Source organism: Ruegeria sp. D3, from assembly GCF_056534465.1.
The window spans coordinates 112,671-155,531 of the sequence record NZ_JBQFPK010000012.1 but is presented as its reverse complement, the minus strand read 5'-3'; the positions used below and the strand labels follow the sequence as shown (position 1 = coordinate 155,531).

General features: G+C 58.7%; 46 protein-coding genes (1 of these 46 cut by a window edge). 16 read left to right on the top strand and 30 right to left on the bottom strand.

Features of this window, described 5'->3' with window-relative positions; translation table 11 throughout:
• Positions 1–119: 119 nt before the first annotated feature.
• Positions 120–593, top strand: a complete 474-nt coding sequence (locus tag ACR0DX_RS17540) for a hypothetical protein (protein WP_480846877.1) — start codon at positions 120–122, stop codon at positions 591–593.
• A 213-nt stretch (positions 594–806) separates the two neighbouring features.
• Here ACR0DX_RS17540 and gyrB read toward each other — a convergent pair whose 3' ends face one another.
• Positions 807–3,224, bottom strand: coding sequence for a DNA topoisomerase (ATP-hydrolyzing) subunit B (gene gyrB, locus ACR0DX_RS17535; protein ID WP_170353738.1), 2,418 nt, complete (start codon positions 3,222–3,224; stop codon positions 807–809).
• A gap of 102 nt (positions 3,225–3,326) precedes the next feature.
• The gene (locus ACR0DX_RS17530; protein WP_170353739.1) at positions 3,327–3,899 is read right to left on the bottom strand and encodes a TetR/AcrR family transcriptional regulator; all 573 of its coding nucleotides are present in this window, start codon (positions 3,897–3,899) and stop codon (positions 3,327–3,329) included.
• Positions 3,900–3,999: 100 nt separating this feature from the next.
• Here ACR0DX_RS17530 and ACR0DX_RS17525 point away from each other — a divergent pair, with 100 nt between their 5' ends.
• The gene (locus ACR0DX_RS17525; protein ID WP_170353740.1) at positions 4,000–4,566 is read left to right on the top strand and encodes a carboxymuconolactone decarboxylase family protein; all 567 of its coding nucleotides are present in this window, start codon (positions 4,000–4,002) and stop codon (positions 4,564–4,566) included.
• Here ACR0DX_RS17525 and recF read toward each other — a convergent pair.
• The 7 genes from recF to ACR0DX_RS17490 all read right to left on the bottom strand — a co-directional run bounded on the left by recF (position 4,563) and on the right by ACR0DX_RS17490 (position 11,717).
• Positions 4,563–5,657, bottom strand: coding sequence for a DNA replication/repair protein RecF (gene recF / locus ACR0DX_RS17520; protein WP_170353741.1), 1,095 nt, complete (start codon positions 5,655–5,657; stop codon positions 4,563–4,565). The two genes, ACR0DX_RS17525 and recF, sit on opposite strands and share 4 nt — an antisense overlap.
• Before the next feature lie 34 nt (positions 5,658–5,691).
• A complete protein-coding gene (gene dnaN / locus ACR0DX_RS17515) occupies positions 5,692–6,813 on the bottom strand; it encodes a DNA polymerase III subunit beta (protein WP_170353742.1) in 1,122 nt (373 codons plus the stop codon).
• 227 nt (positions 6,814–7,040) lie between these two features.
• Entirely contained in the window at positions 7,041–8,426 is a 1,386-nt protein-coding gene (gene dnaA / locus ACR0DX_RS17510) for a chromosomal replication initiator protein DnaA (RefSeq protein ID WP_170353743.1), read from the bottom strand.
• A gap of 560 nt (positions 8,427–8,986) precedes the next feature.
• Positions 8,987–9,250: a 30S ribosomal protein S20 gene (gene rpsT / locus ACR0DX_RS17505; protein ID WP_170353744.1), complete on the bottom strand. Its 264-nt coding sequence runs from the start codon at positions 9,248–9,250 to the stop codon at positions 8,987–8,989.
• 221 nt (positions 9,251–9,471) lie between these two features.
• Positions 9,472–10,248 (bottom strand): enoyl-CoA hydratase, encoded by a 777-nt coding sequence (locus tag ACR0DX_RS17500; protein ID WP_170353745.1) that lies wholly within the window; start codon positions 10,246–10,248, stop codon positions 9,472–9,474.
• 66 nt (positions 10,249–10,314) lie between these two features.
• Positions 10,315–11,166, bottom strand: a complete 852-nt coding sequence (gene mutM, locus ACR0DX_RS17495; RefSeq protein ID WP_170353746.1) for a bifunctional DNA-formamidopyrimidine glycosylase/DNA-(apurinic or apyrimidinic site) lyase — start codon at positions 11,164–11,166, stop codon at positions 10,315–10,317.
• On the bottom strand, positions 11,124–11,717 hold the full coding sequence (locus ACR0DX_RS17490) for a hypothetical protein (protein ID WP_170353747.1): 594 nt from the start codon (positions 11,715–11,717) through the stop codon (positions 11,124–11,126). The genes mutM and ACR0DX_RS17490 overlap by 43 nt, the downstream gene beginning before the upstream one ends.
• 252 nt (positions 11,718–11,969) lie before the next feature.
• Between ACR0DX_RS17490 and ubiE the strand changes: the two genes are divergently transcribed.
• Both ubiE and ubiB read left to right on the top strand, forming a co-directional pair.
• Positions 11,970–12,722: a bifunctional demethylmenaquinone methyltransferase/2-methoxy-6-polyprenyl-1,4-benzoquinol methylase UbiE gene (ubiE, locus tag ACR0DX_RS17485; RefSeq protein ID WP_170353748.1), complete on the top strand. Its 753-nt coding sequence runs from the start codon at positions 11,970–11,972 to the stop codon at positions 12,720–12,722.
• Entirely contained in the window at positions 12,723–14,252 is a 1,530-nt protein-coding gene (gene ubiB / locus ACR0DX_RS17480) for a 2-polyprenylphenol 6-hydroxylase (RefSeq protein ID WP_170353749.1), read from the top strand.
• Positions 14,253–14,350: 98 nt separating this feature from the next.
• Here the strand turns inward: ubiB and ACR0DX_RS17475 are convergent, their stop codons facing one another.
• Positions 14,351–15,526 carry an acetyl-CoA C-acyltransferase family protein gene (locus tag ACR0DX_RS17475; protein WP_170353750.1) on the bottom strand — a complete coding sequence of 392 codons (1,176 nt, stop codon included), beginning with the start codon at positions 15,524–15,526 and terminating at the stop codon, positions 14,351–14,353.
• Positions 15,527–15,644: 118 nt separating this feature from the next.
• Between ACR0DX_RS17475 and ACR0DX_RS17470 the strand changes: the two genes are divergently transcribed.
• From ACR0DX_RS17470 to ACR0DX_RS17445, 6 genes are all read left to right on the top strand, one after another.
• Positions 15,645–16,208, top strand: a complete 564-nt coding sequence (locus ACR0DX_RS17470) for a helix-turn-helix domain-containing protein (RefSeq protein ID WP_480846871.1) — start codon at positions 15,645–15,647, stop codon at positions 16,206–16,208.
• 111 nt (positions 16,209–16,319) lie between these two features.
• Positions 16,320–17,507, top strand: a complete 1,188-nt coding sequence (locus tag ACR0DX_RS17465; protein ID WP_170353752.1) for a glycine C-acetyltransferase — start codon at positions 16,320–16,322, stop codon at positions 17,505–17,507.
• Entirely contained in the window at positions 17,504–18,454 is a 951-nt protein-coding gene (locus tag ACR0DX_RS17460) for a PLP-dependent cysteine synthase family protein (RefSeq protein ID WP_480846868.1), read from the top strand. Before ACR0DX_RS17465 ends, ACR0DX_RS17460 begins: the two co-directional genes overlap by 4 nt.
• Positions 18,455–18,473: 19 nt before the next feature.
• Complete coding sequence (tdh, locus tag ACR0DX_RS17455) at positions 18,474–19,502, top strand: L-threonine 3-dehydrogenase (RefSeq protein ID WP_170353978.1); 1,029 nt, start codon at positions 18,474–18,476, stop codon at positions 19,500–19,502.
• Between the two features lie 61 nt (positions 19,503–19,563).
• A complete protein-coding gene (locus ACR0DX_RS17450) occupies positions 19,564–20,445 on the top strand; it encodes a tryptophan 2,3-dioxygenase (protein WP_170353754.1) in 882 nt (293 codons plus the stop codon).
• A gap of 3 nt (positions 20,446–20,448) precedes the next feature.
• Positions 20,449–21,276 (top strand): alpha/beta hydrolase, encoded by an 828-nt coding sequence (locus ACR0DX_RS17445; protein ID WP_170353755.1) that lies wholly within the window; start codon positions 20,449–20,451, stop codon positions 21,274–21,276.
• A gap of 74 nt (positions 21,277–21,350) precedes the next feature.
• On the opposite strand, the gene ACR0DX_RS17440 is transcribed toward ACR0DX_RS17445, so the two are convergent.
• The 7 genes from ACR0DX_RS17440 to pip form a co-directional block, all read right to left on the bottom strand.
• Positions 21,351–22,115, bottom strand: a complete 765-nt coding sequence (locus tag ACR0DX_RS17440) for a caspase family protein (RefSeq protein WP_170353756.1) — start codon at positions 22,113–22,115, stop codon at positions 21,351–21,353.
• A gap of 307 nt (positions 22,116–22,422) precedes the next feature.
• Positions 22,423–24,897 carry a translation initiation factor IF-2 gene (gene infB / locus ACR0DX_RS17435; protein ID WP_170353757.1) on the bottom strand — a complete coding sequence of 825 codons (2,475 nt, stop codon included), beginning with the start codon at positions 24,895–24,897 and terminating at the stop codon, positions 22,423–22,425.
• Between the two features lie 8 nt (positions 24,898–24,905).
• A complete protein-coding gene (locus tag ACR0DX_RS17430) occupies positions 24,906–25,529 on the bottom strand; it encodes an RNA-binding protein (protein ID WP_170353758.1) in 624 nt (207 codons plus the stop codon).
• 24 nt (positions 25,530–25,553) lie between these two features.
• Complete coding sequence (gene nusA / locus ACR0DX_RS17425) at positions 25,554–27,164, bottom strand: transcription termination factor NusA (protein ID WP_170353759.1); 1,611 nt, start codon at positions 27,162–27,164, stop codon at positions 25,554–25,556.
• Positions 27,164–27,754: a ribosome maturation factor RimP gene (rimP, locus tag ACR0DX_RS17420; protein WP_170353760.1), complete on the bottom strand. Its 591-nt coding sequence runs from the start codon at positions 27,752–27,754 to the stop codon at positions 27,164–27,166. Before rimP ends, nusA begins: the two co-directional genes overlap by 1 nt.
• A gap of 158 nt (positions 27,755–27,912) precedes the next feature.
• Entirely contained in the window at positions 27,913–28,731 is an 819-nt protein-coding gene (locus ACR0DX_RS17415; protein WP_170353761.1) for an ABC transporter substrate-binding protein, read from the bottom strand.
• Positions 28,728–29,705 carry a prolyl aminopeptidase gene (gene pip, locus ACR0DX_RS17410; RefSeq protein WP_170353762.1) on the bottom strand — a complete coding sequence of 326 codons (978 nt, stop codon included), beginning with the start codon at positions 29,703–29,705 and terminating at the stop codon, positions 28,728–28,730. Before pip ends, ACR0DX_RS17415 begins: the two co-directional genes overlap by 4 nt.
• Positions 29,706–29,753: 48 nt before the next feature.
• On the opposite strand from pip, the gene ubiG reads away from it, so the two are divergent.
• Positions 29,754–30,500, top strand: coding sequence for a bifunctional 2-polyprenyl-6-hydroxyphenol methylase/3-demethylubiquinol 3-O-methyltransferase UbiG (gene ubiG, locus ACR0DX_RS17405; RefSeq protein ID WP_170353763.1), 747 nt, complete (start codon positions 29,754–29,756; stop codon positions 30,498–30,500).
• Positions 30,501–30,502: 2 nt separating this feature from the next.
• Here the strand turns inward: ubiG and ACR0DX_RS17400 are convergent, their stop codons facing one another.
• From ACR0DX_RS17400 to ACR0DX_RS17385, 4 genes are read right to left on the bottom strand one after another with little or no spacing between them, the layout of a single operon-like run.
• Positions 30,503–30,943 (bottom strand): MarR family winged helix-turn-helix transcriptional regulator, encoded by a 441-nt coding sequence (locus ACR0DX_RS17400; RefSeq protein ID WP_170353764.1) that lies wholly within the window; start codon positions 30,941–30,943, stop codon positions 30,503–30,505.
• A gap of 16 nt (positions 30,944–30,959) precedes the next feature.
• On the bottom strand, positions 30,960–31,790 hold the full coding sequence (locus tag ACR0DX_RS17395) for a carbon-nitrogen hydrolase family protein (protein WP_170353765.1): 831 nt from the start codon (positions 31,788–31,790) through the stop codon (positions 30,960–30,962).
• Positions 31,787–32,044, bottom strand: a complete 258-nt coding sequence (grxC, locus tag ACR0DX_RS17390; protein WP_170353766.1) for a glutaredoxin 3 — start codon at positions 32,042–32,044, stop codon at positions 31,787–31,789. Before grxC ends, ACR0DX_RS17395 begins: the two co-directional genes overlap by 4 nt.
• Before the next feature lie 37 nt (positions 32,045–32,081).
• Positions 32,082–32,780: a ComF family protein gene (locus ACR0DX_RS17385; RefSeq protein ID WP_170353767.1), complete on the bottom strand. Its 699-nt coding sequence runs from the start codon at positions 32,778–32,780 to the stop codon at positions 32,082–32,084.
• A 46-nt stretch (positions 32,781–32,826) separates the two neighbouring features.
• Between ACR0DX_RS17385 and ACR0DX_RS17380 the strand changes: the two genes are divergently transcribed.
• Both ACR0DX_RS17380 and hemH read left to right on the top strand, forming a co-directional pair.
• The gene (locus ACR0DX_RS17380) at positions 32,827–33,657 is read left to right on the top strand and encodes a methyltransferase domain-containing protein (RefSeq protein ID WP_170353768.1); all 831 of its coding nucleotides are present in this window, start codon (positions 32,827–32,829) and stop codon (positions 33,655–33,657) included.
• Positions 33,658–33,713: 56 nt separating this feature from the next.
• Positions 33,714–34,763: a ferrochelatase gene (hemH, locus tag ACR0DX_RS17375; protein ID WP_480846862.1), complete on the top strand. Its 1,050-nt coding sequence runs from the start codon at positions 33,714–33,716 to the stop codon at positions 34,761–34,763.
• Between the two features lie 83 nt (positions 34,764–34,846).
• On the opposite strand, the gene ACR0DX_RS17370 is transcribed toward hemH, so the two are convergent.
• Both ACR0DX_RS17370 and ACR0DX_RS17365 read right to left on the bottom strand, forming a co-directional pair.
• Positions 34,847–35,029 carry a hypothetical protein gene (locus ACR0DX_RS17370; protein WP_037313128.1) on the bottom strand — a complete coding sequence of 61 codons (183 nt, stop codon included), beginning with the start codon at positions 35,027–35,029 and terminating at the stop codon, positions 34,847–34,849.
• A gap of 139 nt (positions 35,030–35,168) precedes the next feature.
• The gene (locus tag ACR0DX_RS17365; RefSeq protein ID WP_170353770.1) at positions 35,169–35,765 is read right to left on the bottom strand and encodes a L,D-transpeptidase; all 597 of its coding nucleotides are present in this window, start codon (positions 35,763–35,765) and stop codon (positions 35,169–35,171) included.
• A 168-nt stretch (positions 35,766–35,933) separates the two neighbouring features.
• Here ACR0DX_RS17365 and dalA point away from each other — a divergent pair, with 168 nt between their 5' ends.
• A complete protein-coding gene (gene dalA / locus ACR0DX_RS17360) occupies positions 35,934–36,449 on the top strand; it encodes a divisome-associated lipoprotein DalA (RefSeq protein WP_170353771.1) in 516 nt (171 codons plus the stop codon).
• A gap of 74 nt (positions 36,450–36,523) precedes the next feature.
• Here the strand turns inward: dalA and ACR0DX_RS17355 are convergent, their stop codons facing one another.
• The 7 genes from ACR0DX_RS17355 to ACR0DX_RS17325 form a co-directional block, all read right to left on the bottom strand.
• Positions 36,524–36,988, bottom strand: a complete 465-nt coding sequence (locus ACR0DX_RS17355) for a PTS sugar transporter subunit IIA (protein WP_170353772.1) — start codon at positions 36,986–36,988, stop codon at positions 36,524–36,526.
• A 60-nt stretch (positions 36,989–37,048) separates the two neighbouring features.
• The gene (gene hpf, locus ACR0DX_RS17350; protein ID WP_170353773.1) at positions 37,049–37,612 is read right to left on the bottom strand and encodes a ribosome hibernation-promoting factor, HPF/YfiA family; all 564 of its coding nucleotides are present in this window, start codon (positions 37,610–37,612) and stop codon (positions 37,049–37,051) included.
• A 252-nt stretch (positions 37,613–37,864) separates the two neighbouring features.
• Entirely contained in the window at positions 37,865–38,623 is a 759-nt protein-coding gene (gene lptB, locus ACR0DX_RS17345) for an LPS export ABC transporter ATP-binding protein (protein ID WP_170353774.1), read from the bottom strand.
• Complete coding sequence (locus ACR0DX_RS17340; protein ID WP_480545910.1) at positions 38,623–39,057, bottom strand: LptA/OstA family protein; 435 nt, start codon at positions 39,055–39,057, stop codon at positions 38,623–38,625. The genes lptB and ACR0DX_RS17340 overlap by 1 nt, the downstream gene beginning before the upstream one ends.
• Before the next feature lie 60 nt (positions 39,058–39,117).
• Complete coding sequence (gene lptC / locus ACR0DX_RS17335; RefSeq protein WP_170353775.1) at positions 39,118–39,717, bottom strand: LPS export ABC transporter periplasmic protein LptC; 600 nt, start codon at positions 39,715–39,717, stop codon at positions 39,118–39,120.
• A gap of 12 nt (positions 39,718–39,729) precedes the next feature.
• Entirely contained in the window at positions 39,730–40,698 is a 969-nt protein-coding gene (locus ACR0DX_RS17330; RefSeq protein ID WP_170353776.1) for a KpsF/GutQ family sugar-phosphate isomerase, read from the bottom strand.
• Positions 40,695–41,309, bottom strand: coding sequence for a ribonuclease D (locus tag ACR0DX_RS17325; protein WP_170353777.1), 615 nt, complete (start codon positions 41,307–41,309; stop codon positions 40,695–40,697). The genes ACR0DX_RS17330 and ACR0DX_RS17325 overlap by 4 nt, the downstream gene beginning before the upstream one ends.
• A 179-nt stretch (positions 41,310–41,488) precedes the next feature.
• Between ACR0DX_RS17325 and ACR0DX_RS17320 the strand changes: the two genes are divergently transcribed.
• Together ACR0DX_RS17320 and ACR0DX_RS17315 are read left to right on the top strand one after the other, a co-directional pair.
• Positions 41,489–42,721, top strand: coding sequence for an MFS transporter (locus ACR0DX_RS17320; protein WP_170353981.1), 1,233 nt, complete (start codon positions 41,489–41,491; stop codon positions 42,719–42,721).
• A protein-coding gene (locus ACR0DX_RS17315; RefSeq protein ID WP_480846856.1) for an Lrp/AsnC family transcriptional regulator crosses the window boundary here: on the top strand, positions 42,705–42,861 show its 5' end (the start). The gene runs 323 nt beyond the window's last position; only the first 157 of its 480 coding nucleotides appear in the window; the start codon lies at positions 42,705–42,707; its stop codon lies off the right edge, out of view. The genes ACR0DX_RS17320 and ACR0DX_RS17315 overlap by 17 nt, the downstream gene beginning before the upstream one ends.

The following is a 42,861-nucleotide window of genomic DNA, read 5'->3' as shown; positions in this document are numbered from 1 at the left end:
TCATCTCCACTCCTTGGCGGTTACGATGAGCCAGAAACCCTCTCTTATCAAATCGACCTAAACTGTCCCATTGGCGCTGACGTCAGACAGACAAAGATCAGGATGAAATTGATGGTCTCATGGAGAGTGTCGATCTAACTACCTACGGTCTGGAACGGGTGAAGATTGGTCATACTATCGGCCTGGATGACTCTGGCAGTGAGATTGATCCGCCAAATCCAAATCCCCGAGGTGGTCACGATGACCCAGAAAAAGACCCTTTAGACATGATCGTAGCCGCCTTCAACGAACGCTATTTCAATGGTTGGGATGCGACACCGGAGGAGCAAAGAATCAAGCTGATCAACATCCTCAACCACGCAATGAGCGACCCTGCATTTCAGAACAAGGTTGTATCCAACCCTGACGAGCAAAATCGACGCATCGCCAGTGAAGCACTATTTGAAAAAGCAATGCGCAACGAACGTCGGCGAGAAATCGACCTTTACAAGAAGTACGCCTCAGATGACGATTTCAAATCAGGTCTTCACGAAGCTCTCATGCGCATGATGGAACAAGTTCTAAAGTCAGGAGACCACAGACCCGCAGGATAAACCTAGTGGTTTGTTGAGCTCACCAATGCGCAAAACCCACCGGAAGCACACACCTGCAACTCTATCCTTGCCTTAAGTCTAGAACTCAAGGCTCACCCAATAGCAGAAATGACGTCGGCATTCTGCAATTCTGAGTTGAAATCGCGCAAACTAATGCGCAAATCATGAAGACTTATGGGGTTCGTGCAGGTTTGTGCGCGTCCCTACACTGCTTTAGAAATCCAGATTTTCCACGCTTAGGGCATTTTGCTGGATGAATTCGCGGCGCGGTTCGACCACATCGCCCATCAGTTTGGTGAACAGATCATCCGCTTCAACCATGTCATCCACACGCACCTGCAATAGGGTACGCGCATCCGGGTCGAGCGTTGTTTCCCACAGCTGATCGGGGTTCATTTCGCCCAGTCCCTTGTAGCGTTGTAGCGATAGGCCCTTTTCACCCTCTTCCAGAATGGCGCGCAGCAGGTCCAGCGGGCCGTGGATCGCCTGCATCCGGTCGCGACGTACCAGCGTGGCGGGGGTGTTGTAGACCTCTTGCAGGCTTTGGGTGAAGCTGCCGGTTTTGCGGGCCTCGCCCGAGCGTAGCATGGGGCCGTCCAGAGTGCGGACCTCTTCCACGCCGCGCAGGATGCGGGCCAGACGAATGCCGTGATCCTGTGTGATCCGGCCCTGCCAGCCGCGTTCATATTCCAGCGCGATCAGGTCGAGGCGGGCGGCGACCTTGTCGGCAACGCCTTGCAGGTCGGCATCGACCGCACCCGGCACAAAGGCCCCCGCAACAGCGGCCTGTTCCAGAATGTGGCGCGGGTAATGCGTTGGGAAGGCGTCCAGAACGCGTTTCAATTGGCGTGCTTCGTCCACCACACGGGTCAGGTCCTGCCCGATGATTTCCTCACCCGAGCCCAGTTTCAGCACTGCGCCCTCGACGCCCTGATTGATCAGGTAATCGTCCAGCGCCGCCTGATCCTTCAGGTAAACCTCTGATTTGCCACGTGAAACCTTATAGAGCGGTGGCTGTGCGATATAGAGATATCCGCCCTCGATCAGTTCCGGCATCTGCCGGTAGAAGAAGGTCAGCAACAGAGTTCGAATATGCGCGCCATCGACGTCCGCATCCGTCATGATGACGATCTTGTGGTAGCGCAGCTTTTCGATGTTGAACTCATCACGGCCAATGCCGGTGCCCAGCGCCATCACCAGATTGCCGATCTCTTGAGAGGACAGCATCCGGTCAAACCGCGCGCGTTCGACGTTCAGGATTTTCCCGCGCAGGGGTAGAACCGCTTGCGTCAAACGATCCCGTCCCGTCTGCGCAGACCCACCAGCCGAGTCCCCCTCGACCAGAAACACTTCGGTCTTGGACGGGTCTTTCTCGGAACAGTCTTTCAGCTTTCCGGCCAGATAGTTCACATCCATCGCCGTCTTACGACGGGTCAGTTCACGGGCTTTGCGCGCCGCCTCACGGGCCAGCGCAGCCTCGATGATCTTGCCGACGATCCCTTTGGCCTCGTTCGGGTTTTCCTCGAACCACTCGGCCAGCTTTTCGTTCATCAGGCCTTCGACCGCCGGGCGCACTTCGGACGACACCAGCTTGTCCTTGGTCTGGGATGAGAATTTCGGGTCGGGCACTTTGACCGACAACACACAAGTCAGACCTTCGCGCGCATCATCGCCGGTAAAGCTGACCTTTTCCTTTTTCGCGATCCCGCTGGACTGTGCATAGTTGTTGATTGTCCGGGTCAAAGCACCCCGGAAGCCCGCCACGTGCGTGCCGCCGTCCCGCTGAGGGATGTTGTTGGTAAAGGGCAGAACCGTCTCGTGATAGCTGTCATTCCACCACATGGCGATTTCCACGCCGATATCGTCGCGCTCACCCTTGATGTAAATCGGTTCGGGCATCGCGGGCGTCTTCGAACGATCAAGGTATTTGACGAATTCCTTAACACCACCCTCATAGAACAGTTCGGTCTCCAGCCGTTCAGCCGGGCGCTCGTCGATCAGGATGATCCGCACGCCCGAGTTCAGGAAGGCCAGCTCGCGCAGGCGCTTTTCCAGCGTATCGAACGAATATTCGAGGTTCGAGAACGTATCGGTCGAGGCCAGAAACCGCACCTCGGTCCCGGTCCGGTCACCGCACTCCTGAACCACCTTCAGGTGTTCCGCCGTCTCGCCACCCTCAAAGCGCGCAACGTGTTCCTTGCCATTGCGCCAGACGCGCAGTTCCAGCCAATCTGAAAGGGCGTTCACAACCGAAACACCCACGCCGTGCAGACCGCCCGACACCTTGTACGAGTTGCTGTCGAACTTACCGCCCGCGTGCAGCTGGGTCATGATGACCTCGGCGGCGGACACACCCTCTTCGGGGTGGATATCCACCGGAATACCGCGCCCGTTATCGCTGACCGAGACACTGGAATCGGCGTGGATTTTCACGGTCACATGGTCGGCGTGACCGGCCAGCGCTTCGTCAATTCCGTTGTCCACGACCTCATACACCATGTGGTGCAGACCCGAGCCATCATCCGTATCACCGATATACATACCGGGACGTTTGCGGACAGCCTCTAAGCCTTTGAGAACCTTTATAGAATCAGCGCCATATTCCTGTGGTGCCTGTGCGTCTTCGGACATGCGGTTAGTACCTATATTATTTTGGTAACTTATACGTTTTCTGGTGGGGAATGTCACGCCATCCCCCAACATTTTGTGCTGTCACGGGTTGTTTTCAGCTGATCAAAGCCGATCCAGATCTGCAGCTATGTCCTCGGCAATTTCAGCCGCATTCACATCCCTGCGTTCGGCCGACAATCGCAGACCCAGAATGTCCGACTGATAGCGCGCGGCAAGACGGTCAGGGTCATGGTCTGGCCCGATCTCTCCGGCCTGTTGCGCGCGCCGAAAGAGAGTGGCGAAACACGCCTTCATATCGGCCATGTGGCACCCGGCCTTATCGGCCAGATCATGTCCTTTGGATTGCAGCTCGGCATAGGTTTTGGCCAGCATACAGGCCCGCGCGGGCATCTCGCGCTCGTCGATCACCACATGGGGTTGCGCCTTCAGCGCCCGCAGCGGACCCATTTCATCCGCCATCGCCATCAGACGCGCCACGCCGTCCTGCGCGTACCGCTCCAGTGTCAGCGCATAAAGAGCGTCCTTGGAGCCAAACGCCGCATAGAAACTGCCGGGCTTCAGATTCAGCGCGCTTTCGAGATCCTTCAACGAAGTTCCCGCCCAGCCTTGCTGCCAGAACAAGTCCCGAGCCTGCGCAATCAGAGCATCGCGGTCATATGAAGGTTTGCGGGGCATTGCAGTCACCAATTCTTGAGCGTCCGCTCAAATATATACTTGAGTGATCGCTCAAGAAAGCCTAAATGTGATTCACATCGCCAGAAACAGGAGCTTTGACATGGCAAACTTCCCCTCTCATGACCTCGAATCCGCCCCCGAAGGGTCCAAACCGCTGCTGGAAAAGTCGCAAGCCGCATTTGGACGCCTGCCCGGCCTTCACAAGGTCATGGCCGAAAGCCCACAGCACCTTGAAGCCTATCAGCTTCTGCATGGCCTGTTCCTGCAGACCGATTTCGACAATGACGAAAAGACCGTCGTCTGGCAGACCATCAACGTTGCAAACGAATGCCACTACTGCGTGCCCGCCCATACCGGAATCGCCAAGATGATGAAAATCTCGGACGACATCACCGAGGCTCTGCGCAACGAAACCCCCTTGCCCTCACCCAAGCTGGAGGCTCTGCGCACCTTCACCCTGCAAGTGATGGAAAGCCGTGGCAATCCGACCGAAGAACAGCTTCAGGCCTTCTTTGACGCGGGCTATTCGCATCGCGCGGTTCTGGACGTGGTGCTGGGTCTGGCCCAGAAAACCATGTCGAACTACGTCAACCACATGGCACACACGCCCGTCGACGAGGTGATGCGCGGCTTCCTGTGGGAACGTAAAGTCAGTGAACCCGCCTAAGCGATGACCGAGCCCTCGCCGCTGTCAGTAACGATCAGCGTCTGGGCCCGGTCCTCTAATTCGGAAAACAGCTCAGGCCCGGTGCCCGTCATCCAGGCCTGAGCACCCAGCGCGCAAATCTCATCATAAAGCGCGGCCCGCCGTCCGGCATCCAGATGGGCGGCCACCTCATCCAGCAACACAATCGGCGGAGCGCCCACCATCCCCGCCAGTGCCCGCGCATTCGACAGAATCAGGGACACCAACAACGCCTTTTGCTCTCCGGTCGAGCAGTCTTTGGCGGGAACACCCTTGGCTGCGAACACACCGTACAGGTCCGACCGATGCGGCCCCAGCAAGGTCCGGCCTGCCGCCAGATCGCGAAACCGGCTTTCATTCAGCGCCTCGCGCAGGTCCTCGACTGTGTCCGGCATCGCGCCTTCGGACTGAACCAGCTCCAGATCAGCGGACGGAAACGCGGTTTCGGCCTGATCCTGCGCCGCGCGCAAGTGATCCAAGGCCGCCAGCCGCGCCGCGTGGATGCGGTGCCCGGTCTCGGCCATCTGCCCTTCTAACGCGGCATACCAATGGGCATCGCGCACCTGTTCTTTCAGCAGGCGGTTGCGTTCGCGCATTGCCTTTTCATAGGTCAGTGAAGCCTCGGCATGGGCGGGATCAAAACTCAGCGCGATACGGTCCAGAAACCGTCGCCGCCCCTCGGCCCCTTCGATCCAAAGCCGGTCCATCGAAGGGATAAGCCAGACCACCCGCGCCAGCTTGCCCAAGTCGATCTGACTGGCAGCCTTGCCATCAATCCGAACCTGCCGCGCGGCACCACCTTCGGACCATGTCTCGATTTCATAATTCTGCCCCTGCACGGCCAGCAGACCTGACAGCTTCCAGCCCAGCGCCTCAGGGCGACGGGTCATCTCTGCCGCACTCGCCCGCCGCATGCCGCGACCGGGCGAGAACAGAGAAACCGCTTCAAGAATGTTGGTCTTCCCCGCCCCGTTCGGCCCGTGAATCGCAACAGGCCGCCCGTCCAAAGCCAGACGCGCCAGCTTGTGCGAGCGAAAATGCGAGACCGTCAGTTCGGTCAGGGTCAAACCCATGACCCCTCCCTTTCATCAGAAGGTTTCAGCGCGATCAGACACGCATCGGCATGACCACATACACCGCGCTTTGGTCATTGCCTTCGCGCATCAGGGTCGGGTCACCAGCCGAGTTGAACAAGAACACCGCATTCTCACGATCCACCTGCGACGCAATTTCAAGCAAGTACTTCGCGTTGAATCCGATCTCCAGCCGCTCATCGCCATAAGCCACGGCCAGTTCTTCCTCAGCCGCTCCGCTATCGGGCGCATTGACCGACAGAACCAGTTTATCCGCATCCAGCTGCAGTTTCACCGCGCGCGAGCGTTCGGACGAAACCGTCGCAACCCGGTCCACGGCCTGCGCGAATTCGGCAGCATCCACTTCCAACTGGCGCGTGTTGCCCTGCGGAATAACCCGGGTGTAGTCGGGGAAGGTACCGTCGATCACCTTCGAAGTAAGCGTAATATCGGGCGTGGCAAAGCGCACTTTGGTCTCGCTGACCGACACGGCGATGTCCATCTCGTCATCGTCCAGCAGCTTGCGCAGCTCACCCACTGTTTTGCGGGGCACGATCACGCCCGGCATATCTGCCGCGCCGTCGGGCAGGTCCGCGTCGATGCGCGCCAGACGGTGCCCATCGGTCGCCACGCAGCGCAGCACTTTGCCGCCCTCGGACCCATCGGCCACATGCATATAGACGCCATTCAGGTAATAGCGCGTCTCTTCGGTCGAGATTGCAAATTTTGACTTGTCGAACAGCCGACGCAGCAGTGCAGCCGAGGCAGTAAAGTTCGACTGATACTCCGAGGACGCCATCACCGGAAAATCCTCTTTCGGCAGCGTCGCCAGCGAGAAGTTCGACCGCCCGGCCTCGACCGTCAGACGCCCTGCGGCGCTGTCGGCGGTCAGCGTCACCAAAGCCCCATCGGGCAGCTTGCGCACGATTTCATGCAAGGTGGTAGCGGCCACGGTGGTCGCACCGGCCCGTTCGACCTGTGCGGGGGCCTTATCGACCACCTCGATATCCAGATCGGTGGCGCGGAACATGGCTTGATCGCCTTCGGCCTCGATCAGCACGTTGGCAAGGATAGGAATGGTGTTGCGACGTTCCACAACAGATTGGGCCTGAGAAACGGCCTTGAGAAGGGTGCCGCGTTCGATGCTGATCTTCATACCCTCAATTCCTCTGACTTGCGTGCCGAAATGGGCGGGACTGGCACGTTAGCGGTTCCACCCTGAGGCACAAGGATTTTTTATGGATTTCTGAGTCGGATTGCCCAAGGCGTCAAGGGCCGCGTGGCCACGTGGGCACAGTTCATGGCCGACCGTGGAGATTTTCGCACAAGAAAACGCCCCGGGCGTGAGGATCCGGGGCGTTTTGATGTTCATGCGGATGTAACCTACGCTTCGAGTGACCGGCGCAGCATTTCCACGTCTTCGGCGATCTGGCCGTCGGTGGTTTTCAGCTCTTCGATGCGCTTCACACCATGCATAACGGTGGTGTGGTCACGCCCGCCAAAGCGACGACCAATCTCAGGCAGGGATCGGCTGGTCAGCTGTTTGCAGAGATACATGGCTACCTGACGAGGACGGGCATAAGACCGCAGGCGCTTGGGGCCAATAATATCGCTCAGACGGATATTGTAGTAATCCGAAACCTTACGCTGAATTTCCTCGACGGTGATCTTGCGCTCGGACGCGCGCAGTACGTCGGCCAGGCAATCCTGCGTCAGCTCCATGTCGATCTCACGCCCTACGAGCGAGGCAAAGGCAAACAGCCGAGTCAGCGCGCCTTCAAGCACCCGCACATTGGTCGAGATACGGTGGGCCAGAAACTCCAGCACGCCATCAGCGATCTGCAGATCGGGATAGGTGGTGCTGTAATGCTGAACCTTGTTCTGCAAAATGCCCAGACGCAGCTCATAGTCGGTGGGGTGCAGGTCAACGACCAGACCACATTGCAGACGCGACTTCACGCGGTCTTCCAGATCCTTGATCTCACCCGGAGCGCGGTCAGCAGAGATAATGATCTGTTTGTTCTGATCCACCAACGCATTGAACGTATGAAAGAACTCCTCCTGCGTGGAATCCTTGCCCGCGATGAACTGAACGTCATCGACCATGAGCACATCGACCGAACGGAACAGATGTTTGAAATCCATCATTCGTCGTTCACGCAGCGCCTGTACGAACCGGTACATGAACTGTTCCGCCGACAGGTACAGAACATTCAACTCGGGGCGTTTGGTTTTCAGTTCCCATGCAATCGCATGCATCAGGTGCGTCTTACCCAGACCGACACCGCCATACAGAACCAGCGGGTTGAAAGTTACAGGCCCACCTTCCGAGACACGGCGCGCCGCAGCATGCGCCAACTCGTTGGGTTTACCGACCACGAAGCTGTCAAAGGTGAATCGGGCATCCAAAGGCGCCGCTTGCAGTGATTCCAGCGCCTCGCTTGATCCCACGGACATTCGAGGTTCCGGTGTTTGTGCGATCTCTACCGAATTAGTTTCAGCAACATTCGCGGGCCGTGCGGTCGAATTGGCGGCAACCCGAAAGGCCAGTCGCTGGACGGTTTCTCCCGCAGTGTTCATCTCATACAGGATGAGATCTGCAAAATTCTGGCTTACGTAATTGCCCATGAAATTGGTCGGCACCGAGAAAACAGCGACACCGTCCTGGACCTCTTGGAACTGCAGAGGTTCAATCCATGTGGTGTAATTGTTCTTTCCGATCGCCTTGAGCAGTTTGTTTTGCAGTAGTCCCCATTTTTCTTGTGTCATTCAGCGCCTCACGCATCCCATTCTTTATTGGCCTGTCGGCCTTATTTCTATGTCCGGTTCCCCGGTATGCGCGTTCACTCGGACAAAGGGCTCCCACCCACCGAATCAAATAGATTCGGCGCTTTCGTCCTTGACGGCGTGCATAACCAGACGATCAGATGCCCCACAGCAGGGCATCCCTTTTTCGGGTTGCGCAACGCAATCTCAATTTTCGACAGGGCTGGAATCCTGGCCGTGCCAAGTCCCACAGCAGATCAGCAAATCGGTTGTCCCCGAGTTACCAACATTCGCCTCCAGATCATCCTGATGCCCGTCAGTCTGACCAAAGAAACAGCCTGTCCCCCCAAGCGAGTGAATCGCTGACTCAGTGGTAACAAGAGGTCGGCAGTCGCTTCAACGAAACTCTGATATTGACTCGGGTCTGAGCGCGAAAGAATCTCTCGGTTTCGTGAGGACGCGGTATTCTGGCAACAGCACAAAGGGCGCCGCACTGCGCGACGCCCCTTAAATAGTTCAGTCTTTCTTACGTGACCTAGGGTCACCAAAGATCAAATCGCGACTCAGCCAAGCGCTTTGACGCGGGCCGACAGACGCGACATTTTACGCGATGCGGTGTTTTTGTGGAAAACGCCTTTGGTGACGCCGCGCATCAGTTCGGGCTGGGCAGCGCGCAGAGCTGCGGTTGCCGCATCTTTGTCGCCGGATGCGATCGCTTCTTCAACTTTACGCAGATAAGTGCGGATGCGCGAACGACGTGCTTTGTTAATTGCGAAACGCATTTCGTTCTGACGTGCGCGTTTCTTTGCCTGGGGCGAGTTAGCCATGTGTCTCTGACCTTTGTTCGGTACGGTTTTGTCGAAAGCGCGCCACGGAAAATCCGCACCGGATCAGAAATCACGAGTGTGAGTCGGGCCAAGCGGGCCGCACGCGCATGTATAGCGGCGTGTACTATCCAAGTTGCAGGGGTTTGCCAAGCAGATTCTTGGCCGCGCACAGCAGGTATGAAACAGGCGGGCACACGCCCGCCTTTCCCCACCTTGATGGCTTACTTGTCGCGGAACTGCGCCGCGCGCTTTTCCAGAAAGGCTGCCATACCCTCTTTCTGGTCTTCCGTGGCGAACATCGAGTGAAAGACACGGCGTTCGAACAACAACCCTTCGCTTAGCGACACTTCGTAGCTGCGGTTCACGGCCTCTTTCGCGGCAATCGCGCTCAGCTGCGATTTTTCGGCGATCTTTTGGGCTGCGGCCATTGCCTCTTCCAACAGCTTTTTGGCAGGCACGACGCGGCTAACAAGCCCGGCACGCTCTGCCTCTTCTGCGTCCATGAAGCGGCCGGTTAGGTTCATATCCATCGACTTGGACTTGCCCACAAAGCGGGTCAGGCGCTGGCTGCCGCCAAGGCCCGCAATAACGCCAAGATTGATTTCCGGCTGCCCAAACTTTGCGGTATCTGCCGCGATGATGAAATCGCAGATCATCGCCAATTCGCAACCGCCACCCAGCGCATAGCCCGCAACAGCCGCGATTACAGGCTTGCGGATGTCACTGACCCGGTCGTTGATATCCGCGAAAAGGTTCGTGGTGTAGACGTCCACAAAACTCATCTCGGACATTTCCTTGATGTCCGCGCCAGCGGCAAAAGCCTTGTCCGAGCCCGTAATGACGATGCAGCGCACCTTGTCATTCTTGTCGGCGTCTTCCAGCGCTTCGCACAATTCAGCAATCAACTGGCTGTTCAGCGCATTCATTGCGTCCGGCCTGTTGAGTTTCACTAGCGCGACGTGGTCTTCGATTTCGACGATGATCGTCTCAAAAGCCATGAGGTGTAAGCTTCCGGTTGTTCCGTTCAGATACGATTCATTATCACGCGCAAAAGCTGGATCAAGTTATCTTTGGCATTGCGCGCAATAGAAGGATGAGCGACCGGACTGAGTGATTCTTTTTATGGCGGCACCGCAACCTTCGGTGCGGCAGGGTTCGCCTTCGCGGCCATAAACGTCAAAGCTGTGCTGAAAATATCCAAGTTCTCCATCGGCTTGACGGAAATCACGCAAGGATGACCCCCCAGCCCGGATAGCGTCTTGCAGAACCTGCCGAACGATCGGAACAAGGGCCGCAACTCGGTGCACCGAAATCTGCCCGGCTTTGCGACGTGGCGACACACCGGCGCGATAAAGCGCCTCGCACACGTAGATATTCCCCAATCCGGCAACGATTCCCTGATCCAGAAGCGCTGATTTGACCGGCGTGTTCTTGCCTTTGAACGCATCAACCAAGTGCTGTTCGTGGAAGTCATTGCCCAAGGGTTCCGGCCCCAGAACCGACAGCAACTTGTGGTCCTCGGCCGTTGCAGTGGGCAGCAGATCCATCGCACCGAACCGGCGCGGGTCATTAAATGTCACCCGTGCGCCATTGGCCATGTGAAATACAACATGATCGTGCTTTTCCGGCATCGGATGATCATGCACGAATTGCCCCAGCGGATCGCCCGACACGGTCATCCGCCCGGACATGCCAAGATGGATCAACAGGGTTTCGCCACTGCCAAGATCAGCCAGAATGTACTTTGAACGCCGCCGCAACCTGTCCACGCGCTGGCCTGTCAAGCGTTCGGCCATTCGATCCGGAAAAGGCCAGCGCAGGTCCGGGCGGTTCACGTCCGCCCGTTCGATCACCACGCCTTCCATCGCGGGGCTCAGCCCACGGCGGACCGTTTCGACTTCGGGAAGTTCCGGCATGTGCTCTCCTGATTTGCTGCCAGCGCTTGTTCCAGCGCCTGCACCATTTCATCATGTCCGGTAACATATTTCAGAATACGCGCTGTCTTCCCATCTGAAAAACGCAGCACGTAGTTCCCATTGTGCCTCAATCTGATCTGGCAGAGCTTATTCAGGTCATAGGTCCGACGCTGAAACAGCGGACTCATGGTCGTCACCTCGGCCCCATCGATCGAAGTTGAATTGGCCAGATGATAGATCAATGTGTAGATCACCAACCCAACAAGTCCCAGCTTGATCAGCACCGCAGTTTCAGCATCCTTGACGGGGATGAAGATCTCGTTCGGAGCCAGCTCGGGCCTGATGAACCCGATAAAGAACAAAACGGCCAACACCAAAATCGTAACAACGATAACGCCCGGCGTCGTGCGAAATGTCATGCGGGTCAGAGAGCGTTGTGCAGGTCTTTCGCTGCCGGCGCGCAGCATTGATTCTTCCAATATATCCTTGGGGAAATGACGTGCTGCGGCGTCCATCTTGTCACCGAACCCTTTCGCCCGATGGAATCGCATGAAAGTTTGAAAAACGGCACGAACGCGCCAGATAATAAAGGCAAATGACAGGACCACGCCTGATACGGCCACTAAACTCGAATAATTCGACATTTGAATCTAACTTCTTCTAAAACTATCTGCATCTTACACCGCGACTAAGGAAAATATGTGGCACGCTGGACGGTTCCGTGCACCTGCTACCTTTTCGCGCGATTGTCTTCCCCGCCGCGCGGCCTATAAGGATGAGCAACACTGACAAAGGCGTCTTTCATGTCCGACTCCAACGACAAAACCACACATTTTGGATTCGAAACCGTGCCCGAGGCGGAAAAAGCGGGCCGCGTGCAGGGCGTTTTCAACTCGGTCGCGTCAAAATACGACGTGATGAATGATGTTATGTCGATGGGCATCCACAGGGTCTGGAAAGACGCGATGATGGACTGGCTGGCCCCGCGCCCCGGTCAACGGCTGCTGGACGTGGCAGGTGGTACCGGAGACATATCATTTCGCTTTCTCAAACGCGCGGGCCACGGCCACGCCACCGTTCTGGACCTGACCGAGCCGATGCTGGTCGAAGGCCGCCAGCGCGCCGAGGCTGATCAGATGTCTGACAGCCTGAACTGGGTGGTGGGCGACGCGATGTCCCTGCCCTTCGAGGATAACACCTTTGACGTCTACACGATCTCGTTCGGCATCCGGAATGTGACCCGCCCGCAAGAGGCGTTGAACGAAGCCTATCGCGTGCTGAAGCCCGGCGGCCGCCTGATGGTGCTGGAATTCAGCCAACTGCCCAATGACGGTCTGCAAAAGCTCTATGATCTCTACAGTTTCAACGTCATCCCGCGCATGGGCAAGCTGATCGCCAATGATTACGACAGCTATCAGTATCTGGTGGAATCGATCCGCAAATTCCCTGATCAGGAGACGTTCCTGAACATGGTTCGCATCGCTGGGTTCGAAAACGCCAAATACCGCAATCTCAGCATGGGTATCGCCGCGCTGCATTCCGGCTGGAAAATCTAAATGCGGGGTCCTCACAACATCATTCGCCTGATCCGCACAGGCGCCACGCTAGAGCGCACGGGCGCCATGAACGTGGTTCTGGACGCGTTCGAAGCCCCACGCGCGCTGCGCTTTGTGGCCCACGCTCTGGGCAAGCCGTTTCAATGGCTGGGATACAAGGGCGATCCGGACATGCCGCCCGCCACCCGCGCCCTGACGGCGCTGGGTCCGGCCTATATCAAATTCGGTCAGGTGCTTTCGACCCGTCCCGATGTTGTCGGGAACGAACTGGCGGAACAGCTGCGGGTTCTGCAAGACAAGCTGCCGCCTTTTTCCCAGGCCGAAGCCATGGCCGAGGTCGAAAAGGAACTGGGCCAGCCCGTATCCGAGATCTTCGACGATTTCAGCGACCCGATCGCCGCCGCCTCAATCGCGCAGGTCCACAAGGCGAAACTGTCCAGCACCGGCGAAGACGTCGCCGTCAAAGTCCTGCGCCCCGGCATCGAGCGTGCCTTCCGCAAGGATGTGGATGCGTTCTATTTCGCCGCCCGCATCGTACAGCTCTGCGCCCCCGGTGCCCGCCGCCTGCGCCCGATGGAGGTGGTCGAACATTTCGACGGCGTCGTGCGCGGTGAACTGGACCTGCGCCTTGAAAGCGCCGCAGCCTCGGAATACGCCGCCAACACCAAGGATGACGAAGGCTTCTGGTTGCCGCCGGTGGTGTGGTCCCTGTCCGCGCGACGGGTGATGACGCTCAGCTGGGCCGACGGCATTGCGCTCGGCGACAATGACGCGCTGGATGCAGCCAGCCACAACCGCCGCGATCTGGGCGAGCGTGTCCTGCGCCTGTTCCTGCTGCACGCGCTGCGCGATGGCTTTTTTCACGCCGATATGCACCAGGGCAACCTCAAGGTCGCCGCCAATGGGGATATCATCGCCTATGATTACGGCATCATGGGCCACATCGACGAATACACCCGCCGGGTATACGCAGAGATCCTCTTTGGCTTCATTCGCCGCGACTATAAGCGCGTGGCCGAGGTGCATTTCGAGGCCGGCTATGTCCCCGCCAACCAGGACGTCGACGAATTCGCCCGCGCCCTGCGCGCTGTCGGAGAACCCATCTTCGGCATGGACGCCACCCATATTTCGATGGGCCGCCTGCTGAACTACCTTTTCGAAGTCACCGAACGTTTTGGCATGGAAACCCGGACCGAACTGATCCTGCTTCAACGCACAATGGTTGTGGTTGAAGGCGTCGCGCGGTCACTGGACCCGCATATCAATATCTGGGAAGTCGCCCGCCCCGTGGTCGAGGATTACATCAAGAAGTCCATAGGCCCGCGCGCGGCCCTTCGCGATTTCGGCAAAACCGCCATGGTCCTGGCTCGTTTCGGTCCCCGTCTACCAGCTCTGGTCGAAAACGCCTTGATCGCGCAAACCCAAAAAGACCAACCTAAAACTTCCCGCCTCTGGTCTGTCGCACTGCCCGCAACCTTAGGCGCAGGCGCAGGCGCAGGTCTTGTCCTGATCGCGATGGCGTTCAGCTAAAACCGATCCGCCTCTTCATCTGGCTAAAAATATCCTCGGGGGGGAATCGCGCCCAAAGGCGCGATGGGGGGCAGACAGCCCCCCACCATCATCTCAACTCAGATACGCTCAAAGGCAATGGCGATACCCTGACCGCCGCCGATGCACATGGTGACCAACGCTTTGGATCCACCGACCCGCTCCAGCTCGTACAGAGCTTTCAGCGTGATGATCGCACCGGTTGCACCAACGGGGTGACCCAACGCAATCGCACCACCGTTCGGGTTCACTTTGGCCGCGTCCAGACCCAGCTCTTTGTTGACGGCCAGCGCCTGCGAGGCAAAGGCTTCGTTGCTTTCGATCACATCGAAATCTTCGACCGACAGGCTGGTGCGGGCCAACAGGTTTTGCACCGCTGGCACCGGACCAATGCCCATCACCTCGGGGCGCACTCCGGCGTGGCCGTACCCCAGAATACGCGCCCTGGGCTTCAAACCCGCCTTTTCAGCCGCGTCAGCCGTGGCCAGAACCATCGCCGCCGCCCCGTCATTGATGCCCGACGCATTGCCTGCTGTCACCCGACCATCTTTCTTGAACGCCGGGCGCAGACCGGACAGTGCTTCGATCGAGGTCGCCTTGGGATGCTCGTCGACCATGAAATCAACCATGTCGCGCTTGACCTTGACCTGAACCGGTGTGATCTGGCTTTGAAAGTATCCGGCCTCAATCGCCGCAGCGGCGCGGGTCTGGCTGGTCAGGGCGAATTCATCCATCTGCTCGCGCGTGACCTGATGCTCATCAGCGACGTTCTCAGCCGTCACACCCATATGGCCGGTGCCAAAGGGGCAGTTCAGCGCACCCAGCATCATGTCCAGCGACTTGATATCGCCCATCTTCGCACCCCAACGTGCCTGCTGCAGGATGTAGGGGCTGCGCGACATGCTTTCGGCACCACCGGCCACGGCAAATTCGGCATCGCCCAGCATCAGCGACTGCACCGCCGACACAATCGCCTGCGCCCCCGATCCACACAGACGGTTCACGTTCATCGCGGGGGTTTCGACCGGGATACCTGCCTGTTTGGCCGACGCACGCGACAGATACATGTCGCGCGGTTCGGTGTTGATCACATGACCAAACACAACGTTGCCAATCTGGCCGCCTTCGACGCCCGATTTCTCCATCGCAGCCTCGGTCACAACGGTCGCCAGATCAATCGGCGCGGTCGAGGCCAGCGCCCCGCCAAACGTCCCAACCGCCGTGCGGGCCCCATCCAGAATGACGATATCTTTCATGTCTCTTCTCCTTGTGGATTTGGCGGCACTATTACGTCCAGTTGGTGCGTTGTCCTATACGACGTACCGTCACAAGCAGAATTGACAACCCATCGTGAAAAGCGCATCAGATTCCGCCATGACGGAAAACACAGACGATATCCTGACACGCCTGCCCGCCCGCCTGAAAGAGGCCCGCCGTGCCAAGGGTCTGTCGCTTGAGGCTGTGGCCAATCTCAGCGGCGTGTCCCGTTCCATGGTCAGCCAGATCGAACGGGGCGAGAGCAGCCCGACCATCTCGACCCTGTGGAATCTAACCCGCGCCCTGCAGGTGGATTTCGCGGGCCTGCTGGAAGAGGCCAACGCCGCCGATCACATCGAAGTGCTGCGCCGCGCCGAGGTTCCCAGCATCGACAATATGGGTCAGAACTGCCGCATCCGCATCCTGTCCCCGCCTGAAGAGGCCGGAGGGCATGAGGTCTATGATATCCAGTTCGAGGCCAAAGGCGCTTTGACCAGCAAACCCCATGCACGCGGCGCGCGCGAGCAATTGACAGTGCTTGAGGGGGCAGTCCACGTGACCTCAGGCACCGCCGTCCACAGCCTGAACGAGGGCGATACCGCCCGCTACGCCGCAGATGTTGCGCATTCGATTGTGTCGGACGGCCCGGCCCGCGTGTTTCTGATCGTGAAAAACGCCTGATACAGACTCTAATTCCGACTTCACGGATTTTTTTCTCAAATATTGTAATTCCCCCATTTGGGAATTACGTCCGTTATGTTAGATATGCGACTCAGATAACCGGAGGCCGCCATGGCAGATGCATTCCTGTCCCACATCTCGGACACCCTCGCGCAGATCGAATCTGAGGGATTGTATAAACGCGAACGCATGATCACCTCGCCCCAGGGCGGTGAGATTACGGTGGGCGACAAACAGGTCATCAACCTGTGCGCCAACAATTATCTGGGCCTGGCGGATCACCCCGCGCTGATTGATGCCGCGAAGGCCGCGATGGAGCCCAAAGGGTTCGGCATGGCCTCGGTCCGCTTTATCTGCGGCACGCAGGACATTCACCGCGAGCTGGAACAAAAGCTGGCTAAATTCCTGAACAAGGACGACGCGATCCTGTTCGCCGCCTGTTTCGATGCAAACGGAGGGCTGTTCGAGCCTTTGTTAGGGCCTGAAGATGCGATTATTTCAGACAGTCTGAACCATGCCTCGATCATTGACGGGGTGCGGCTGTGCAAGGCGAAGCGCTATCGCTATCTTAACAACGACATGAACGACCTCGAAGCCTGGTTGAAACAGGCACGCGCGGATGGGGCGCGGCACATCATGATCGCGACCGATGGCGTGTTTTCGATGGATGGCTATCTGGCCAATCTGCCCAAAATCCGCGAGCTGGCCGACAAATACGACGCCATTGTTATGGTCGATGACTGCCACGCCACCGGTTTCATGGGGCCGAACGGTGCGGGCACGCCGGATCACTTCGGTGTCGAGGTGGATATTCTGACGGGAACCTTGGGCAAGGCACTTGGGGGGGCAATCGGCGGTTATATCGCCGGGCCGCAGCCAGTGATCGACCTGCTGCGGCAGCGGGCGCGGCCCTATCTGTTCTCGAACTCGCTGCCGCCGTCGATTGTCGCTGCCGGGCTTGAGGCCATTCGCCTTGTCGAAGAAGGTGCGGACCTGCGTACTCGGCTGTTTGAAAACGCAAATTACTGGCGGGAAGGTCTGGAAAAACTGGGCTTTGACCTGCTGCCCGGCGAACACCCGATCATCCCGGTGATGCTGGGTGAGGCGACGCTGGCGCAGGAGATGGCCAACAGGCTGTTTGACGAGGGTGTCTATGTCTCGGGCTTTTTCTTCCCGGTTGTCCCTCGCGGGCAGGCGCGGATCAGAACCCAGATGAACGCAGCGTTGACCCGCGACGAGTTGGACCGCGCCTTGGCCGCGTTTGGCAAGGTCGGCAAGGAATTGGGAGTGATTTCGTGATCCTACCCTCTGTAATCGACGCGATTGGGAATACCCCGCTTGTAGACCTGTCACGGGTTTGTCAGCACTTGGATCTGGACGGGCGCATTCTGGCCAAACTGGATTACCTGTTGCCGGGGTTCTCGAAAAAAGACCGCGCCGCGAGGTCGATCATCGAACTGGCCCGCGCGGATGGCACCCTGTCACCGGGGCAGACGGTCGTTGAGCTGACCTCGGGCAACATGGGCACCGGGCTGGCGATTGTCTGCGGCATACTGGGGCATCCTTTTGTAGCGGTGATGAGCGCCGGAAACTCGGTCGAGCGCGCGCGCATGATGCGCGCCTTGGGGGCCGAAGTCGTGATCGTGCCGCAAGCCGAGGGCAGCAAACCTGGCGAGGTATCGGGCGCAGATCTGGCGCTGGTGGATGAGACCGCACAACGCATCACGGCCGAGCGCGACGCTTTTCGGGCTGATCAATTCGGCCATTCCGGCAATCCCAAATCCCACGCAACCGGCACTGGACCCGAAATCTGGGAGCAATCAGGCGGCACCGTCACGGCCTTTTGCGATTTTGCGGGCTCTGGCGGTACTCTGGCCGGGGCCGCGGCTTTTCTCGCAGCGCATGGCGTGCGCTGCTACGCCGTGGAACCCGAAGGCGCGCGGGCCATCGCTGGCGAAGCCATCACCAACCCCGATCACCCAATCCAAGGCGGCGGATACGCAATGGATGATCTAGTTCACCTGAACCGTATCTCATTGGCCGGGCATCTGTCCGTATCAGACGACGCGGCGCGGGATGGGGCGCGGTTACTGGCCCGAACGGAAGGCATTTTCGCGGGCTACTCGGCGGGCGCGAACCTTGCCGGAGCGATCGAACTGCTGCGCAGCCCGGAAAAGGGCGGCTGCGTTGCGATTGTGATGTGTGACAGCGGGTTGAAATACCTGTCGACCGATTTGTGGGAGTAATCCGATGCGACCCAACACCATGAAAGCGCTTGAGAAATCCAAACCTGAAGAGGGCCTGTGGATGGTGCAGGCCCCGGTGCCCGAGATCGGCCCAGATGAAGTTCTGATCCGCATCAACAAGACTGGCATCTGCGGCACCGACATTCATATCTGGAACTGGGATGAATGGGCCTCGGCCACGGTGCCAGTTCCGATGATCACTGGCCATGAATTCGCCGGTGAGATCGTGGAATTGGGGCGCAACGTAACCGGTCTGGCAGTCGGCCAAAGATGCTCGGGCGAGGGGCATTTGATCACCAACGACAGCCGTCAAAGCCGCGCGGGCAAGTTCCATCTGGACCCCGGCACGCGCGGAATTGGCGTGAACGAACAGGGTGCCTTTGCCCAATACCTGAAACTGCCCGCCTTTAACGTGGTGCCGCTGCCCGACGATATCCCGGATGAGATCGGGGCAATCCTCGATCCGTTGGGCAATGCCGTTCACACCGCGCTCAGCTTTGATTTGCTGGGCGAGGATGTTCTGATCACCGGCGCTGGCCCCATCGGCATAATGGCTGCAGCCGTGGCCCGCCATGCCGGTGCGCGCCATGTGGTGATCACCGATATCAATCCCGACCGCCTGAAACTGGCCGAACATGTGGTGCCAACCGTGCGCAGCGTCGATGTCTCGAAGGAAGACCTGCAAGATGTCATCGCGCATCTTGGTATGACGCAGGGGTTCGATGTGGGCCTGGAAATGTCCGGTTCGCAAGCCGCGCTGGACCAGATGGTCGAGGCACTGGTGATGGGCGGCAAGATCGCTCTGCTGGGGATTCCGCCAGGCAAATCGCCCGTCGACTGGTCGCGCATCGTATTCAAAGCGATCACCATCAAGGGCGTCTATGGCCGCGAGATGTTCGAGACCTGGTACAAGATGATCGCCATGCTGCAGAACGGACTGGATGTCAGCCGGGTGATCACGCACCAGATGAAAGTCGACGACTTTGCCGACGGCTTCGCCGCAATGAAATCCGGCCAATCGGGCAAGGTGGTGTTAGACTGGACCTGACGCTGGATAGTTGCAAAATGACGCCTTAGACAGGTGCGAAATACCGCATCAAGGGGGCGTCATGAGCGACAAGACTGACAGATATCTGGAACGTGGGATCGAAGCATCCCTTGTGACCGATTTCACCCAGACGCACCGCAAGAGCTATGGTGACTTCCTTCAGCTCAAGACGCTGTTGAACCTGCAGAAAACCTTTCAAGACCCGGCCCAACCCGATGAGATGCTTTTCATCATCATCCATCAGGTCAGCGAGTTGTGGCTGAAGCTGATGCACCACCAACTGGTCGAGGTGCGCCACTTTCTGCAACAGGACGACTTCGGCCCGGCAATGAAAAACCTTGACCGGGTGAAGGCAATCCAGCGGCAGTTGATCGCCGCGTGGGAAACCCTGCTGACCATGACCCCGGCCGATTACATGACCTTCCGGCAGGCCCTTGGCAGCTCATCGGGGTTCCAAAGCTATGGCTACCGACAGATCGAGTTCATTCTGGGCAACAAGGACGCCGCGACCCTGAAAGTGCACGCACATGACCCCGAAGTGATGCAGATGCTGACCGCCGCGCTGACCAAACCTTCGCTCTATGACGAAGTGCTGCAGATGATGGCGCGGCAGGGATTTGATGTTCCCGATGACCTGCTGAACCGCGACTATGCGCAGCCCTATTCAGGTGATCCGCGTGTTGTGAAACTGTGGGTGCAAGTGTTCCGCAACACGGATAAGCACTGGGATCTGTATGCGCTGGCCGAAAAACTGATGGATGTGGAATCGCTGTTCCAGCGCTGGCGCTTTGACCATGTCACCGCGGTCGAGCGTGTAATTGGAAACCAACCCGGCACTGGCGGGTCCAGCGGCGTGTCCTTCCTGCGCAAAGCCTTGGATTTGCGGTTCTTTCATGATCTCTACGATGTGCGCACCGAATTGATGTATGCGGATCAGGAGTAGCCCATGCTGTACCGAGGTTTCACCCAGGCCGAACTGGATCAGGAATACTCTCCCCGGTCGATGATCGGCGGCGACTTGACACCCTATCTGAACAGTTACGCCGCGCTCAGTGCGCAGTACCGGGCGCAGATGGATGTGATCGGCAACGTTTCATACGGGGACAGTACCGCACAGGTTCTGGATTTCTTCCCCGCGAAAGGCGCAGGTGCGCCACTGCATGTGTTCATCCACGGAGGATACTGGCAAGCCCTAAGTCAGCTCGAATCGGCAATGATGGCCCCTGCGTTGGTTGAAGCCGAGTACTCCTTTGCGACTCTCAATTACACACTGGCCCCAGATGCGCGGATCGGTGACATGATCGACGAGTGCCGAAACGCCCTGCTTTGGTTAGCCGCCAACGCGCCTGACTTGGGGTTTGATCCGTCACGAGTCACCCTGTCCGGCCACAGTGCAGGGGCGCAACTGGCGAGTATGGTCATGGCGACCTCAGCCGATGCGCTGGCCCGCGCGGGGCTGCGGGTGCGCGACGTGATCCTGATCAGCGGCGTCTATGATCTGGAACCGATCAGTCTAACGCCTGTGAACGAACCCTTACAACTGACACCAGTTGAGGTGCACGACCTGTCGCCCATCCGACACCTCCCGGCCCCCGGCCCCCGCTATCGCGTGACCGTGGGTGAGCGCGACACACCCGAATTCATCCGTCAAAGCCGAGACTATGCCGAGTTGCTTCGAAAGGCCGGGCATTCGGTCAGCTTCGATCTGCAAAACGGGGTGCAGCATTTTGACATCATCATGCATCCGGCGACGTTCTTGGCAGCACCGCGTTAGGGATACGGTCGGGGTTTGGGATAAATTCGGTAACTATCTGCCTTGCCCTGACGTGCTGATCACGGCTGTTTTCCCTATTGCGACGCTGTTGGGTCTTTCATACCGATCGTTATATTCAACGACGACCGTGCCCAAGGGGTCTGGATGCCATCCGTTTCACTGATCACATCCGTGCGCACCTCTTCGAACATCTGTTCCAAAGGCCGGCCCGAGGTTCTGATGGCACGCGCAATCGCGGCGGTGTAAGGGCTGTTTGTTCCGGTCCCGTCCAAGGCAACTTCGCCGGGCCCTGTCGCATACGCGATCAGATTGTTGGTGCGCGCAGTCATACGTGCAAGCCCGTCACCTACATCCAGATTCACGTCCGCTTTGCCACCAAATGGATTGTCGCGACAGGCATCCAAAATCATAACGCTAACCGCCTGTGGTGTATGAATGCGGTCCAGAACCCATTCTGCCGGAACAGCTTGGCCTGCAATGTCGGCCTCGGACTGAATGTTTACATCAAGGGGAAGAAGATAGTTGAAACCATCACTGCGTACGCCGTGCCCCGCGAAGTAGAACACAGCCAGCGCCTCGGAACCCGCCGCACGTACCTTGCTGGCAAACGTATCAACTTCACCCGTCATCTCATCAAGGCTCGCATCCGTCAGCGTCGTGACCTCAAATCCTGCGCCCCGTAACTCATCGCTCATCAGGCGCGCATCGTTCACAGGATTATCAAGCGCCGGGACACTTGTGTAACCGGCATTGCCGATCACCAAAGCAAACCGTTCGTGCGCAGCAGACGGCCCAACGGACAGCGCGATGAAGAAGAGGAATACCGCAAGAAAACGCATCAATTGAATCTCCGAGTTATATCAAACCAAAGACGTCAACCGATCTCTTCCCGGCCGATAGCAGTTGCACGTTCTCGGTCTTTACGCGTAACAAATCAGACCCAGGCATCCAGTGTCTATATGTTTAGGACAACTATGCCTCGCCCTGTCGAATTCAGGTGCGTGTTGATTGGAACGAGAGCAAGGATGCTTTGCTTGAGTGCACTAAATGTACCCAGAAAGCCCCGAATTTCTTCGCTGTAACCCCCCAAAAGAAAAACAGCGGCCCCAAAGGACCGCTGTTTTCTGATTTCTTTACCGTAGCGGATCAATCTAGCGTCCGCGTGACCTCTTCGCGCTCGAAGATTTCGATCACGTCGCCCGCGCGGATATCGTCGTAGTTTTCGAACGCCATACCGCATTCCTGACCCGACTGAACCTCGGCCACTTCGTCTTTGAAGCGCTTGAGCGTCTTCAGCGTGCCTTCGTGAATCACCACGTTGTCGCGCAGCAGGCGGACGCCCGCGGAACGACGGGCCACACCCTCGGTGACCAGACAGCCAGCAACCTTGCCGACGCCGGTGACCTTGAAGACTTCGCGGATCTCGGCGTAACCGATGAACTTTTCGCGGATCTCGGCGCTCAGCAGGCCCGAGGCTGCCGCTTTCACGTCATCCACGAGGTCATAGATCACCGAGTAATAGCGGATTTCCACACCCTTCTGGTTCGCAGTGTTCCGCGCCGAGGCGTTCGCACGGACGTTGAAGCCGAGGATAGGTGCACCGGATGCTTCGGCAAGGCCGACATCAGTCTCGGTAATCGCACCAACGCCAGAATGCAGCACGCGCACGCGTACCTCATCGTTGCCGATTTTCTCCATCGCCTGAACGATGGCCTCAGCCGAGCCCTGAACGTCTGCTTTCATCAGAATTGGCAGTTCGTTGACGTTCTCGTCTTCCTTGGCCTTCTGCATCAGCTGCTCAAGGGTCGTTGCAGCGCCAGCGGCAGCACGTTTGTCCTTGGCGGCCTGTTCGCGGTATTCGGCGATCTCACGGGCTTGTGCTTCGGTCTCGGTCACGTTCAGAACGTCGCCCGCTTCGGGTGTGCCGTTCAGACCCAGAACCTCGACCGGAACCGAGGGGCCAGCTTCCTTCACGCGGTCGCCCTTGTCGTTGATCAGCGCACGGACCTTACCGTATTGCTCACCCACAACGAAGATATCGCCCTGACGCAGCGTGCCGGTCTGAACCAGAACGGTGGCGACGGGGCCACGGCCCACATCCAGCTGCGCCTCGATCACGGCACCTTGGGCGGCGCGGTCGGGGTTGGCTTTCAGTTCCAGAATCTCGGATTGCAGCGCGATGGCCTCCAGCAGCTCATCCAGACCCTGACCGGTGATAGCAGAGACTTCAACGTCCTGAACCTCACCGGACATTTTCTCGACGATCACTTCATGCTGCAGCAGATCGGTACGCACCTTGTCCGGATTCGCATCTGGCTTGTCGACCTTGTTGATCGCCACGATCATCGGCACGCCGGCCGCTTTGGCGTGGTTGATCGCCTCGATCGTCTGGGGCATCACGGCGTCATCCGCCGCAACCACCAGAACCACGATATCCGTGACCTGAGCACCGCGCGAGCGCATCGACGTAAACGCCGCGTGGCCCGGAGTGTCCAGGAAGGTCAGCGTGGTGCCGCCTTCGGTTTTCACCTGATAGGCGCCGATATGCTGGGTGATACCACCGGCCTCACCGGCAACAACGCGCGCGTCGCGGATTGCGTCCAACAGCGAGGTCTTACCGTGGTCAACGTGACCCATGATGGTGATGACCGGCGGACGCGGCTGCAGATCGTCTTCGCTGTCTTCGACCTCTTTGATAACGTCTTCCACGTCCGAGTCCGAAACACGTGTGACCTTGTGGCCAAATTCTTCGATGATCAGTTCCGCAGTGTCAGCGTCGATGGTCTGGTTCTGCGTGACCATCATGCCCATCTGCATAAGCGATTTGACAACGTCAGCCACACGCTCGGCCATACGGTTGGCCAGCTCCGAGACCATGATCGCCTCGGGCAACTGAACGTCGCGGATCACCTTTTCGCGTTCAACCGAACCACCCATGGCTTTCTGACGCGCGCGCTCTTGCTTGCGCTTCATGGCGGCCATCGAGCGTTGGCGGTTGCCCTCGCCACCAGTGGCCTGACCCAGTGTCAGCTTGCCCGAACGGCGGTTGTCGTCGCGGCCTTTGCCACGACCACGCTGATCACGCTCGCGGTCCTGCTTGCGCGGAGCAGCCGCAGGCGCAGGCTTGCTGGCCGGGCTGCGGGCGGCTTTGGGTTCTTCAGGGGCCGGGGCGGCAGCGGCACGTTTGGCGGCTTCTTCCGCCTCTTTGCGCTTGCGCTCTTCCTCTTCGGCCTTGGCGCGGGCTTTCTCTTCGGCCTCGCGCTGTTCGCGTTCCTTGGCTTCCTGCTCGGCACGGCGACGGGCGCGTTCTTCTTCACGCGCTCTTTCAGCAGCCTCGCGGGCGGCGGCCTCTTCGGCCTCGCGCGCCTTGGCGGCCTGCAGCGCCTTCATCCGGCGTGCCATTTCGGCGTCGGAGATCCCGGCAGGACGGCGCGACGGATCGCCCGAGGGCGTTGCTCCGCCACCCGGCTTTCCGGCACCCGGCTTGGGGACCACCACGCGTTTGCGTTTGGTTTCCACCACGACATTCTTGGTGCGTCCGTGGCTGAAACTCTGTTTCACATTTCCGGGGCGTGCCCCGCCACGAAGACCCAATGTCTTTTTGCCGTCACTATCGCTCATAAAGCTTCTTACCCTTCCGTGCGGCCCTTGCCGCCGTCATCCGTTTCGCGCAAGCCACGCAGGCGCTGCGCTTCCTCTACAACACGTTTGGCGAGTCCGCCAGAGGCCAGCGCCGCATGAATCACGGTTTGGCGCCCAAATGCCGCCCCCAATTCGTCCGCTGTCAGCCATCCGATGTATTTTCCGAAGTGCGGCGTGCTGAGTTTCGACTTGCCGCGCCCCGATCCATCGCTGGCCTGAATCAGTACCTGAGCCTCTTCCCGGTCCAGCCACGTCTTGACCTTTTCATACCCGGCGACCGCGTCACCGGACTTGCGCGCCAGGCTGATCAACTCGATCACCCGCCGCGCGACTTGCTTTTCAACCTCATCCGCCAGGTCCGTTTGCGCAGTCGCCTGCGTCTTGAACCCGCGCGAGAACAGCTTCTTGCCAACGGCCTTGTCCAGCGCGGCACGATCCGCCGCCACATAGACCCCGCGCCCCGGCAGTTTTGCCGCAACATCGGGAAAGACCTGACCGTCCGGCCCCATCACAAAGCGGATCAGCCCGTATTTGGGCTGAACCTCACCCGTGGCGATGCACTTGCGTTCGGGTCCGTCCGACCGATCCTTATGGACGCCACCGCGACCCATTCACGCCACCCCGAGGCCCTGAGATCAGGCCTCGGCCTCCTCTTCGATCTCGCCTTCTTCGTCGGCTTGCTCCAACTCGGCCGGGTCCACCCAGCCCAGCATGATCCGTGCCGTCATGACCAAGTCCTGTGCCTCTTCCAGCGTCACGCCGAAAGGTTCCAGAACACCATCATCCTTGATGCGCTCGCCGTCGACCGTGGTCCAGCCACCGGCCAGTTCCCAGTCGGCGCAGGTGGCGAAGTCTTCCAGAGTCTTCACGTCATCCTTGGCCAGCGCCTCTACCATCTGGGGTGTGAGGCCTTCGAATTCAATAAGGCTGTCCTCCGCGCCCAGCGCACGGGCTGCGTCCAGAGCCGCCTTGGCCTGTGCTTCCAGGAATTCACGCGCGCGGGTTTGCAGTTCCTGCGCGGTGCCTTCGTCCACACCGTCGATGACCAGCAGTTCATCCAGCTCGACATATGCCACCTCTTCGAGGTTGGTAAAGCCTTCAGACACCAGCAGTTGTGCGAAGAATTCGTCCAGATCCAGCGTTTCCATGAACAGCTGGGTGCGGGCTTCGAATTCCTTCTGGCGACGCGCCGATTCTTCGGCTTCGGTCATGATGTCGATGTCCAGACTGGTCAGTTGGCTGGCCAGACGCACGTTCTGACCGCGGCGACCGATTGCCAGCGAGAGCTGCTCCTCGGGCACCACAACTTCGATTTTGCCGGCTTCTTCATCCAGAACCACCTTGGACACTTCGGCGGGCTGCAGCGCGTTCACAAGGAAGGTCGGCTGATCTTCGTTCCACGGGATGATGTCGATCTTTTCACCCTGCAGCTCGTTCACAACCGCCTGCACACGGCTGCCGCGCATACCAACGCAGGCACCGACAGGGTCGATCGAGCCGTCATAAGAGATCACGGCGATCTTGGCGCGCGAACCGGGGTCGCGGGCCACGGCCTTAACCTCGATGATGCCGTCGTAAATCTCCGGCACTTCCATCTTGAACAGCTCGGCCATGAATTCCGGCGCGGTGCGCGACAGGAAGATCTGGTGGCCACGAACCTCGCGGCGAACCTCTTTGATGTAGGCGCGCACGCGGTCGTTGGGGCGATAGCTTTCGCGGCCGATCTTGTCGTTGCGACGCAGAACGGCCTCGGCCCCGCCAAGATCGACGATGACATTGCCAAATTCTTCGCGCTTGACCGCACCGTTGATGATGGTGCCTGCGCGATCCTTGAACTCTTCGTACTGGCGATCACGTTCCGCTTCGCGGACCTTCTGCAGGATCACCTGCTTGGCCGATTGCGCCGCAATACGGCCCATTTCAACCGGGGGAACTTCTTCGACGAAGACGTCACCGACCTCGGGGTTTTCCATGTACTGCTTGGCTTGTTCGACAGTGAACTCGGCCTGATAGTTTTCCAGCTCTTCATCCTCAACCACGGTGCGGACGCGGGTAAAGGTCGCCTTACCTGTCTTGCGGTCGATGCTGACACGGATGTCCATCTCGGCGCCGTAGCGGCTCTTGGCGGCACGGGCGAGCGATTCTTCCATCGCTTCGACAACCAGACCGGGGTCGATCATCTTTTCGCGGGCCACGGCCTCGGCGGTCTGCAGCAGCTCCAGCTGGTTGGCTGAGGTGATTGCCATCAGTTCGTCTCCTCTTCGGACCCTTCGGTCTCAATCTCGTCGAAAGCGTTTTCGTTCAGGGCACCGGCGTCTTTGCGCTGGCGCAGCATTTCCTTGATCAGGTCATCGGTCAAAACCAGCTTGGCGTCGCTCAACCAGTCGAATTGCAGACCGATTGTGATCGTCTCAGACCCTTCGGGAATGTTGATCAGAACCTCATCCCCTTCGATCCCGGCCAATTCGCCCTTAAAGCGGCGACGGCCGTCGATCAGCTCGGCGGTTTCGATCTTGGCCTCATAGCCTTCGAACATCTCAAAATCCTTGAGACGGGTCAGAGGCCGGTCGATACCGGGGCTCGACACCTCAAGCGTATAGGCGTCCAGAATCGGGTCCTCGACATCCAGCGAAGCGCTGACGGCGTTGGAAATCTCGGCGCAGTCATCCACTTCGATGCCGCCATCGGGCTTATCGGCCATGATCTGCAGCGTGGTGGTCTTGCCGCTCATCAAGCGAATACGGACAAGCTCATACCCCAGATCCTCGATCACGGGGGTGATGATCTCGGCCAGTCGCCGGTCGATGGCAGCTTTGGCAATCAGGTCGTTTGTCATTCAGATCTCTACCCTTCAATCGGGCACAAAAAAACGGGCGCGCGGCCCGTCGAAACTTCCGGTGGAGCCTTGAACCAGAAGTCCAACGCGCCGCTGTTGCAACTGCATATACGCAGGCTTTCCCGAGTCTGCAACCCCCGGCGTGAAACGTGATCAGGTCAGGCCAGCCACCACCGTTCCGCAATGCGCCCATCGTCCAGCGCACGCCCCCCGATCTGGCGCGGCATTCCCACCTGTCCGGCCACGGCCAGCGCCATGTCATCTTGGCTGGGGTGGTACCGCAGGCCACGCTGATCCTTCAGACCATCGCTGTCGGGCAGCGCCGCCACGTCCACATAACCGTCGCGCAATGCCTCGGCCCGGACTTTGGCGTCAGGGATCACAATAATCTCAAGCGCATCGGCCCAACCGGCCTGTCCGTCCTTGTAGTGATCCGACACCCGGCGGCCAAGAAAATGCCGATCATCATCGGCCCGTTCCACCCGGTAGCATCCGGTGCCATTGGCAGTGTGCAAGGGCGTCACGCCCTGCCCATCGCGCGTGATGACGAACCGCGTATCGGCCAACAGGAAAGGCAGGCCGGGATTCGCCTCGGCCAGCTCCAGCCGCACCGAATCCGGCGTCAGAGCTTCGGCCCGTCCGACCTGTTGCAGCACCGACACCACATCCGCCACATTCCGCGCCGCACCGTCATGAAATGCCACATCAACCCGCAGATCAAAGCTCCAGACCCGCGCATCCGCATCCGTGTGCCACCCGCTCGCCAATTCGCCGCGCAGGGTGCCATCGGGCGCTATCTCGGTCAGGGTATCAAAGACAGCGCCACGCGCCACCTGTTCCAAACTGTCATCGCGCGGCACGGCCAGTCGCAACGTCCCGCCCTTTTTGGGCGTATCTGCCAGCGAGGCCCCTGTGGCCGCCAGCAAAGCCGCCGCAGCACCCGAGGCGAATAAGGCACGACGGTCCATCCGGGTCATGCGATGCCCTCCGCTACACGGTCCATGATCCGCACCAGCTCGGCGCTGATGCCGGGTTCGGACAGGGCATGACCTGCCTGGCGAACCATCTTGAGCTCGGCATTAGGCCAGCGTTCGGCCAAAGACCACGCGGCCTGCGGCGGGCAGATCATGTCATAGCGCCCCTGCACGATATGGCCGGGGATATGGGCGATTCGGTCCATCTGATCCAAAATCTGCCCGTCTTTCTCAAGGAAAGCCCCGTGGGTGAAATAGTGATTCTCAAGCCGCGCAAAGGCGCGCGCGTATTCACCGGGGCTCTCGCCGGTGGACCCGTGCGAATGAATCGAGGCCAGCGCATTTTCCCACGCCGACCAGGCCCGCGCATACAGGATTTCCGTCGCCCGATCGCCCGAGAACAGCCGTTTGTGATAGGCGCCTATGGTATCCGACAGCTCATCCTCGGTCAGCAGAGCGGTGAATTTCGCCCATTGCTCGGGCCAGAACTTGCCCGCGCCGCCGCCATAAAACCAATCCAGCTCGGCCTGCGTCGCCAGAAACACACCGCGCAGCACCAGCCGGTTCACCCGGTCCGGATGCGCCTGCGCATAGACCAACGCCAGGGTCGCGCCCCAGCTGCCGCCAAACACCGTCCAGTCGTCGATATCCAGCAACGTCCGCAGACGTTCGATGTCCTCCACCAGATCCCACGTCGTATTATCCACCACCGAGGCATGCGGCCGCGACCGACCGCACCCGCGCTGATCAAACAGAATCACCCGAAACACACGCGGATCGAAATACCGCCGCATCGCCGGGCTGCACCCGCCTCCGGGGCCGCCATGCAGGATCACAACCGGCAGGCCGTCAGGATTGCCGCATTGCTCCATATAAATACGGTGCCCATCGCCCACATCGACCATCCGCTGATCAAAAGGATCAATCGGCGGGTACAGATATTGAACTGCGCGCTTTTGGTCCGGGTACTTATCCATTAGGGCCCTATATAGTCTTTAAACGTAAAAGAGCACACGGAGACAGGAATGCAAGCGCATCCGAACACGGTGGACCCATCCGAGATCGCAAAATTCGAGGCGATGGCCGCGGAATGGTGGGACCCCCATGGGAAATTCAAACCTCTGCACATGCTCAATCCGTGCCGGCTGGACTATATCACACAGCAGATCGCGGGTGAATTTGACCGTGACCTGACGGCTGCAAAACCGTTCGAGGGGCTGCGCCTGCTGGATATCGGCTGCGGCGGCGGGCTGCTGAGCGAACCGATGGCGCGTTTGGGCGCAACAGTCGTGGGCGCCGACGCCGCCGAGGGCAACCTGCCCGTAGCCCGCATCCATGCCGAGCAATCGGGGCTTGAGATCGACTACCGCCACACCACAGCCGAGGACATGGCCGCCGCGGGCGAACAATTCGACGTGGTGCTGAACATGGAGGTGGTCGAGCATGTGGCCGATCCCTTGGGTTTTCTGACCGCCTCGCAGCAGTTGCTGAAGCCCGGCGGTTTGCTGATCTGCTCGACCATCAACCGCAACCCGAAATCCTATGCGATGGCCATTTTCGGAGCCGAGGTCGTCATGCGCTGGCTGCCCCGCGGAACGCATGAGTGGAACAAATTCATCACCCCCGATGAGCTGTTCGACCTGCTGCGCCAAGCCGGGTTGGAGCCAGTGGACCGCAAGGGGTTCGTGTTCAACCCGATCCTGTGGAGTTGGTCTATCTCGGACCGCGATCTGAGCGTGAATTATGTGACGGCGAGTGTGAAGCCCGGGTGAGGCTACTCCCCCTCCAACTGCAACCTCAAATCCCGCAGCACAGGCAACGTGCTGCGCACCCGCTCCAACCCCAACTCTCCGACCACGCGGTTGATCAGCGGTGCAATCGAGGAAATCGCCTGATCGCGGGCGCGGCGACCGGCTGGGCTGATGGCGACCATCTTGCGGCGGGCGTCGTCCCAGTCGGGGCGGATGTGGATGTATCCGGCCCATTCCAGCTTGGCCAAAGTGTTGGTCATCGCCCCGCGCGTGACATGGAACGTGCTGGCCAGTTGCGCCGGTGTGCGTTCATCGCCGACAAACACCAGATGGTTCAGCACCGAGAAATGCGAGATTTCCATGCCCTTGGGCAGCACCCGGCTTAGTCGGTTGCGCAATAGCTGGTCGGCGGTCAGGATCTCGCTGAACAGCGTGACCGCAAGGGCATTGGTGTCGTCCGTCATTGGGTCCGGCTCTGGATCAGGGGCCGTCAAAAGCCCGCAGGTGCGTCAATGAGGGCACGCGGCGGCGCGCCTCTGTCACAGAACTATCATCCAAATCGAAAATGTGAATGCCCGGATCGGTGCCTGCGTCGATGACGACCTCTCCCCATGGGGCCACAACCATGCTGTGACCGTGGGTGTGGCGGGTCTTGCCACGGGTTTTCGGATGCGCGCCGGTTTGCGCCGGGGCCAGTACCCAGGCTCCGTTTTCAATCGCCCGTGCGCGCAGAAGCGATTCCCAGTGCGCCTTGCCGGTGACCGGCGAAAATGCCGCCGGAACGGTCAGAATCCGCGCCCCGCCCTGCGTCAAGGCGGCAAACAGATGCGGAAACCGTATGTCGTAGCAGATGGCCATGCCGACCTTGCCGAACTCGGTGTCAGCAATCACCGCCCGGTCGCCGGGGCGGTAGTTTTTCGATTCGCGGAAGGTCTCGGAGTCTGAGACCTGCACGTCGAACATATGGATCTTGTCATAGCGCGCCACGATCTGCCCTTGCGGGTCGATCATGTAGGATCGGTTGGCAAAGCGCCCATCGGCGTCATGCGTCTTGATCCCAAGCGAGCCGATCATCAGCCAAACGCCCAGCGCGGCGGCCTGATCGCGCAGACCCGCCAGCGTTTGGTCGTCTTCCTCGTGCTGCAGAACCTCGCGCTGGCGCGTGGTGGAATTAGACACACAATTCGTCACCTCAGGCGTCAGAATGAACTGCGCGCCCTGCCCGACAGCCTCGGCCATCAGGGCGCGCACCATGTTCAGATTGTCAGACGGATCATCCGACGAGGTGATCTGCAGCAGCGCAGTCTTCATGCCGCCAGCAGACGGTCCAGCTTGCCCTGACGGTCCAGCTCGTACAGGTCATCGCAGCCACCCACGTGCTGGGTGCCTATGAAGATTTGCGGCACGGTGCGTTTGCCGCCCGCACGTTTGATCATCTCGGGCTTGCGCTTGGGGTGCATCAGAACGTCGACCTCTTTGAACTCGACGCCTTTCTGTTTCAGCAGGCGTTTGGCGGCGTGGCAGAAGCCGCACAGAGGCGATGTGTAAATCTCAACCGGTTTCATAAGTCGTCCCTTCGGGTTTCGCGTAATCCTGCGCGAATTAGGTATCCTTGGCAACGCGCGCTAGGGTCAACACGAAAATATGATTTGCGCCCGACGCAAGACAGACTCGCGCACAAGCCGCCAGCGTCGCGCCCGAGGTCATCACGTCATCCACCAACAGCACATCCCGGCCGTGCATCCGGTTTAAGCGTTTGGGATGCGGCGCAATAGCGTTTTCCAGCGTCTCGGCCCGCTGCGCGGCGGTTTTTCCATCCAGAACCGGGGTTTTGATGCATCGGATCAGCAGGTCAGGGCAGACCTCAAGCCCCGTGTGCCGCCCCAGATGCTGCGCCAGCAGGGCCGACTGGTTATAGCGCCGTCTCAACAATCGGGACCAATGCAGAGGTACCGGGGCCAGCAACATATCGTCGCGGAACAAATCTCGACCCGCCTGCGCCATCCACCGCGCCGCCGGACGTGCCAATTCCGGCCTGTCGCCATGTTTCAACGCAAGGATCAGCCCCCGTGCCTTACCATCATACAACAGCGCCGAGCGTCCGTCCTGCCATGGTCGGGGCGTTTTCATACAGTCGTCGCATTCAATCCGGTGGCCATCCGCCTCACCGGGCAGAGGTATTCCGCAGCTTTCGCAGACCGCCCCTCCGATAAAGGGCGTGTCGCGCCAGCAGGGGCCGCAGAGGCCGAAATCTGACTCGGTCAGCTCTCGGCATCCCATGCAGCGGGGTGGATAGATCATCTGAAGGGCGGTTTGAATCCGCGGCCAGATGCGATACTTGCGCCCTATGAAACTGCCTGCTTCCAACGCACCCTCTCTGTTCGACCGCAAGGCCCTGACCTTGCATCGCGCCCGCGCGCGGGACGAGGCGCTGTTCTTGCACCGCGCCGCCGTGGACGAGGTTCAGGATCGACTCAGCATGGTTAACAAAACCTTTACGGCTCCGGCTGTGGTGACGCCCTTCGCCCATATCTGGCGAGATGTGATGCCAAAAGCGCAGATCGTGGCGGATGATGAGGTGCTGAACCTGACCCCTGGCGCGCATGATCTGGTGATCCACGCGTTGGCGCTGCACTGGGCCAACGACCCTGTCGGCCAGTTGATCCAATGCCATCGGGCGCTAAAGCCTGACGGGCTGCTGCTGGTGGTCTGCCTAGGCGGGGAAACCTTGCACGAACTACGCGCCGCTTTGGGACAGGCCGAGATCGAAATCTCTGGCGGGCTCAGCCCACGTATCGCACCGATGGGCGAACTGCGTGATCTGGGCGGCTTGCTGCAACGGGCCGGGCTGGCCTTGCCGGTGGCAGATACGGCGCGACTGACGGCGGAATACCGCGACCTGCGGCACCTGATGCAGGACTTGCGTGCCATGGGTGAGACCAACAGCCTGACCGACCGCATCAAAAGCCCCACCCGGCGACAGGTCTTTGACCGCGCCCAGCAGATATACGCCGATCACTTTGCAACGCCCGAAGGGCGGCTGAACACCACCTATGAACTGATCTGCCTGACCGGCTGGTCCCCTGATGACAGTCAGCAAAAGCCCCTGCGCCCTGGATCGGCCCAAACCCGCCTTGCTGAAGCGCTGGGCACAAAAGAGGGCAAACTGACCGATTGACGACTGGACAAATCCGTTTATCTCAGCCCGGTACAAAGAAATTCAGGAAGCCCCTCATGTTTGACGCCACTCGCCCCGCCCATGCCCCTGCCGACCACCCGAAGGTGAAAATGGGCCGCGTCGGCATTCTGCTGGCCAATCTGGGCACGCCTGACGACTATACCTATTGGCCCATGCGCCGTTACCTGAACGAGTTCTTGTCGGATCAGCGCGTCATCGACTATCCGAAATGGAAATGGCAGCCGATCCTGCAGGGGATCATTCTGACCAAACGGCCCTTCAGCTCGGGCGATGCGTACAAGTCGATCTGGAACCACGACAAGGGCGAAAGCCCGCTGATGACGATCACAAAGGACCAAACCGCCAAGATGCGCGATGCGATGCACGCGCGCTATGGCGATCAGGTGATGGTCGATTTCTGTATGCGATACGGCAACCCCTCAACCAAATCCAAAGTTCGCGAGATGGTGGCCGCGGGCTGTGATCGCATCCTGTTCTTTCCGCTCTACCCGCAATACGCCGGTGCAACGACCGCTACTGCCAATGACCAGTTCTTCCGCGCCCTGATGGAGGAGGCTTGGCAACCCGCCAGCCGCACGGTTCCGGCTTATTTCGACGAACCTGCCTATATCGACGCTTTGGCCGGGTCGGTGGAACAGGCCTACGCCGCGATGGAGACCAAGCCCGACATTCTGGTCTGCTCCTATCACGGAATGCCGGACCGCTATCTGCAGCAGGGCGATCCCTATCACTGCCAATGTGCAAAAACCTCTCGTCTGCTGAAAGAACGGCTGGGTTGGGCGGATGATCAACTTGTCTCAACTTTCCAGTCGCGATTCGGACCTGAGGAGTGGCTGAAACCTTACACGGTCGATCACGTGGCAGAGCTGGCGCGTCAGGGGAAAAAGAGTATCGCGGTGATCGCGCCTGCGTTTTCGGCCGATTGCATCGAAACGCTGGAAGAGATCAACGAAGAGATCAAGGAAAGCTTTGAAGAGGCCGGCGGCGAGAGCTTTACCTATATTCCCTGCCTCAACGACGACGATTCGCACATTGCTGCTTTGGGCAAAGTAATCGAGGACAATTTGAAAGGCTGGCTGGACTGACCAGCTCTGTCAGGGCTGGCGAACAGACACAAAAAAGGCGGTGGGTTTCTCCACCGCCTTTTTCTTGGATAATTCGTATCGAATTAGCTTGCTGCAACAGCTGCTGCAACAACAACCAGCAGGATCAGCGGCAGGATGATGCCCTGCGACGAACCCTGAGTTTCTTCGACAACAACAGGTGCTTCAACAACCGGCTCTTCCAGGTTGCCAGCAAAAGCGGTCGAAGCAGCAGCAGTCAGTGCAGCGGCGAGAACGAGTTTCTTCATATTAACCTCCAGAATAAGCACGGTTTCAGATAGCGAAACCGCACACCCAAGACTTACCTCGTGTTTTTTTCTAACCAGCTATCCAACTGGAATGCAAATGGAAGTTGCTTCGCAAGCGACTTCATGCGCGGATTTGTCGTCAAATTAGCAACACTTGAGTGCCAACCTTCGCCATCGAAAACAGTTCGGCGATATCTTCGTTGAAAAGACCGATGCATCCGTTCGAGGAACGACGCCCTATTTTGCGCGTATCGTGGGTTCCGTGGATTCGGTAGTACTTCCAGCTTAGATACAAAGCGTGCGTTCCCAACGGGTTATCTGGACCCGGCGGGATATAGTCCGGCCATTCGGGGTTTCGCTTCTTCATCGAAGGTGTCGGCGCCCAGCTGGGCCCTTCGACCTTGCGAATGACGCTTGTGCGACCGCGACGCGTGAGTTCTTCGGTCAGCGGAACCGATGATGGGTAGAGTTTATACACGCTTTGGTCGTCTGACCAATAATGCAGTGCCCGTGAAACGGTATCGACCAGGATTGCGCCATTGCGCGTGTTGTCAAAATAGGGCTGCCAGTCCAAAGCACGGAAACCCGAAATGTTTCGCCGCACCTGCGGTTCGGGTTCGGGTGCCGGACGCAGAGGATCGCCCGGAATGTACTGAGCAATCGCCGGAGTAGACAGAAAGGCGGACGCACCGACCAGAAATCCGCGGCGCGAGGAAGGAATGAGTTTCTTGACCATTTGTGTCGGTCCTTTGCTAAACCAGAAAAGGAATTTGACGCATTTTATTGCCTGAATACGTCAATCGCAAATCAAACCGGCAAAATCACGCGGGAATCAGCCATTGCAGGTTTGCCCAAGCCCGTTGGTCGCGCTATTGCGTAAGATGACACAAAAATCAGGTCGACCATGACGCGTATTATTACACTTCTGTTCTTATGTTTTGCTGCTGTGGCGGCTTGCACCCCAAGCTCAACCACGACGATTGGTGCGGATGGCCGTCCGCTGCCCACCGTTTACAAGATTCGCGGCAATCCCGAAAAGCTGCAGTTCCGCATGCTTGATTCGGTTAACGCACTGCGGCAGGCTTCGGGTCTGCAGCCTGTGCAACTGAATTCACAGCTCAATGCTGCGGCTGCCACACATTCCAAAGATATGGCACGCCAAAACCGGCCATGGCATTTTGGGTCCGATGGATCATCCCCAATAGATCGGGCCGCGCGCGTTGGGTATTACGGCGCATTCCTGGGCGAAGCTATTTCGGAAACCTTCGAAACCGAAACCGAGACATTGGCTGCCTGGATGCAGGAACCCGGTCCACGATCAGTGATACTGGATCCTAAAGCCACGCAGATGGGATTTGCTTGGCATCAAGAATCGGGTGGAAAAATCTGGTGGACGTTGGAAATGGGAACCGGCGGCTGACCACCGCCGTAGCGTGGAAAAACAAAGCCCCCGATTATCGGGGGCTTTTTCGTTAGTACGCTTCAAGCGCAGGATCAGGCCGCTTGCATCGATTGCGCCTCGGTTAGGATTGCATAGAGCTTGACCGGGTCAGGGTTGGCCCGCAGCTTGGCGCAAACCGCTGTGTCACGCAGGGTACGAGACACCAGCGCGAGCGCTTTCAGATGGTCTACACCCGCTTCTTCCGGTGCGAAAAGCGCGAAGGCGATATCGACTGGCTGACGATCAACCGAGCCAAAATCGATGGGCTTTTCCAGCATGACAAACGCGCCAGCGACCTGTTCGATTTCAGTCAGACGCGCATGGGGAAGCGCAACGCCATGGCCCACACCCGTGGGCCCAAGGCTTTCACGTTCGAGCAGACCATCAACGACAGTTTGCTCGTCCAGGCCCAGGGTTGCCGCAGCAACATCGCCAATTTCCTGAAACAGCCGCTTCTTGCTGGAAGCGGCTGACAATACACGTACTGCTTCGGGCTTCAGAATGCTCGAAAGCTCCATGATTTTGCTCCAATGGCAAGCCCCTGCCAATGCAGGGGCACGCCTTTCTAATCTTGCCTGTTATGGATCGATCCAGCCGATGTTACCGTCTTCCCGACGATACACGACATTCAATCCATCCTTGTTCTCATTCCGGAACACCAGCACCGGGGCACCAGCCAATTCCATCTGCATAACGGCTTCACCAACACTCAGCGATGGGATCTTGGTTTCCATCTCAGCCACGATCATCGGCTGCAGAGATTCTGGCTCATCTGCCGACTCAGATTCGTCAGAGGCGAGGATATAAGAGGAAGCTCCGAAGAGTTCAACCGGCTCGACCCGATCCTTGTGGTGATCCTTTAGGCGGCGTTTATAGCGGCGCAATTGTGTTTCCATCTTGTCACAGCACCCCTCGAATGCCGCGTAAATCTCGGTAGCATGGGCTTTGGCCTGCGCCGTCAGGCCGGTGGAAAGATGTACGGTGGTCTCGCACACATATTCATGCGCAGAACGGGAAAAGACGACATTGGCGTCGGTCGGTCGCTGGGCGTATTTGCCCACAACCTCGCCAAGTTCGGTCTGCACATGGGTCTGAAGTGCTTCACCGATGTCGATCTGTTTTCCGCTGATTTGGTAACGCATGTGATCTCCTTCACAATTCACACCCATTCTGACGCTGCGTAACACAGCGCGCTTCTTTTTATCGGGTGGGGGGTATCGGCATGTTCCGCGGTAGCCGGAACTTGATCCCTTCCAAGAAGGGGCATCGTGATCCAGACTGGAACCGAAAAAATGCCATGACCCAATTGAGGCAAGAGACGGCGGAAGAGTCAATCAAAACAGGAGTGTATATACGAGATTTCCGCCATGCATTCGGCGCAATACCGCGCAAACCTATGAAATACGGAAGTTTTCGCCCAAATAGACGCGCCGCACGTTTTCGTTTTCAACGACTTCGTCCGGTGTTCCGGACATAAGTACCTGACCGTCATGCAAAATATAGGCGCGGTCCACGATCTCGAGCGTTTCACGCACGTTGTGATCCGTGATCAAAACCCCGATCCCGCGTTTTTTCAGATCAGCGACCAGATGACGGATGTCACCCACGCTGATCGGGTCGACCCCGGCAAAAGGTTCGTCGAGCAACAGGTACTTTGGATCGGCAGCCAGACAACGCGCAATCTCGACCCGGCGGCGCTCACCACCCGACAAGGCCAACGCGGGCGCACGGCGCAGATGCTCGATCGAGAAATCGGACAGCAGCTCTTCCAGGCGTTCTTTGCGGCGATGGGCGTGCTCCACAGTGATATCCAGAACGGCCGAGATATTGTCTTCAACGCTCATCCCGCGAAAAATCGACATCTCTTGCGGCAAATATCCGATCCCAAGCCGCGCCCGGCGATACATTGGAAGGGTCGTCACCACCTGCCCATCGATGGTTACGCGACCAGCTTCGGGAAAAACCAACCCTGCAACAGAATAGAAAGTGGTGGTCTTGCCGGACCCGTTCGGCCCCAGCAACGCGACCACTTCGGATCGGTCCAACGTCATTGACACATCTCGGATGACGGTCTTTTTCCGATAAGACTTCCGCAGCTTTTCGATCCTTAGCCCCGAACTGCCCTGAGCCAGTTTCAGGTTCGGTCCAGCCATCAGTTGGCACCCTGCTGCAGAATGGTTTTAACGTTGCCCGTCATGGTCGCCGTACCTGTCGTCAGGTTGGCGTTCATCTGGTCGCCGCTGATCGTACTTGGCCCCTGCGTCAGCAGAACGTTGCCGCGCATGACGATCACACCCGAATCGATGGTATATTCGGCCCAATCCCCTTCAGCTGCATCTGGCGGGCTGACCAGAACCACATCCTCGGTCGCTTCCATACGCTCAATGCCAGACCGATCCGCGTTGTAGATGACAAGCACGCGCTCGGCCGTCAGGCGCATTTCACCCTGAATGACAATTACATTGCCAATGAACTCGGCCGAGCCATCTTCCTGATTCACGTTCAACGATTCAGACGTGACTTCGACTGGCAGGCTGGGGTCAGCTTTTTGTGCGCCAAACGCCACTTGTGTTTCCTGAGCGGACACTGAAAAAGTGCTGCTCAACAAGGCAATTCCGACAAGGGCAATTCGAAAATCGAACACAGGCTATCTTTCTGCTCTTTTCGGCTCGTATATCAGTTTCACGCCGTCTGTAAAAATAATATGGACCGGGCCGTCCTTTTTTTCGGTCCCAAAGGTCATGCGACCTGCTGAAAAATTTCCGATAACTCCGGTCCCATTGACCTGACCCGGAGTGTCGCCGCGTATCTCGTCCAGCGCGGTGTTCAGTAAATTCGTGGTCACTTCGATTCCGTCAGTGGTCGTGATCACCACATCACCGATGAAGGTCGCAGTGTTCTTGTCAGGACGGATCATGCCCGAGTTCGAATCCAGAGTGATAATACCCCCGTTAGACAGCCCCAGCCGCCCACGGAACTCGGATGCTGTCGGGACCGAGTTCTCGGTACCTTGTGTGGCCTGGATTGCTTCGATCTGAACTTCTTCGCCCTTGCGCGTGGTTCCGCGATAATTGGGCCGAGTCACGATCTGATCCGCCAGACGTTCTTCTATATCGCGTTGTGTGAAGGGAACTTTGACGTCGGTTTCAATACTGCGGGACAGAAGGAACACGGTGGACAGCATCACGATGGCCACCAACGGCAGCAGCACCTTGAGGAATTGCACCATGCGTGAATGGCTGTCCACGGTCGCGCCCTCTTAACCCAGTCCAACGCGCAGGCAGTCGTGGATATGCAGCAGGCCCAGCGCCTGCCCGTCCGCATCCGGTTCGACAACGAACAAAGACGTAATCTTACGATCATTCATGATGGCCACTGCCTCTTCTGCCAACGCGTCGGGGCCAATAGTAGTCGGGTTTTCCGTCATCACCTGAACTGCGGTTTTGGTCAGCAAACCGTCCATGTGGCGACGAAGGTCCCCGTCGGTGATGATCCCGGCAAGTTGTCCGTCAGCCGTTGTCACGCCGGCGACGCCAAAGCCTTTTTGGCTGATTTCGATCAGCGCGTCGCTCATCGCGACGTTTGACGCCAACAACGGTAAAGCACTGCCCGTGTGCATCAAATCTCGCACCGTGCTAAGCCGTGCACCCAGTTTGCCGCCGGGATGAAATGCGCGAAAGTCCTCGGGCTTGAAATCTCGATACTTCATCAGCGCAATCGCCAGCGCATCCCCCATCGCCAGCGTCAGCGTGGTCGAGATGGAAGGCACCATTCCAAACCCGCACGCCTCGCCCATCGACGGGATCAGCAAATGCACGTCCGCTTGTTTCATCAGCGTGCTTTCGGGTTTGCTGGACAAGCCGATCAGCGGAATGCCAAAGCGGCGCGTGAAAGCCAGAAGGTTTGCCAGTTCAGGCGCTTCGCCCGAATTCGAGATCGCAAGAACAACGTCCTCTTTGGACACCATTCCCAGATCGCCATGACTCGCCTCGGCCGGGTGAACAAAATAAGCGGGTGTTCCGGTGCTCGCCAATGTCGCCGCAATCTTATGGCCGATATGCCCGGATTTGCCGATGCCACTGATGATGATACGGCCTGTCGCCTGCAGGATCAGCTGCACGGCCTCGGCGAAATCTTCGTTCAGGCTATCGGCCAGCACGTCAAGCGCGCGGGCCTCGTCGGTGACGACCTGTCGGGCGGTTCTCAGGAAAGCTTCGGTATCGGTCATGAGTGCGCAAAAATATCCGTTTCGGGCCAACCGGCGAGGTCAAGTTTCGCACGCATCGGCAAGAAGTCAAAACAGGCCTGAGCCATTTCCGTTCGGCCTTCGCGGGCCAGCCGCCCGTTCAGCGCCTCGCGCAGGCGGTGCAGGTACAAAACGTCCGAGGCAGCATATTCCAACTGTGCGTCGGTCAGGGTCTCCGCTCCCCAATCGCTCATCTGTTGCTGTTTCGAGATGTCGACGCCGATCAGCTCCTGACACAGGTTTTTCAGTCCGTGACGGTCGGTATAGGTGCGCACCAGACGACTGGCGATCTTGGTGCAATAGACAGGCGCGGCCAGGGCACCAAAGGCATGGTACATCGCGGCGATGTCAAAACGGCCAAAGTGGAACAGTTTCAACACATTGGGATTTTCAAGCATCGCACACAGGTTCGGGGCTTTGGTCTGACCCTTTTCCACTTGTACGATGTGGCTGTTTCCGTCGCCACCCGACATCTGGATCACGCACAGGCGATCCCGATGCGGGTTCAGACCCATGGTTTCGCAGTCGATGGCCACGACAGGGCCAAGGTCCAACCCGTCCGGCAGGTCGTTTTTATAGAGATGGTTGGCCAACGAGCTTGTCCTTTGTGCGATTTCGCCTCCGAGATAGGCGGTTTGATCCGTAAACTCAACGCCATCCGTGGAACGCGGCCTATATGCGCGGGTTTATTGACCTCGCGTTCCAGTGCTGGAAAATGGCGGCCACCCCCGTGTCGTTAATATCGCGCTTAGGAAACCCCGAGGTATCGCAAATGCTGAGCGTGCTGCGCAACCGAACCTACCGCCACTTGCTGGCCGCGCAGGTCGCGGCCTTGACCGGAACCGGGTTGGCAACAATTGCCTTGGGTTTGCTGGCCTATGACCTCGCACAAGACGCTGCAGCATTGGTGCTTGGAACTGTTTTGACAATCAAAATGGTAGCCTATGTCACCGTAGCACCACTGGCTGCGGCGTTTGCCGAGCGCGTCGATCGGCGCAAAATGCTTGTTGTGCTGGATATCGTGCGCGCAGCCGTCGCGGTGTTCCTGCCCTTCGTAACCGAAGTCTGGCAGGTCTATGTGCTGATCTTCATCCTGCAATCGGCGTCTGCTGGTTTCACTCCGGCCTTTCAGGCCACCATCCCCGACGTGTTGACCGACGAACAGGATTATACCAAGGCCCTTTCGCTGTCCCGGCTGGCCTATAATATGGAAAGTGTCCTGAGCCCATCCTTGGCTGCAGCTTTGCTGACTATCGTCAGCTTCGACAACCTGTTCTGGGGCACCGCCTTGGGCTTTGTCGCTTCTGCTCTGCTGGTCGTTTCGGTTGCCTTGCCTTCGCCCATGCCGACACGGCCCCGCGGGATCTACGACCGCACAACCCGTGGCATTCGTATCTACCTGAACACTCCGCGTCTGCGGGCGCTGCTGGCCCTGACATGGACCGCTGCCGCCCTCAGCACGATGGTCATCGTGAACACAGTCGTCATCGTGCGCACCGATATGGGGTTACCGGAAAGCGCAGTCGCACTGGCTTTGGCCGGATTCGGAGGGGGATCAATGCTGGCAGCCATCACTCTGCCATCTTTGCTGAACAGGTTTCGGGACCGCTCGGTTATGCTGTTCGGGGCCACCACAGGCACGATTTTCATGGCTATGGCTGCTTATCTGTTTGCCAATTTCCCGATGACACTCCCTACACTCGCCTTAATCTGGGCCTGCGTTGGGTTTGGGTATTCGTCCACCCTGACACCGTCCGGGCGCTTACTGTCCCGATCCGCGAAACCAGAAGACCGCCCGGCCGTTTTTGCCGCGCAGTTTACACTGTCACATTTATGCTGGCTGATGCTTTATCCATTGGCCGGTTGGCTGATGACAATGAAAGGCACGGCAGTGACACTGACTTGGATGACCATTGCTGCGTTTGCTGGTCTTGTCATTGTCAGTGTGCTGTGGCCTGAAAAATCACCCGAGGGGACCGCAGGTAAAGATGCGTCCAAGCCTTGAGGCTGTGCCCCACTCTGCCTTACACCTTGGCGTTATGGATCAACTGGACCGTCGTATCATCGCCGCCCTGCAACACAACGCGCGGGAATCAACTACCAAGATCGCAGCCAAACTTGGGTTGGCACGCACAACCGTGCATG

Coding starts and splice junctions, on each gene's coding strand:
- hpf (WP_170353773.1), bottom strand. CDS start 37,612: ATGCGTTACCAAATCAGCGGAAAACAGATCGACATCGGTGAAGCACTT.
- ACR0DX_RS17385 (WP_170353767.1), bottom strand. CDS start 32,780: ATGATCTATCCACCCCGCTGCATGGGATGCCGAGAGCTGACCGAGTCA.
- tdh (WP_170353978.1), top strand. CDS start 18,474: ATGAAAGCGCTTGAGAAATCCAAACCTGAAGAGGGCCTGTGGATGGTG.
- ubiG (WP_170353763.1), top strand. CDS start 29,754: ATGCAAGCGCATCCGAACACGGTGGACCCATCCGAGATCGCAAAATTC.
- mutM (WP_170353746.1), bottom strand. CDS start 11,166: ATGCCGGAACTTCCCGAAGTCGAAACGGTCCGCCGTGGGCTGAGCCCC.
- ACR0DX_RS17465 (WP_170353752.1), top strand. CDS start 16,320: ATGGCAGATGCATTCCTGTCCCACATCTCGGACACCCTCGCGCAGATC.
- ACR0DX_RS17415 (WP_170353761.1), bottom strand. CDS start 28,731: ATGACCCGGATGGACCGTCGTGCCTTATTCGCCTCGGGTGCTGCGGCG.
- ubiB (WP_170353749.1), top strand. CDS start 12,723: ATGCGGGGTCCTCACAACATCATTCGCCTGATCCGCACAGGCGCCACG.
- ACR0DX_RS17500 (WP_170353745.1), bottom strand. CDS start 10,248: ATGGCTTTTGAGACGATCATCGTCGAAATCGAAGACCACGTCGCGCTA.
- rpsT (WP_170353744.1), bottom strand. CDS start 9,250: ATGGCTAACTCGCCCCAGGCAAAGAAACGCGCACGTCAGAACGAAATG.
- nusA (WP_170353759.1), bottom strand. CDS start 27,164: ATGGCAATCACCTCAGCCAACCAGCTGGAGCTGCTGCAGACCGCCGAG.
- grxC (WP_170353766.1), bottom strand. CDS start 32,044: ATGAAACCGGTTGAGATTTACACATCGCCTCTGTGCGGCTTCTGCCAC.
- ACR0DX_RS17370 (WP_037313128.1), bottom strand. CDS start 35,029: ATGAAGAAACTCGTTCTCGCCGCTGCACTGACTGCTGCTGCTTCGACC.
- dnaN (WP_170353742.1), bottom strand. CDS start 6,813: ATGAAGATCAGCATCGAACGCGGCACCCTTCTCAAGGCCGTTTCTCAG.
- gyrB (WP_170353738.1), bottom strand. CDS start 3,224: ATGTCCGAAGACGCACAGGCACCACAGGAATATGGCGCTGATTCTATA.
- ACR0DX_RS17440 (WP_170353756.1), bottom strand. CDS start 22,115: ATGCGTTTTCTTGCGGTATTCCTCTTCTTCATCGCGCTGTCCGTTGGG.
- ACR0DX_RS17450 (WP_170353754.1), top strand. CDS start 19,564: ATGAGCGACAAGACTGACAGATATCTGGAACGTGGGATCGAAGCATCC.
- ACR0DX_RS17355 (WP_170353772.1), bottom strand. CDS start 36,988: ATGGAGCTTTCGAGCATTCTGAAGCCCGAAGCAGTACGTGTATTGTCA.
- ubiE (WP_170353748.1), top strand. CDS start 11,970: ATGTCCGACTCCAACGACAAAACCACACATTTTGGATTCGAAACCGTG.
- recF (WP_170353741.1), bottom strand. CDS start 5,657: ATGGGTTTGACCCTGACCGAACTGACGGTCTCGCATTTTCGCTCGCAC.
- ACR0DX_RS17490 (WP_170353747.1), bottom strand. CDS start 11,717: ATGCGATTCCATCGGGCGAAAGGGTTCGGTGACAAGATGGACGCCGCA.
- dalA (WP_170353771.1), top strand. CDS start 35,934: ATGACGCGTATTATTACACTTCTGTTCTTATGTTTTGCTGCTGTGGCG.
- pip (WP_170353762.1), bottom strand. CDS start 29,705: ATGGATAAGTACCCGGACCAAAAGCGCGCAGTTCAATATCTGTACCCG.
- lptB (WP_170353774.1), bottom strand. CDS start 38,623: ATGGCTGGACCGAACCTGAAACTGGCTCAGGGCAGTTCGGGGCTAAGG.
- ACR0DX_RS17475 (WP_170353750.1), bottom strand. CDS start 15,526: ATGAAAGATATCGTCATTCTGGATGGGGCCCGCACGGCGGTTGGGACG.
- ACR0DX_RS17330 (WP_170353776.1), bottom strand. CDS start 40,698: ATGACCGATACCGAAGCTTTCCTGAGAACCGCCCGACAGGTCGTCACC.
- ACR0DX_RS17430 (WP_170353758.1), bottom strand. CDS start 25,529: ATGGGTCGCGGTGGCGTCCATAAGGATCGGTCGGACGGACCCGAACGC.
- ACR0DX_RS17525 (WP_170353740.1), top strand. CDS start 4,000: ATGGCAAACTTCCCCTCTCATGACCTCGAATCCGCCCCCGAAGGGTCC.
- rimP (WP_170353760.1), bottom strand. CDS start 27,754: ATGACAAACGACCTGATTGCCAAAGCTGCCATCGACCGGCGACTGGCC.
- ACR0DX_RS17400 (WP_170353764.1), bottom strand. CDS start 30,943: ATGACGGACGACACCAATGCCCTTGCGGTCACGCTGTTCAGCGAGATC.
- ACR0DX_RS17320 (WP_170353981.1), top strand. CDS start 41,489: ATGCTGAGCGTGCTGCGCAACCGAACCTACCGCCACTTGCTGGCCGCG.
- infB (WP_170353757.1), bottom strand. CDS start 24,897: ATGAGCGATAGTGACGGCAAAAAGACATTGGGTCTTCGTGGCGGGGCA.
- ACR0DX_RS17380 (WP_170353768.1), top strand. CDS start 32,827: ATGAAACTGCCTGCTTCCAACGCACCCTCTCTGTTCGACCGCAAGGCC.
- ACR0DX_RS17530 (WP_170353739.1), bottom strand. CDS start 3,899: ATGCCCCGCAAACCTTCATATGACCGCGATGCTCTGATTGCGCAGGCT.
- ACR0DX_RS17365 (WP_170353770.1), bottom strand. CDS start 35,765: ATGGTCAAGAAACTCATTCCTTCCTCGCGCCGCGGATTTCTGGTCGGT.
- ACR0DX_RS17540 (WP_480846877.1), top strand. CDS start 120: ATGGAGAGTGTCGATCTAACTACCTACGGTCTGGAACGGGTGAAGATT.
- ACR0DX_RS17470 (WP_480846871.1), top strand. CDS start 15,645: ATGACGGAAAACACAGACGATATCCTGACACGCCTGCCCGCCCGCCTG.
- dnaA (WP_170353743.1), bottom strand. CDS start 8,426: ATGACACAAGAAAAATGGGGACTACTGCAAAACAAACTGCTCAAGGCG.
- ACR0DX_RS17395 (WP_170353765.1), bottom strand. CDS start 31,790: ATGAAGACTGCGCTGCTGCAGATCACCTCGTCGGATGATCCGTCTGAC.
- hemH (WP_480846862.1), top strand. CDS start 33,714: ATGTTTGACGCCACTCGCCCCGCCCATGCCCCTGCCGACCACCCGAAG.
- ACR0DX_RS17445 (WP_170353755.1), top strand. CDS start 20,449: ATGCTGTACCGAGGTTTCACCCAGGCCGAACTGGATCAGGAATACTCT.